Source organism: Lepagella muris, assembly GCF_004793975.1.
GTDB classification, from domain to species: Bacteria; Bacteroidota; Bacteroidia; order Bacteroidales; family Muribaculaceae; genus Lepagella; species Lepagella muris.
Map to the genome: position 1 here is coordinate 57,672 of NZ_SRYB01000003.1, position 55,992 is coordinate 113,663.

Sequence of the window (55,992 nt, forward strand, 5' to 3'; positions counted from 1 at the left end):
TGTTTCGCTTGTTTCACTTGTTTCGGGTGAAACAGGTGAAACACCCGAAACGGGTGAAACAGCTGATTCAGGTGATTGGGGGTGAATCAGTGGTGGGTTGGGTGATGTAATCATGTGCTAAAAATTTATGGCAAAATGATTTCTTTCTTTTCTTCGTGGGTCTTTGCAATCGTGGCGATGTTGTCACTAAGAAATGAAAGAATTAAAAGAAATGTTTTATTTCCAAATAATTAGAATAATTATGATTTCTTTCTTTTCTTTTGTTTCTTCGTGAGCTATAATATGGATGATTCAGAGGGATTCAGTGAAATTTATTCATCGCTTACTAATTTCTCTGCCTCTTCTGCTGTAATGATCACGGGATTTCCGTTGCCATCGGTCGTTACTACCGATTGTCCTAATTTTTTCTTTAGTTCAAGCATTTTTCTGAATGACTCTTTAAGTGCTTTATTCAGTATCTCCCGTTGATTAAGTTTATCTTGTTCTGACATGACCTTCTTTGATTTTATTGAATAATTGTAAATCTCTTATGCTCTCGCTGTCTGCAATAAGTTTGGTTTGTAGATTATTATCGTATAATGCCCAATAATCTACAATCGGGATGTAGATGTCAAACAAATTGCATAGTCCGGAATGATAGCGTTGATAAATAGTCGGTATGGGAATGTTGTGACCTCCTTCTGATACTCGTTGTGCCACTCGTTCACACGCCATTTGGGGTGATTCAAGCCAGAAAAACAGCAATTGAACTGTGTAGCCTTTTTCTTGTGCGCGTCTTACTAACGTCTGATAACTGCGTGTTGCCAATGTTGTTTCAATGGCAAACGAAACACTAATTGCCAGCAACGTCTGTATTCGATGAAGCATTAGTTTGCCGGCTTGAATAGCAACTGATTCGGGATCAAAAGGCGAAATTCCTTTTGCTATCTCGTCTGCGTTTACAAACTCTTTGCAATCAAGAATTTGAGGCAGCACATTGAATGAAGCGGTAGTTTTACCAGCTCCGTTGCATCCTGCTATGATATATAGATTTGGCATAGGTAATCAAAGTTGATAAATATAATTGACTTCTTCATCTTTCTCATGATGACAGGATGAATCCCAATCGAGGGGCAGGTATTTCAGATTGGTGTTACTATTCCTATTTACAAAGTTAGAAAGATTTTTTGAGTTGACAATAGGCTTTGGTAAAAATGGGCAAAATATTTGAGTCTTACTCACTTTAGTAATCGTTAAAAAGAACGTGTGGAATTTTTCATGAAGTCTTCAATGTACTTGGTGGAGAATGCTTATGTCGCCCAATGGTCATGGAGACGGGTCGGTAACGTGTTTCAAGCGTTTCACTTGTTTCGCTTGTTTCAGGTGTTTCACTTGTTTCGGGTGAAACAGGTGAAACACACGAAACGGGTGAAACAGCTGATTCGGGTGATTGGGGGTGAATCAGTGGTGGGTTGGGTGATGGTAATCATGTATAGGGCACAAAACGAAGCGTGCAAAGTGGGTGATGGTGGGGTGGAATGAAAGGCTTTTGGTTTCAGTGGGTTAGGTGGGGTAGTGGGGTGTGGGCGAAATAAAACGAAACGTGAGAAAAGTTTACGTAGGTTTACGTGGGGTTTACGTGAGGGGACTGTTTTGTGGGTTTTGGCTTACGCGGGGTTTACATGGGGTTTGCATGGCGGCTACATCGGCATGGCGGACGTTCATCGGCGGCAAGGGTAGGGCAGGGGACGCGGCTTTACGCCGTTTTTTTGTGGGCGGTTTGATGTTTTATGTATCTAAAATATTCCATATAGATATTATTTGGTATATTTGCACCGATTAATTAAGGAGATATGGCAAAAGTTATTCATGTTCATCTGACCCGGCCCATCGAGGGCACGAGGCGCAAAGACTGGTATTTCAGCAGCATCAAGGCCGTTTTTAGTGTTTTTACGGCTGAGCATGTGGGTGCAACCTACAACTACCTGCGCCATGCAGGGCTGTCGGGCAATGGTACAATCGTCACTAAACGCGCTATAATCAAGCAATCTACGCTCATATCGGGTGGCAGTGGCACAGACTATAAGGATGGCATTTAAACGGCCTTAGAAGGTGTTTCTGACGCTTTTGTAGGGGTGTTGTCGGCATGGTGTCGTCAATGCCCCTGCATTATATTCAAAAATGCCGATTTTAGGGGCTGGGTATTCAGGTGGATATTCAAAGTGGATGTTCAAACTGGATATTCACTTTCGTAAAAGTGGATATTCAAAATCGGGGATTTTGAATGCAAATAACTGCGATGAGATAGCCGCCCAAAAAGGGGCATCAGTTTTAAAAAAGGGCGTTTGAGTGTGAAGCAAAATACCCCCTCTTTTTCAGCGGCGAGGGTGAAACGCCCCGAAATCAAGGGTTTCGAGATTGGAGGTTGCGCAAAAGGGGAGGGGAGGCTATGATTCGGGGAGCCGAGGGGGTGACAGAGGGAGCGGCTGAGGGGTCAGTTTGGGTATATCCGGAAGGGTATGCCATCAATAATCACGATGGAGGGCTCTATCTGTCTTGCAAGACGGGCGGGGAGGGGGTCTCCACCTTTGGAATGTTTGTGGTGGGAAAGACCTGGTTATCCCGACGTTCTTTTTCAAGCTGCTCTATTCGAGCTTCGAGCTTTCCAATTTCTTTGTTCAAGGTACCAATTTCTTTATCCTTCTCCTGTAGATACCCCATAAAGCTATCAATTACGGGTTTTAAAGGTTGTTTATCTCCTATTAAATTCGTAATTTTATCCTCTAAATTGTCTTGAGTGTTGTCGGTTTTAACCTTAGAGGTACGTTTCGTTTTGAGCATTTCGCCAAATCCTAACATAATCCACTCCACGCTAACCTCGGGATAGGTGGCGAAAAATTTTGTAAGTACATCTTCTGTTATACCAGTCTTGCTCTCTAAAGTACCCCTTGAAACCCCAATTTTTGTATAAAAATCACGCTTGCTGATACCCAACGTACCAGCGAAATACAAAATCCTTTGTTTTATTGGTGAAATATTTTGTTCTTTTGCTTGCATGGTGGCGAAATGTTTTTGTATCTTTGCAGCGTGTTCCAGATGGAACGAGCGGCCAAAGATACAAAATTTGGTGCGGATAGACAAATTTTAACGGTTAAGCAAACTTAAGCAAAAATGAGTGAGACAAAGAAAATGACGAAGAAGGAACTTCTTGAGATATTCAAAAGCGAGTATAAAACCGTCCTCCGCAAATATGAGCGCAAGGTTGAGAAGTATGCCCTCAAGATGAACGAGGACTACGAACACTTCTTCCGCTGGCACGGCGATGACATGTATAAGGCGCAGGTCAACCTCAAGGCAGTCCGGGAACTTCGCCCGATGACCTCATGGGACGACATTGACAAGATAAGGACTTGGCTGAATCATCAGATAAAGAGCATCGAGACCACCCTCATCGAAGGCAGTCAGTACCCGACAGGCACAAACATAATGCACAATGTTGCGGACACCCTTCACAGGGTATCCCTTCAGGAACTCAGGGAAGACATTCAGCGACTGCTGATGGTAGTCACCTATAACGGATAAGACGATGGACAAAGTGACTTATAGAATCAGCATAAACGACTTTCATACGGACCCGGATAAATGCCGGACACTGGAGTTGGACGTGGACTATCCGACCAAAGAGGAGGCAGCCGCCGCAGGCTGGGCGATAGTTGAAGCCTTCGCCCTGATACACGGACTCGGATATGAGAACCAGGGCGACCGGTTCATGGCCTTCTACCAAGGGGGCGAGAACGACGGACTGGGAGCATTGACCATCGAGGTCTATGACTCCAACGGTCAGCCGGCAGAGCTATAAGGGTGAGACCCAAGAGATGGCCATCCTCCGGCAAGAGAGCCGGTAAAAGCCGCAAGGCACTACATTTGAACCGCCGCCGGAATTGCAAGCCCGGCGGCATTTCGGGAGGATAGTTCAGTTGGCAGAACACCCGGCGGTATCCAATCCGGCCGGTTCGTCCTCGGTTCGAGTCCGAGTCCTCCCACTAAAAAATCAGACGATGAAGCAACGAGCCGAAATAATGACAGAAAATGCCGTCAGGGTCCTGTTACAGACCCTGACCCGGAATTTCAATGACACCGGGATAGTCCTCGACCAGTACGAAGCGACCCATGACGACCGAGAGTGTGACCTGTCGAGGACATACTCTGCATTGGTCGCCGGCCATTTCGCCCTCAAGGAAGCCATCGACAAAATCAACAACCAACTAAATAGAAAGTGAGACTATGACAAAGGAATTTCACAGTCAGGAGAAAGAAGCCGAGTATTACAACGGCCTCAGCAAAAAGGGGAATCGTATCCCTCAAACGGAAACTTCTTCAGCGGCGAACCAAGCAGCAGAGGTGCGAGGGCGTCTGCAATCACTGAATGAAAGCTACGGTAAGAGCCGGAGTCAACAATCCCCGCTATGCCGTCAATATCTAACTGGAATTGCACAGTTATCGCAGATATTTGCAATGCTGCAAAACGAAGAAGAATCGAGTCAGGACGGCCGACCCACTTCTTTGCCTCACGCCTCGACGGAGGTAGAGCGATATATTTCAGAATGTCTGAAAGGTTTGTTGTCAGGAAGTCTCGGTACCAGTCAAATCCCTTCTCTTTTAAGAACGTATGGAGTTGTGACACCTCTTCCTGACGGAAAGAGCAGCGTATCTCCGTTTCAGATACATCTGATCTTACAAGATAGTTTTCAAGGCTCATGGCTTTGCGGTCTTTTTGATATGATGTTTGGATGCCGACCGGACGTGGAATCCAAGTCGGTGATTTACTAACAATCTACAAAGATAACGAATAAAATCCAATAAGTGAGAAAAATGAACAAGTACATTTCAGTCAGCAAGGAGGGCATCAGGTCCCTGCAGCGCACCTTCAAGGTCAAAGGGAAGGAAATCTGCGAGCGTTGCGTCAAGAACGCCCTTGCCTACCGCACGGATAACGAGCTTGCCAGGAAGATACGATTCGCGGCGGTCAGGCACCACATGGGCTGCACCTATTACGTCATTCCGGAGGGGGAGTTCTTTTTCGATTCCGACAGCTGCTGGCACGCGGTCTATCCTAACCGGGCCGAAATCTACCTTGACAAGCAGACGGGCGAAGGCACTGTCTATGACCCCAAGGGTAATGTAGTGGCAAGATACGACCACGTCACGCTGTCACAGATTAACGAGTTGAAGAGCATGGCAGAATCACTCTGACAAACGAGATCATGGAATACTACGACGGAAGATTATGCGTATCGATGCGAGAGCTCATTGACAACAACATTGTCACTGAGTCGAACTATCGCAACTGGACAAATCGAGGCCGTGTCGAGGTCGCCCGTCGTGGAGGAGGTTCCGCCGACAATTATGCCCTTGTGGTGGTTGAGTCGCTGCCGACACGGTACAAGGACGCCGTCCATGAGAAGCTCGGCAGCGGGGACGAGATACTCGCCGCCGGGTGGTTCCGTGAGAACTACGAGCGCGACCAGAAGGCCGTGGTATGGTTTAACGACCGGGAGAAATGCCTTGTCGACTTCAAGGACGAAAAGAAGCGGCGGCAGTGGGTCGAGGAGTGCGTTGTGAACGCGAGCGTCCTGAACTGCTGCATCCGTCTCCACAGCCGGGCGAGCGATTTCCAGAGGGTCCTGGGCAACACCTACCAGTGGGAGAAGATGGCCAAAGCCGTCGAGAGCCTGCGCGAGCAGTTCGGGCACACTCTGCCGACCTCGATGTTCCGCTTCCGCAAGAAGGTGGCCGAATACCGGCGGGACGGCTACGCCGCCCTGATCAGCGGCAAGTTCGGCAACCAGTCTGCTCGGATAATGACCGCGAGGGAGGAGCGCGTGATAGTGAGCATAGCCTGTCTCGAGAACCAGCCCTACAACACCACGGTCAGGGAGATGTACATCATGTTCCTCACGGGCGAGCTGGAGGTGTGGGACTACGACACCGGCGAGCTCTACGACCCCGAGACCTTCGCAAAGAAGGGGGAGGAGCCTTGGATACCGAGCGACGCGACCATAGCGAACTACCTCAACCGGCGCAAGAACAAGATCATCATCGAGAGGCACCACCGCAGCGGCAGCGACTTCTACCACGAGCAGATGCCGCACATGCACCGCCACAACGGGAACTTCTCGCTGTCGCAGATAACGATGGACGACGTCGACCTCAAGCGCCGCATGAAGGGGAACAAGAGGGTCCACGCCTACTACGCCTACGACGTGGTGAGCCAGTGCAGGATAGGCGCGGCCTACGGGCGCGAGAAGGACGACGCCCTCGTCGTCGAATGCTTCCGCGACATGTTCCGGCTCATAACGAGGCACGGCTGGGGTATGCCCGCCGGCATCGAGGTGGAGAACCACCTGATGGGCAAGTACCGCGACGGCTTCCTGAAAGCCGGGGAGATGTTCGACTGCGTCCACTTCTGCGCCCCGCTTAACTCGCAGGAAAAATACGCGGAGCCGCTCAACGGCGCCTTCCAGCGCTCGATAGCCCACAAGAACCACACGGGGCAGGGCCGCTTCTACAGCAAGGGGAAGAACCGCATCGACCGACAGAAGGTCAGCGACGAGAGCAATGACACATACCGCGACAGACATTACTACACCTTCGAGGAGCTTGTCGCCGACGACCGCGCCGACATAGCGGAATGGAACAACACCCTCCATCCCGACCAGAAGAGGTTCAAGGGAATGACCCGGTGGGACGTGCTCGTGTCGAGGATAAACCCGACCTTGCGTCCTCTCGACAGGGCCTCGCTGAGCCGCTATATCGGCGAGAGTGTGCCGACGAGCGTCAGGCGCAACTCGACAGTCAGGGTGTGCGGCGAGGACTGGAGGCTGAGCCATCCGAGCGTGCTCGAGCGCCTCGCTCCCAACGACCTCAAGGTCACGGCATACTACCTGCCCGACGAGGAGGGGAAGCCGACGGACGTCTACATCTACCAGGGCGCGTACTTCATCGACAAGGTGAGCCGGATAGAGACCTACAACCGCGTCTATGCCGAGCAGACAGACGAGGACCGCGCCAGATACACCGAGCAGTGCAAGATGGTGTCGGAGTACAAGAAGTATGTCGAGGACAACGACGTGCCCAAAATCGGGATAGCAAAAAAGATGCGCGCTTCGGTGCCGGAAATCCCGGCGGAGGCCGTGGTAATACCTTCGGCGGCAGCCGTGCCGACGGCAGCCGACACCGCGGACGGAGTGTTCGCCGGGATAGATTGGGCGGCCGCCGGATTCAGAGACCAGTAGAACAACGTTAAAACGAAATTCAAAAAGCATTAGAATATGATTACAACAGAAATCAGATAGAAAATCACCGCCGCGATCACGGTGGCCCGGCGGAACTACCCGAGCGACTCCAAGCACGCCGCCTCGCTGGGCATCACCACCTCGGCCTACAGCGCCGTCAAGAACGGCCAGACCGACCGGGTGCTGAGCGACGCCAACTGGATAAGCATCGCCCGCAAGCTCGGCGTGAGCCTCCGCGACGAGATAGAGTGGAAGGCCGCCAAGACCCCGGTGTTCCAGTACGTCACCGCGCAATTGGAGTTCTGCCAGCAGTCTGGTGTCAGCGGCATACTCTGCGACGAGCCGAACATAGGGAAGACCTTCACCGCCCGGCTCTACGTGCAGAGCCACCGCAACGCCGTCTATATCGACTGCTCGCAGGTCAAGACCAAGCTGAAGCTCATTCGTAAGATTGCAGCCGAATTTGGTGTCGACAGCAAAGGTCGGTACAGTGATGTCTACGGCGACCTTGTGTTTTACCTGCGCTCTATCGAGCAACCTCTTATAATACTCGATGAGGCCGGCGACCTTCAGTACGAAGCCTTCCTTGAGTTGAAAGCCCTATGGAACGCGACCGAGCGCTGCTGTGCGTGGTATATGATGGGTGCTGACGGGCTCAAGGAGAAGATCAACCGCTCGATAGAGTGCAGGAAGGTCGGCTATACCGAGATGCTGAGCCGCTACGGCGACCGCTTCAGCAAGGTCACGCCTGACAATGGCGAAGACCGCCGTGCCTTCCTGCTCGAACAAGCCCGGATCGTGGCGAAGGTCAACGCCCCCGATGGCGCCGACATAGCGCAGATAGTGCGCAAGACCGGAGGCGGGCTGCGTCGCGTATATACCGAAATCGAAAAACTTAAAAGACAGTGACTATGCCGAAGAGAGCGTTCAGCCCCAAAGAGGTGCTTGCCAAGACCTACAGGACCCTGCCGTGGGACGGCGAGTGGGCCGAGGCCTTCGGGCTGCCCACCGTCAACGAGACATGGCTCATCCATGGGCAGTCAGGCTCCGGCAAGAGCAGCTTCGTGATGCAGCTCGCGCGGAAGCTCACCGAGTACGGCACCGTCCTGTTCATGAGCTACGAGGAAGGAGTGGGGCAGTCCTTCCAGAAACGCATCGCCAGGTTCAAGATGAACGAGGTGCAGGGGCGGTTCCGCATCGCCACCTCCGACACCATCGAGGAACTGACGGCGCGGCTCAGATGCAAGAAAAGCCCGAGGTTCGTCATCATCGACAGCTTCCAGGCCGCGGGGTGGGAGTACCCCGAGACCGAGTCCCTGATAAAGAGCTTCCCCCGGAAATGCTTCATCTTCATCAGCCAGGAGCACAAGGGGCAGCCGATGGGCAAGGCCGCCGTCAGACTTAAGTTCTTCGCGGGGGTGAAGGTCAGGGTCAGCGGCTATAAGGCCTACTGCCAGGGCCGCTTTATCCCGGCACCGGGTGTATATTACCCGGTATGGACGGAAGGAATATTGAAAACGACCAACAATCCCGGATAACTATGAGTAAGAAACGAACAATGATAATCATCGAGCCGGACAGCCGGATACACAAGGAGGCGTTTATGACCGCCCCGATGACATGTCCTTATTGCAACGGCAGGGGAGGATTTGGTATAGACACTTCCGAAGGACCGGATTTTCAGCCATGCCCGGACTGTGCCGGCACCGGCGAGGTGGCTGCAATGGTGACGATAGACTGGAAACCGAATATAAAATAAACGATTATGAGTGAGACAAAATTTACCTGCTGCATCTGCGGCAAAGAGGTCGCGGAATACGGCAACGATCCGTGGCCAATCAAAGAGGACGGTCGGTGCTGCAATTACTGCAACTGGACGGTAGTCCTCAAGGAGAGAAACCGATTAAGTGAACTAAACAGAAAAAAGAACAATGGCTAAAGACAAAGATAAAGTCCAACTTCAGGTTCTTGATGAGTTATGCGGCAAGACAAGAACTTCGCTCAATGCTGCACTTCATTACCTTGAAGTAGTGGCTGTAACCGAGACAACAAGGGATACAGCGATGGTAAAAACCAAAATTGATGAAGCTCTTATGTGGCTTGAAAGATACCATACTGGTGTCATGATCGATTTAGCTAATAAAACATGCGTATAATATGAAACAGGAAGTAACAAACTTCGCCCGGTTCTATGCGGCAATCAAGGCTCTTGATTTTTACACCGACCGCGATGATATGAAAAAGAATCTGGTACACCGGCACACCGGAGGGCGCACCGACAGCCTCCGCGAGATGACGCGGGAAGAGTACGACCGCTGCTGCGAGGATATCAAGCGCAAGGTCTGCGGGCAGGACGAGCTCCGCAGGGAGCGCAGCAAGACTCTCAAACTCATGCAGCAGATGGGAGTTGATACAACCGACTGGGGGCGCGTCAATCTGCTGTGCCGCGATGCCCGGATAATCGGCAAGGATTTCTACCATATCACCGCCGAGGAACACCGGGAACTGCGCCGGAAGCTCAAGAGCATCGAGCGCAAAGGCGGCATACGCCGGCAGCCGGTGGAAATGCCAGAGCTGCCAAAGACTCAGCAATCCCGGCAGCAAGTAATAATAATTCCCATGAGCATGGGTCAAGCATAATAAAAACATGAAGAAGCGACATTGGAAAATAAAACTCAGGGAACGCTCCACCGGCCACATACTCACGCCCGAATACGACGGCTATCTCGACCGCGACGGGGTTATAGAGTTCTTCGGGCTCGAGAACCCCGACGTCGAGTGGTACAGAATAGAGGAAGTCCCCTGCAAAGAAAACGAATAACAACCCTTAAAAAACAAGAGATATGACAGAAAAAGTGGAAATGACAGCCGAAGAGCGTCAGGAATTCGAGGCTTTCAAGGCCGAGAAAGAGAAGAAGCGCCGCGAGCAGGAGCGCAAGGAGCAGCGCAAACAGTACGCCGACATGGTCGACGAGGAAGTCGCCGCCACCATTCCGCAGCTCCGCGAGCTGAGCGAGCGGATCAAGCAGGTCAAGGAGGCCATATTCGGCAACTTCGAGACCATCCTGGGCATGAAGTCGGAAATCACCGGCGTGGCCCGCAACGGGCAGAACAGCCACACGTTCACCAACTCCGACAGCACGCTGCGCGTCATCCTCGGGGTGAACACCATCGACGGCTACCGTGACACCGTGGAGGACGGCATCGCCATGGTCAAGGGCTACATAGAGAGCCTCGCCAAGGACGATGCCACCAAAGCCCTCGTCAACGCCGTGCTGCGCCTTCTCAGCCGCGACGGGCAGGGCAACATCAAGGCCAGCCGCGTGCTTCAGCTCCGCAAGATGGCCGAGGACAGCGGCAGCGAGCAGTTCCTCGAGGGCGTGAAAATCATAGAGGAGGCATACCAGCCGACCGTCTCCAAGAAGTTCATCCGCGCCCAGTACAAGAACGACAAGGGCGCATGGTGCTACATACCCCTTGGCATGACCGATGTTGATTAAAACCTGATGAAAATGGAAAAAGAAATCAAGAGACCGCCCCGGATCGCGGTGTGCAAGGAATGTCACGGCACCGGGATACAGCAGACCGACGCGCCCCGGAGACACCCGGCTCCGTGTCCGCAGTGCGAAGGCAGCGGCCGGGTCACGGTGAGCAGCGTGACGACACTCGACATCAGACCTTACAGACAGATACAGGTTAAAACCATGTGACAGCAATGGCAGACAAGCGCGGCATGTCCTACAGAAAGCGCGTCGAGGACATAAACCGGATATATGACCGGTACGCCAGGAGCGGACTGAGCAACCGGGAGATATGGCGCAGGTACATATATCCGGCCTATTGGATCAGCGAGCGCACTTTCTACAACATCATGAACGCCACGGCAGGGCTTGAAACCCCGGTCGTGGCGTCCGACATGCCGAGCCTGTTTGACTTTGCAGACGAAAACCCCGAAAAAGAAGATACGGATGAATGACATTGACCGGCAGACACGCGCCATCTTCAAGAGCATACTGCGCGACATCAAGGTGGAGCTCGGCGACGAGTTCGACCGGAATTTCGAGCGCGAGGCCTTCTTCTCGCAGTCATGGGCCAGGCGCAAAAGCCCGACACGTCCGGGCGGCCACATACTTGTTGACACCGGCGCCCTCCGCCGGAGCGTCCGGAGCGAGATAAGGGAGAGCAGCATCGTGTTCTTCAGCGACCTTCCCTACGCCGCCATCCACAACGAGGGGGGCGAGATAAAGGTGACCGCCAGGATGAAGCGCTTCTTCTGGTACAAATACTACTCCGCCACCGGCTCCTTCGGCCGACGTAAGGACGGCACGTTGAGGCAGGACAAGAGAAACAGGCAGCTCACTTCCGAGGCTGACTTCTGGAAGGCGATGGCGCTTATGAAGGTCGGAGGCACCATCAAGATACCGCAGCGCAAGTTCCTCGGGAAATCGCCGGAAGTTGAGGCTGCGGTGAGGGAAATCATCGAAGAGAACCTTAACGAGTACATCAACAATATAAATTTCAATATTAAATGAGAGAAAATGACAAACCCCTCAACGGCTTAGTGCTGAATGGGAAATTTTATGAAGCAGTAGATCTGACCGAGGAAGAAGTTGATGCTATTACCGAGAGTGGGCATGGGCTATGTAATGAAAGTTGCGATTTTCAAGACTATTGTATGGGGTTTGCCAAAGACCGCTGTCGCTTAGTATGTGATAAGATTCCCTTTCCGCATACGGAGTGCTACACAGTCTTCCGCTTCTCCCAGTCAGTCACCGATAAAATTAATAAGAAATGAGAGAGGAAATATATAACGCAATCAAGAATAGGCTCGAGGCATTGTGCGTCAATGCAGCCGGAGAATATTATGAACGCCCGGACGAGGCAGACATGGATGATGATATTTATCCTCGTGCGATAAGGCACATAGACCTATGGAACCATAATGTCGAGTTTATCGAACAGGAGGTCGCATGGGAGCGTCCGGCAGTGTTCATCGAGTTCGTGCCCTTCAAGTGGCACGCCATTGTGCCGGGAGTCGAATACCGGGCACAGCCGCTGATCAACCTCCATGTGGTTACAGACTGGGCAGAGCAGAAAGGCATCGGCGAGTTCCGGCTGCTCGACAGGATTCATGAGCTGCTTGCCGGCCTGGAGGGAAACACCTTCATGGAGTTTGACATTGACAGTTCTGCAACCAACCACAACCACGAGGATATTGTCGAGAACATCGAGACCTATACCTGCGTCGGATTCCGACATCTGAAATAAGGTCCCATAAACGCGCCGTGTCGCAAAGGAAAGAGAGAGCCGCATCCTTTATCGGGTTGCGGCTCTCTCGGCTATATATGGGCGCGGAAGCGGCCTCAGACGGCCTCCTCCGGGGCATTGCCCAGCTCGGTGAAGAGCATTATGTCCGTGTAGCGGGCATTGTAGTTCATGGTCGCGTCAAACTCCCTGCGCCGGCAGCGCTCGAAAGGGTTTCCGAGCGACGGGTTGCGCCCCATCCACTCGCACAGCTCCACGAGAGAGGACTTGTCGGAGGTGAAATAAACGAAGTCATGGCCGGAGAGCACAGACAGCACGTCGAGGTAGTCGGCGAGACGCCATGACATGCGGTAAGTGCCGACCTCGGTTGACAGATAGGGAGGGTCGACCAGGAACACCACGCCGGGCATGTTCCTGAAGCGCTCGAACAGCTCCCGGTAGTCGCACGACTCTATCTCCAGTCCGGCAAGATAGTCAGGGCATTCGGCATATCCGGTTTTGCGGACATTGTTGTAGAGCGTTTCCCTGCGCATTTCAGGGATGCTCATCTTGTACTTCATCGAGAACATCAGCGATGACGACAGCGTGATGAAGTCGAGATAGCCTGTCTCGCGCTCCTCCTGCTCGAGCAGCCTGAAAATTTCCTCCCTCGCCTCGCCGGTCACGGGCTTGTGGCGCGGGAACCGCGAGGCAATGGGACGGATACGGTCAAGCAGGGCGTTGGTACGCGGAATCTCCTCGATGCGCCGGCGGTAGTTGTCAAAATCGTTGTATATTACCCGGGAGGCGGGATGGATATGCTTAGTGATATGCGACAGCAGCCCGGAGCCACCGAAAAGGTCGACGAACACAGTTCCGGCAGGGTATTGCCTTACCACCTCGATGAAGTGTTTTGCGAACATTCGCTTCTGCCCCACAAAGGGCAGTGGAGCGGACAGATAAAGGCGGCTCATACGTTCAGCTCGAATTTTACGCCGTCCTCACCTGCAAGGAGGCGGCGTGTGTTCTCGATATTGTTGTCGTACACATGCACGTTGCCCAGGAACAGTGTTATCGACTTGAGGGGGAAGTCTATGTGCCGGGCCATGAGGTAGAGGTGGTATATGTCGGCCGGCAGCCCGAGGTTCGCGTCGGAGCTGCGCTGGTAGGCCGACACTACAAGTTCCCCGTCCTCGATCTGGAACTGCACGAGCGACAGGCATGGCGCCTGGCTGCTCTCGGCCTCGGTAGCGCCGAGGAACAGCACATAGTTCTTTGACGGGCGGCGCTCCGAGTTTATCCGGGCGAGCAGCGGCGGCAGCTTCTCGAAGTAGGTGGGGTAGGAGTTGACAAGGATCGAGCCGCAGTAGTCCCACCAGTTTATTCCGGCCTCGCGGTACTTCTCCACCGAGCGCTCGCCGCTCATGAAGAGGCGCAGCTCCGAGCGGAGCTTGCGGCGGGCCAGTCCGTGCCCCTCGAAAATTTCAAGCAGGTCTGCCGGGGAAAGCGAGAGCTGCTCGTTGATAAGGTAAGTGATGTTGCCCTTCTTGTTGATCTGGTGCTTGCCTGTGTCAAGAATCCGGGCAAGAATTTGATGATATTTGTTTCGTGCCATTTCTGTTGATTGTTGGTGATGGCGCAAAGGTAGGCATAGGGGACTGTTCCCCCGCCATCGAGAACGGCAATCACAATGCATCGTGGCTGCAGTCAGTACGGAAGTGCCGGAGAAGGCTGTAAACCTTTCGCTCGCTTACTCCGTATCGGTCCGCGAGGACGGCCACGGCATAGGAGACCTTGTCGCCGGAGTTCACCATGTCGCAGAACTCCGAGAAGAGATCAATATAGCGGGTGTCGTCGAGCCTCACACCCATTCGCCCGAGTCTTTCAAGCATCTCCCTGTTAAATTTCAGAATCTCAAATACAGTCATGTCAGGAAAATTTATTAATTTTGCAGTGTCTCACTTATTAAAAACAGCGCCACTGTGCAGCCAGGGATGGCATAATGCCCTCGGCGGCTGCACAGTGGTGCTATTTGTTTTTAGAAAGTGAGACGTCTAAATAACAGGCCGGGGGCATTTTTTTGTGCCCGCCCCCGGATGGACAATGGTATTTCAGGTCATAGAAGACATTGGATCTATTCTTTTTTAGCAGGTTTTACCGGTTGATCCAAAATAACGGATCGATGCCACTTGTCAGGGCGAAATGCGGTTACGGCAAACAACGCAGCAAGCCGGAGGTAATCAAAGAAGCCGGGAGCAAATACCCCATCATATATCCTTTCCCCTATGATGTCCCTAATTTTGTCAAAGGAGACGCATCCATGACAGTGGGTTTCGGTGTAAATTCTCACCATCAGGCAATGGATGAATAACTTTTTGCCCTCTTGAAACATTTTCTGACGAATATTTATATTTTTCTTGTCCATAAACTTTTGTGTCTGGAAAATAATTAATAATTTTGCGATAGCCTAAGAAGGCGAGGGAACTTCACCGTCGCCTGGGTCATAAGCTGACTTTCGAGTCGGCTTATTTTGTGATATTGCGTATCGTTCCATTCTTGAAGACACAGATGACAGATTTAAGAGTCTGCCCTAATTGGTTTATAATTTGGCCTTCATCGAACATGTCCGGGTCATGGAAATACAGGATCACGGAATGACAGTCCGCCCCGGTCTTCCTGTTGAAATTCTTCAGTTGCTTCTTTTTGGAATTAAGGGCGTTGCGTATGGTGTTCTTGCCGTTCTCAGTAATGGCGCGGATATCGATATATTCCCCATCGGTCAGCGTGTCCAACTGTGGCAACTGCAGGCCGGAAGCATCAAGTTGGGTTTCATTTTCCAGGATACAGGAATGACCCTTTCGGAACAATATATCCTGGCAAAGCAGTTCAAGGTCGGTTGAAGTCAGTTTCTCAGCGAAGAATGTATTCTCCTTGTCTGATGAATGGACGATGTGGCCTCTGTGAATACCCTTAACCCCGCCGGTTTTGTCATCCATGGCCACGTCAAGGTAATCAGGGTCGGATTTCAGTCGGTCGTAAAGTTCTTTATTGGCGCAGCGTCTGGAGTTCCTGATAAGGACACACGCCTTGCAGACCTCGTTGTCCGGCACGAAAGACCGGGCGAGCTTGCCTCCTTTGTCACCCTTGGCTATGTCGCAGTTCCGGCACCGGCTGACGGTGTAGGGGTTATAGTCCGGAACGGACTTCCCCTCCTTTCCGGCGTTGAACCGGAACATTCCCTTAGTGTCGCGCTGCAGGGCCTCGTCGCCGAGGCGCATCGCCTCGTCATGGTCTGTAGCGGGACACTTTGACTTCCGCACCTGTACCACGGTACAGCGGCAGTTCCAGCCGTTGGGCGGGTAGAACTCCTCCCAGAATGAGTCAGAAAGCGGCAGGGTCACTCCGTCGATGGCGGCGTGTTCCGGGCGCACCTTGTCATCGTGCTGTGTGCGGTACTGGAGATTGTATCGGTCGCCGTCGGCCATGAACTGCTCCCACCTCCCGGCCATCTCCGCGGACGCCGCCACGAAGTTATACTCAGCCCGGAGATAGTTGGCGTTATACGTCTTGTCGATGCTTTGAACATCATTCAAAAACCGTTCAAACGGCTTTCTGTCGCCGTTCTCATCAAGAAGCGAGGGGAACGCCTCGTGCAGCTCGTGAAACGCCTTCATGCCGGAAAAAATGTAATTCGACCGGGTAAGGCGCCGGCGCATGGCCTCCGACATATCCACCTTCTCAAACGCCGAGTCGAGAGCCGAGGCATGGGCGCCGACAAACTCCTGCACCGCCGGGTCGGCCACAAGCTCGACACGGAACTCCGAGCCTTTCTCGTTGAAGAGCGACTTCATCATGCCGTTGAAAAGCGAGGACAGACGCCTGCGCACGTCATCGCCGGGCGATGCGAGTTTCTTAATCTCCATTCCGTCAATCAGCGAGGCATAGCGTCGGTGCAGCCCCTCGTAGTCAGAGGGGCCTAATCGAAAAAATGTTTTTTCTCCTTGCCATCCTCTGCAGTCTTGTCATCGTCAGACTTCTCAGACTTTTCGGACCCGTCGGCCTTCCCGGCCGGAGGGAGCGCCATGGGATTGCGCCGCTCCCCGACAGGCATATTGTACTTGTCGGCGAAATACGACGGATCGACCTCGTAGCGGTCGGCGATCATCGTCTCGTATGCCACCTGCTGCTCCGGGGTGTAGTCCACCGCGTCGTCCCACTCGAAGCGCAGACCCTTCACAGGGAACCCGTGCAGGACCATGAGCGGAATCAGCCGGTTGTTGACGATGTCGCGCAGGAAGTCGCGGTCGGACTCTACCAGGTTCATGAACACCTGCAGGTGTGTCTGCGACTGCGAGAGCGACGAGCCGTCCTCGATGGTCATGGTCTGGCCGATGACCAGTTTGGACATTTCGGAATTGGCCCGGTCGATGCGCCTGTCATAGACGTTGAAGGCGTCGCCCTTACCGGATTCCACGAACTGGATCTCCGTCTCCATGCCGGCGACCATACCCTGGCCTGCTCCGCCGTTGTAGATCATATCCTGCAGACGCTGGAACTCCTTCGGGTCGCGGGTGGAAGTGCGGGCGATGCGCCAGGGCATTCCGAAGATTTCCGCGAAGCAGTCCCAGAACGTCATAGCGTGCCTCTTGGGAATTGTGTGGAGTGCGGCCTTGAGCAGCAGCCCGAGGTCGTCGGGACGTCCGGCCTCGATAAGCCAGTCGCTCCACGGCCGCTCCCGGAACTCGATGCCGGTCTCCCAGTTCATGCCCGCGCGCCGCACCACACGGCCTTTTTCCGGGATCACATGCTTGCGGGGAATGAGCGACACGCCGGAGAATGCGGGATGGCCGTCGCCGTCGGTGACGACATCGCCAAGCTCGATGAGCGAGTGGCCGTACCATATCGACTCCAGGCAAAGCCGGCACAGGTCCTTGAACCACGACTGGTCGAACAGGTGCTCCGCCGCCTCGACCTGGTCGCCGTCCTCATTCACGAGCTTGAACGAGCGCGACATGACAAAGCCCACGCGCTGCTGTATGCAGCCCGAGAGGTGCGAGTCGGTCATGGCGTCGCGATAGATGTCGTAGAGCTTCTGCCGGGACGGGTGGCGCGGATCTATCGCGCTCTGCCATGCCCGGCGCCAGTCCTCGATGTCGTTTTTTGAGAAAAACTCCGCATAGCGGTGCAGCTCCAGGATAACGGATGACTGCTTCTGTATCCTTGACCGGGCATCCTTCTGCGCCCGGCCCAGTTTCGGTCTGTTCTGTCTGCGTCCCATTGTCACCAGTCGTGTCTCAGTTTGGGGAGTGAATGATAGGAAATGCCGAATCCGGAGCTGCCGTCACCGGACACGACAAGAGGAAGGTCGGGGACAATCCTGCCGGCCTGCACGCCCTCGAGCCATCTGACAGCGCGCTCATAGCGCTCCTTGCGAATCTCGCTGCCCATCTTCTGCGGCTGCGAGGCAGTGAGGTGGTACAGGACGATGTCGGCGGTGTACATCACAATCAGCCGGTTGCGGTCACCGCCGGTCGCGGCGAATATCGCGCCGGTGTCATAGACAGGGCGCAGATAGCCCGAAATTTCCTCGATGGCCTCCGCCTCGGCATTGGCTATATTCTCAGGCGAAGACTGCGACACGACCTTCAGGGCCGCATCGCCTATCACCACCCTGTAATCTTCATTGTCGATAAACATGCTACCATATATTTTTAGGCGAGCGGCGCGGAACCGCCACCGGTTTGAAAACTTCCTGACGAGAGCTGCGCTGCAGGTACCAGATTGCGCCCTCGTCGGCATCGGGCGCGTCATCATGCGCGCGGGAGCCCCGCTCGAGCGCGAGGGTCTGCTCGATGCCGACCTCCATGTCCGGGGACTCCTTCAGGGCCTCGTTGTAGAACACGAAGCCGCGCTCCCACAGCGGCGACACCGCCTCGATGCGCTGCACCTTCTCCGGCTTCTTGCGGGTGTCGGGCAGAATGGGCAACTGGTAACCCCGGATATTACCCTCGGCAGCAAACTCGTCAAGGATTATGTCCTGCATGAAATTGGCCTCCATCAAGAAGGTGATAGCCACGCGGTCTCGCGTGCGCTCATATAGGTCATACTGCCAGCGCACCATCTCCGACACCGTGCCCTGCCGGACATAGCAGTCGATAAGGTGCAGCTCGGTCCCGATCTTGCCCCACAGCCGGCAGGCCTTGTAGTCGTTGGCCGTTGTCGATTTGAACGACGGGTCTGTGTAGCACACGAGCATATCGTACTTCTCGAGTTTCGGCATACGCTTGAAGCGGATCCACTCATGGCGGAAGATGGTTCCGTCCGTAATCGGGTTGTGCATCATCTCCTTTTCCCATGCCCGGTATCCCATGAAATCCCTGACGGACTCCGCCTCCTCCTTAGTCCATTTTTCAGCCCATACAGGATTGCCGTCACGGTCGACGGCCTTGACCTCGGACACATGGACGCCTTTGGAGGCGGCGATATTGGCAAGCACCGAGGTCTTGGATATAAGGTTCCCGACCATTATGAATCTGCCACGTCCGACATCGAGCGCGCCGAAGAGTGCCTCCTTCACCCAATCGGTGAGTTCCTTGACGCGCTTCTCGTTGCGGCAGAGCTCGTCATCGTCAAGGTCGTCGATGACGATATAGTCCGGGCGGGCCTCACGGTCACGGAGGCCGCGGGGAGACTGTCCGCGGCCCACGGCGAGGAACTTGGTTCCCCCCTTGGTCTTGAACTCCCCCTGGAGCCAAAGCCCGAGGTTCTTCTGCTCTCCGAAGTCCGCGATGATCTTCTGGTTGTATTCCAGCTCAGCCTGTATGTCGCCTATCAGACGGTTGGCGCTGTCCTGCGACTTGCCGACTGTAATCATAAAACTGACGAGGCTCTTAGGCTGGAATATAAGCCACAGGGGGATGAACACGCCGATGTGTGTTGACTTGGCATGGCCGCGCGGCCACTTGAACACCGCCTTAAGATTAGGCGTGTTCCTTATCTTGAGCGCCGCCCTGGTGTGGAACGGGGCGTTGTGGATCATGCGGACGACCTCGCCGGTGGCCTTGTCGCGCAGGGTGAGGAAGTGGGCGAAGTAATACTCGCAGAACTCGTCATAGTTGGAAAGCAGCCGCCTGATGCGCCGCTCCTTCTCTACGGGGGATTCCTTGACGACCGACAGCGATTCGGCCGTCAGAGCCTGAACCTCCCGGCAGTGCTCCTTCCACTGCTCGAAGGCCTCCCTCTGCTCCTTTGTCAGCTTAGTCGCCATATTCCACGAGTGCCCCCTTGTTGAATGACTCGATCAGGAATCCGTCCTGGAGCTTGTTGACCTTCTTGATGAACTCGAGGGTCACCTCCGGGTCGGTCCTGGAGCGGAATTCAAGATATTTGGAGAATGCGGTGAACACCTCTATGGCAGCCACGACGTTAGCCTGTGACTTGTCGAGCTTGTCGATGGCGGCGGTCAGTTTCGAGAGCTTGTCGCCGAGGCTGTCGATAAGCGCGAGGTCGCCCGATTCGTTGACCTTGTCGAGCAGCGTGTTAGTCGCCAGGAGCAGCTTCTTGATAAGCTCCGGGCGCGTGATGGTCTTTGCCGCGCGGGTCTCCTTCCATCCGTCGGCCGCGCACCATTTCGATATCGTGACCCTTGACACGCCGACCATCTCTGCTATCTCGGTCTGCTCCTTTCCCGAAAGATACAGGGTGCGCGCCAGGTCTCTCTTTTTTTCAAGTTCAGCTTTAGTCATACGGGGATGCGATAATGAATTATGGGGCAAAGGTGGCTGAAAAAGGGAGGCCGGGCAAAAAAGTGTGCAACCGTTGCATAGAAGTGTGCAACCGTTGCACACTTTTTTGGAGATTGGCGGGCGTGTGGCCAACTTTGCGCCGCAAACAATCACACGACCGCAATGGGCAACAGAGTAAGACTGACAAACGACACGCTCAACAGCTACGGGTACCGCGTCCTGACCGACGGCGTGGACATATCCCAATATGAGCGCAACCCCATACTCCTCTACATGCACAACCGAGGCAAGGCCATCGGACTTATAAAGGAGATAAAGAAAGAGAAGGGAGAGATCACCGGCGAGCTCGCCTTTGACGAGGCCACCGAACTGTCATGCCAGTGCAAAAAGCAGTGGGAGTTCGGGTCGCTTCGGATGGTGAGCATCGGCTTCGAGATAATCGAGACAAGCGAGGACCGCAGGCACCTGCTGCCCGGGCAGCGCTACGCCACCGTCACCAAGGCCAGGCTGATAGAGGTATCGCTCGTCGATATCGGGGCCAACAACGACGCCATCCGGCTTCACAAGGACGGACAGTTAATAACGCTGAGCGAGGGCGGCGACTGCCCCCTCCCGAGGCTGAACCATAAACCAACAAACAACGAACCGCAAATGGAACTAAAAGCACTCGCCTTACAGTTAGGCCTGCCGGAAACGGCAGACGAGGCCGCCGTCAACGCGAAACTCGCCGCGCTCAAGACCGCCGGCGACGAGGCCGAGAACATCCGCAGGGAAAACGAGCAGCTCAAGCTCGAGCAGATCACCGCCGCAGTCGACGGCGCCATAGCCGCCAAAAAGATTCCGGCGGATAAGAAGCAACACTTCCTTGACCTCGGCAAGACAGTGGGCATCGAAACCCTCAACGCCACCCTCGACTCCATCGCTCCGGCGCAGAAACTCAGTGCCACACTGCAGACCGAACCCGAGAACGACGAGCTCCCAAAGAAAGGCCCGTGGGAACTTCGCATGGATGAAATCCGCAACAGGCTCAAGAAGTAACACCACAACCCCATACAGACATGGCAATCAAAGTAGACAACACCAATTACAACGGCGAGGTACTCGAGAGAATCCTTACCGTCGCCACCACGAGCAACGAGCTTGTGGAGAAAGGCCTGATCCACGTCATTCCCGGCGTGGAAAAGAAAATCAGCATTCCCCGTCTGAAGGTGGGCCGCATGCTCCAGAAACGCAAGGAGAATCCCGTTATCGAGGACAGCAAGGGCGACTTCAACTGGTCTGAGCAGACGCTCGAGCCCCACGACTTCATGGCCTTCACCCTGTTCAATCCCCGGGCCTTTGAGCAGATCTGGCGCAAATGGCAGCCCAAAGGCAACCTCGTGTTCGCCCAGCTCCCTCCTGAAGCGCAGAACGCCCTTCTCGACGCCCTGTCCAAGCAGGTGCAGTTTGAACTCGGTGACCACTACGTCAACGGCGAATACGTCGAGGACGGGGATGACACCAAGCTCATGAACGGCATCCTCACACAGGCGGCCAAAGCCGCCGACTACAAATGTGTCGACGTGTCGAAGGCCGACACTATGCTCAAGAAGCTCAAGGCTGTACGCGCCGCCATCCCCAAGGCCATGCGCTCAAACCCCTCGCTGCGCATCATCATGAGCGTCGAGGACTTCGACAAGTACGACGACGAGCTGACCGAGCGCGAGGCCAAGAACGCCAGCGAGACCGAAGTCAACCGCAAGCGCTACAAAGGCATCACCATCGAGACCGTGGCAGCATGGCCCGAAGGGCTCATCGTCGCCACCCTCTGTTCCCAGGATGCCGACGGCAACTTCTTCGCCGCTGTCAACCTCCAGAACGACGAGTCGGTAATTCAGATCGACAAGTATGCGCCGGCATCGGAGCTGTACTTCTTCAAGCTGCTCATGAAGGCCGACACCAACATCGCCTTCGGTGAGGAATTCATCGTGGCCGATTTCCGTGCCACGCCCAAGTTCACCAAAAAGGCGGCAGCCACTGAATAAGCGATGGCCCGGTTGAAGTATCTCGTACTGCACTGCACCGCGACACCCGAAGGGCGCGAGGTGACTGCCGCCGACATCCGGCGCATGCACCTCTCCCCGGTGTCGGCCGGCGGTCGAGGATGGAAGCAGGTCGGCTATACCGACATCATCCATCTTGACGGCAAAGTCGAGCGGCTCGTCGACAACAACGAGGACGCCAACGTGGATCCGTGGGAAATCACCAACGGCGCCAGGGGCTACAACTCCGTCAGCCGTCATGTCGTCTATGCCGGCGGCTGCGACAGCTCGATGAATCCCAGGGACACCAGGACGCCGGCGCAGCTCAAGGCTATGGAGGCATACGTGAAAGACTTTCACCGCCGCTTCCCCGAGGTCCGCATCATCGGCCACAACGAGGTCGCGGCCAAGGCCTGCCCGAGTTTCGACGTGCAGAAATGGCTCAGGTCAATAGGCATATACCAGTAACAACCAATCAAACCAAACACAGCGATGTCGCTCGCCAGGCGCAATTCATGCGTCACTCGGTAAGCAAATGCAAGCATCCGTTTACGCTCGTTAGCTATGAATTTCAGCGAAATCCTAAACATTCTTCTCGGCACCGGCCTTGTGGGGCTCGTGGTGGCAGTGGCCACCATGAAAGCCACTGTGCGCAAGGCCAACGCCGATGCGGAGAAGGCAAAGGCTGACGCAGAGACCGTGCGCATCACCAACACCGAGAACGCTACACGGATTCTGGTGGAGAACATCGTCAAACCCTTAAAAGAAGAACTCAATGCAACACGAGAGGACCTTCAGGCCACAAAGAAAGAGATGGCCTCTACCAAGAGAGAAATGGCCCGGCTGCGCAAGGCTGTCGAGGCTGCTTCCGGTTGTCGTCATTCTGACTATTGCCCTGTGCTTTTCAAGCTGCGCGACAACCCAAAAGACACAGACGCAGCAGGAGCAGACATCTTCGACCTTCGCGAAGAGCGACACTACCGCGTCAGCGACCAGAACGATAACTACGCTTCCGGTGCCGGAGAGCCGGGTGAGCCTGGCGATATCCGTGGACAGCCTCCTTAAGCTGCCCGAAGGAGCCGCCTACCGCGAGAGCAAGGACCGCGCCCATGTAGAGGCCACCCATCAAGGCGGTATAATCTATATCACCGGCACCTGCGACTCCCTGCAGCGTCAGGTGGAATATTACGAGGCGCTCTACCACACCGCCCGCGACGCCCTTGAGCAGAAACAGGATGAACTAAACCGGGCCGAGGAGGGACGGCGCGACAGTTCCCTTTTCGATAAGCTATATCTTCTCGCGACAGGAATCGCTGCAGGCGCGTCATTTACAACAATATTCAGAATATTCAAAAAGGACCAAAAATGAACAAAGACTTCATGTACGGCATCGGAGCCGTGAAATACAAGGGAGCCCCCGTGGGCTATATAGCCAAGAACTCTTTCGACATGGGCGGCGTCAAGCCCGAGGCCGCCGAAATCGAGGCCGAGCAGGTGCCCGGCGCGGCCGTGCTCGTCATACCGCAGTCCAACGGCAAGATCTCGCCCAAGTTCGACATGATACAGCTCAACTTTGACAGTCTCAGACAGCTGCTCGGCGGCGACCTGCACAAATCAGGCGACAAGACGGTGGGCTGGACGGCTCCCGCCGCGGCCCTCGTTCTGGAAGGGCCGTGGGAAATCGCCCTCGTGTCCGGGCAGTCAGTCCTCATTCCCAACGCCACGCTGCTCTCCGACCTTGCCGGCAAGCTGACGCTGACCGAGACCGCGAAGATCGAGGTCGAGCTGAAACTGTCCATGCCGGCCACCGCCGGAATACCCCCTTACGGCGTGTTCGAGACATCGAGCCTCCCCGCCGAATGGACTGAAAAGGACGGGTGGCTGCTGCCAAAGAAATCCACGTCCGGCGAACAGGCCGCACAGCCCGAAGGATAAGCCATGGACGAAGCCACAATCCGGCACATAGAGATGGAGGGTGCGGACGCCCTTCTCGACGCGGGAGTGTCCGTGCCGCTGAAGAGCCTCCGCCTCCCCTTCAGGAAAAAGCCGGTGGAGATACGCGCCACGATGCGCCGCCCGTGCCTCGACGGGCAGATACGGATAGCGAGGATCTATCTCTCCATGGGCGTCACCAGCCGGCAGATGTGGGAGTTCACCAAGGAGCAGGAGATGCGCTTCCTCGCGGAGCACGGCCTGAAGATAGCCCGCATGATCGCGCTGACGATATGCCGTGGCGAACTTAAGCGCCGGATCCTTCTGCGGCCCGTGACATGGGCGGTGCGGCACTGGATGAGCAACGAGCACCTGCTCGGGGCGATGCGCAGGTTCGTGTCGCTGATGGGCACAGACCCTTTTATACCTATTATCAGATCGGCGGAGCGGACGAACCCGATGAAGCCGAGGACGAGCCAAAGAAGGAAGGGGAGTTAAGAGCCTCATACGAAGGCTCCCATAGCCTCTTCGGGTTTGTGTGGCAGATAGCCGGCGCCACAGGCTGGAGCGTGGACTACATACTCACCGGCGTGAACTACCAGACCCTGATCATGATGCTGAGCGACGCGCCCCGCTATGTGCGCCGCAAGGCGAAAGAGGTCGTGCCCGGCAGGACCGCCGAGGAAGAGGCCGGAGAGATAGCGGGATTCTTCAGAAGCCAACTCGAAAAATGACATGCAGCCCGTAAGGATAGAAATAATACTGAACGACCGCGTCACCCCGGGGGCCAGGAGCGCCCGGGGCGGCGTTTCAGAGCTTACAGCCGAGACCCGGAAGGCGAAGCGCGAGATGGAGGAGCTCGACAAGGCGACCTCGTCCATGGATAAGACTGTCAAGAGGCTTGCCGGTGCATTCGCCATGAAGGAACTCGTGTCGAAGATAGCGTCGGTGCGCGGCGAGTTCCAGCAGCTGGAGGTCGCATTCCGCACAATGCTCGGGAGCGCCTCCAAAGCCGACGCGCTCATGCAGCAGCTCGTCAGGACGGCTGCCACGACCCCCTTCGGACTCGAGGACGTGGCCGGCGGTGCGAAACAGCTTCTCGCCTACGGTCTTGAGGCGGAGAAAGTCAACGGCACGCTCGTGAGGCTGGGCGACATCGCCGCCGGCCTGTCCGTGCCGCTGAACGACCTCGTGTATCTCTACGGCACCACGATGGCGCAGGGCCGCCTATACACCCAAGACCTCAATCAGTTCACCGGGCGCGGCATACCGATGCTTGGTGAGCTCGCCAAACAGTTCGGCGTGGCCGAGAGCAGGGTCAAGGAACTCGTGGAAGCAGGCAAAGTGGGATTCCCCGAGGTGCAGAAGGTCATCGAGAGCCTGACCGACGAAGGCGGCAAGTTCGGCGGTCTCATGGAGGCGCAGTCAAAGACCATCGCCGGACAGATCTCCAACATTGAGGATGCCATTCAGATGATGTTCAACGAAATCGGACAGAAGTCGCAGGGAATCATCAGCGGCACACTTTCCGACGTGTCGTACATGATAGAGCATTATGAGCGTTTCGGGCGCATACTGCTCGGCGTAGCCGCCACTTACGGCGTTTACCGCACTGCACTGATGACCGTCACCGCCATGAAGGGGTGGGCCACGGCAGCCGAGGCTCTGCATTACAACTGGCTGCTGCTCGTGGAGAAGGCACAGAAAATGCTCAATGCCACCATGCTCTCCAACCCCTACGTCCTCGTGGCCACGCTGCTCGCCGGATGCGCCGTGGCTCTCGTCTCCATGAAGACTGAGACCGAACGGCTTAGGGAGGCCGAAGAGGACTACCAGGCACAGAAACAGAAGACCATCGAGGCAGAGGAGGAACACCGCCATAAAATAGAAGAACTCTGCTCCATTGCCGGCAATGAGGCCGTATCGACCGACACCCGGCGCGAGGCCCTGAACAGGCTCGAGATGAAGTACCCGGACATTTTCGCCAAGTATGACACCGAGTACGAGAAACTTAAAAACATCAAACAGATCAAGGAGGAGATAGCAGCCCTCGAGAGCGGCAGGTCCATCACGAACCCGCAGAACGAGCTCGATGCCGTGGAGAGGCGCATAGCCGAGCTCGAGGCAAAGAAGGCGACCGGGCGCTATGTGACGTCATCATCCACATGGGGAACATACAGCCATCGCACAGGCGGCCTGTCATCTGCGGAGGATACAGAGCTGAAGAACCTTCTCGGCAAGAGAAGGAACCTTTCCGCCGCCGTACGCAAGGAGGAGGTCAACGCCTACTTCGCGAACCTGACAGGAATAAGCAACGAGACCCTCGCGGCGCAGGTAAAGGCCCGCGAGGAGCTGCTGGCGCAGATGGAACTCCAAGAGAAGAAGTACGGCGCGTTAAAAGGAAATGCCGCCACAGAGGGCACATATACCCGCGAGGAGCTGCAGTACCAGTTGAACAAGCTGCGCGCGGAACAGAACCGCCGGGAGTCCGACAAGGAGAACCCGGCGACGTGGGCCGCATCTGCCAGAAGGGAGTACGAGAAGGCCCTCAAGGAGTACAACGAATTCATAGGGAAAACCTCGGGCTCCATGACCAAGTCCGAATTCGAGGAGAAGGCGAAAAAACTCAAGGAGGCAGTCGATGCAGCCAAGAAGGAATATGACAAGGTCAGTCCCGGCACCGACAAGGATGCCGAATCCGCGGTGAAGAAGCGCGAACAGCAGCATCGCGAGGAAGACCGCATGAAAGAGCAGCGCCGCAAACTCGGGCTCGAACTTGTCGCGCTGCAGCAGGAGAATGACGAGGCCGAGGTCGAGGTGATGGAGGAGGGACTTCAGAAGAAGATCCGCCAGATCCGGGAAGAATACAAGGCGAGAAAAGCAGCTGCCGACAAGCAGCGTAGCGACTGGCGGACTCAGAACGCCAAAGCCGGAATGACAGGTCTTGGCCCCGACGGTCTTACTGACGGCCAGCGGTCGGAGATTGAACGCTCCGACGAACTCAACGAATCCATATACAAGGCAGCGACTTCGAGGCTGTACAAAGAACTGGCCGACCAGTACCAGTCATACGCCGACAAGCGCCTCGAGATAGAGCGCAGGCACAACGAGAACATCGAGGGACTGCGCCAGGGCCGGTTGCAGGCCGAGGCAGCCGGCGACGAGGCAGCCATGGCTGTCTACGACCGCTCGATAGCGGAGGCGGTAAAGTCCAGGGGCCGCGAGCTTGCGAACCACGACTTCGAGGTCCTGCGCCGGTCGCCGGAATATGTCCGCGCGTTCGAGGATCTGCGCGACACCTCGACAGAGACGTTGCAGGAGCTGTTGAAGCAGTTCGAGAAAGCCAAGAGCGCGGCTTCCTCCGCGCTCGACCCGCAGGACCTTCGCGAATACACCGACACCATCCGCTCTCTGATGGAGGAGATTGACAGCAGGGACCCGTTCGGGAATCTGTCAAAGCGGGCGGAGGAACTGACCTCGGCCAACCGCGAGCTCGCGGCTGCAAAGAGGCAGCTTGACACCGTGACCAATGGCGGAAAGGTGTTCACCGGACTGAAATCCGAGGGTTTCGATGCCAGCGGCAAGCCCGTTATAGTGGGGACCTATCTCAGCATGGGGGATGCCATGAAAAAATATACCGAGGCCAAGGACAGGCACACCAAGGCGAGCAACAACTTTGTCAAGGCCGAAAAGGAGGCCCGCGACAAGGTATCCCAGCTTGCCGAGGCCATAAAGGGCGTAGGCGAGGCTATTGGAGGGACTGCCGGAGAGATAATTGGTCTGATATTCGATGTCGGCACCTTTATCACTGACACAATCAATGGAATCGCCACGGTGCAGAAGGTCGGAGTAGAGGCAGTTTCGGCAGTCGAAAAGGCATCTATCATACTGACTATCGTGTCCACAGCCGTGCAGCTCTTGCAGAAGATCAGCGAGCTCGGCAGCAACAAGGCATTCAAGGAATACGAGGCCTACGCCGAGAAGGTCAGGGAGATAAACGCCCTTACGGATGCAGTCAGCCAGTACAGGCTCGCAGTGCTTGAGGCGCGGCAGGAAGAGGACTCATGGTTTGCCGAGGACGGCTTGCGGAACCTCAAGGACTGGCGCGAGCACCACGACGAGGTTTATGCCACCTATGTCAAGAAAGCGTCCGAGGCCCAGGCCATATACCGCAACCAGAGCGGGGGCGGCTGGCTCACCGGAGCCTTCAACTGGGTCATGGGGAATCTTTCGGCACTGTCATGGTGGGACGAATGGCGCGACCTGTGGGGGCAGGGAGGATATGACGAGGGGACCACAGCCGCCGTCAACAACCTGCGCATCGAGACCCGGAAGAAGAGCAGCGGCTTCCTTGGCACCGGCATAGGCGGTCACTCACAGAAGACCGAGGATCTTGTCACCTGGGCCCGCAACAACGGACTCGGCGAACTGTTCGACGACAAGGGCCTTATAGACAAAGAACTCGCCAAGTCCATACTCGACAACTACGGCGACAAGCTCGTGGGGCAGACCCGCGAAACCCTCGAGGCGCTGATTGAACTGCGGGAAAAATATGACGAGTACCTGCGGAACCTGCGCGAGTACGTCAGCTCGATGTACGAGCCTCTCGTCGATAACCTTGTCGACAGCCTGTGGGACTGGCTGGACAGCGGGAAGGACGCCCTCGACTCCTTCAGGGAATATGCCTCTGAAACGTTCCGGGACATAGTCTCTGACATGCTGCGGACAATCGTCATCGAGAAGGTGGTGGGAACCTTCAGCGACGACATCGCAGCCGTGTATGAGAAGTACGCCGAAGGGAAGCTGGCCGAGACGGAGCTGATGGGCGAGGTGGCAAAGCTCACCGGCGGACTCATAGACCGCTATGGAAGCAGCCTCCCGACGCTGGAGGGGTTGATGGAGACCGTCGCTGGGATGCTCGGCGAGGCCGGGATAGACATCCGCGGCGGGGAGGGACACTCCCAGAACGGGCGTGCCGGAACCTACACGGCCATGACCCAGGACCAGGGAACGAAGCTCGAGGGAGTGTTCACGGGCGTGCTGATGCACGTTTCGGAGATTGACTCGACGGTCGAGAACGTGGCGGAGAAAATGAATATCGCCGAGGGATACCTCGCGCGGATCGCCGAGAACACCGGGTCGAGCGCCGCGGGCGTGGCTGAGATAAGGGACATGATTGAGAAGATAATGCGGGACGGAATAAAGATATAGGCAATGGAAGCACTCGAAGGACTTGTGACAATCAACGGGGCCGACATCTGGAAAGAGTACGGCGCGTTTCTGACCGAGGAAAAGAAGGGGGGCAGGGAGAACCTCACGACCATAATGACGCCCTCCAAGGCCAAGGCGCATGTCGGCGTGGACATACGCGAGCGCGACGGGGTGAAATACTCCGACACCCTCGAGGTCAGGAACCAGGAGCGCGAGGTCACGCTGCATTTCGCCATATTCGCCCCGACAAGGAGGGAATGGCTAGCGAGATACCGTGCCTTCATCACCATGCTCAAGCAGGGTGACGGAGGGTGGCTGACATTCTCGTTCCCATCGCTGGACATGACCATGCGGATGTTCTATGTCAGCTGTCCCGGATACAGACCGCTCACCTACCTTTGGAACGAAGGCGTCCACGCGGGGCGCTTCAAGGTGACATTCAAGGAACCCGAACCGACATTCTAACCACATTCCAACACCGTTCAGACATGGCAATAACGATATACGGAAAAGACGGCGCGGTGAAGGCCGTGCTCTCGCCGGGCGACAGCTCCACCCAGGCGAAGGAGATCCAGGGCGACAACGTCCTGACCCTTTCGTTCACCCTGCCGGAGTATGTGGCGCTCGACGTGGACGACATGGCCGAGTTCCTCGGCGAGACTTACCGGCTGGCCGAGCGGTACCGCCCGAGGCAGAAGTCCACCCTCGAGTGGGCCTACGACCTCAAGCTCTACGGGATCGAGAGCAGGATAAAGAACCTGCTGGTCCTGAACGACACCGACGGCGCGCAGGAGCCGGTGTTCACCCTGACCGCCTCCGCGAGGGAGCACGCCGCCCTGGTCGTGAGATGCATAAACGCCGGCATGGGCGGCGGCGCCGACTGGAAGGTGGGCGAGGTTTCCGGCACGGAGAACATCGTCATCGACTACGAGGGAAAATACTGCGACGAGGCCCTTCGCGAGATAGCGGAAAAAACCGGGGCGGAATACTGGTTCGACGGGCAGACCGTCAACATTTGCCGCTGCGAGCGCGGCGAGCCCCTGACGCTCGGATACGACAACGGCCTCGTGTCGATAGACCCGGGAACGGCGCGGAATGTCAAGTTCTACACCAGGCTCTACCCGGTGGGCAGCCGCCGCAACATCGACTCGTCGCGCTACGGCCACAGCAGGCTGCAGCTTCCCGGCGGACAGAAATATGTCGAGGTCAACGCCGAGAAATACGGGCGTGTGGACCACTACGAGACAGCCGCCTTCGCGGACATATACCCGCGAAGGACAGGCACCGTCAGCTCCGTGCGCTCCGAGACCAGAAAAGGCGACGACGGCAAGGACTTCACCATATACTATTTCAAGGACAGCGACCTGCCGTTCAACCCCAATGACTATGAGATCGCGGGCCTTGTCAAGCGTGTGAGCTTCCAGGAAGGGAGCGAGCTTGCCGGACTTGGGAACGACGACAACGGGACATACTATTTTGAGACAAATTACAATAGCTCCACAGGGGAGTTCGAGATAATCACGATATTCCCGGATGATGACACCCAGCTCCCCAACGACACGCTCGTCCCGAAGGCGGGAGACCGCTACATACTCTGGAACATAAGGATGCCGGACGAATACTACGCGCTTGCCGAGCAGGAGTTCAAGGACGCCGTCGATGCCTTCAATTCCGAACACGCCATAGACATAGCGGTATTCAGGGCCCCCACCGACCATGTGTGGGTGGAACAGACCGGCGCCGACCTCTACATAGGGCGCCGGGTGCGTCTCGAGAGCTCGGAATACTTTCCGGAGTCCGGGTACCGCGACAGCCGCATAACCAAGGTGACGCGGAAGGTCAACCTCCCCTCGCAGATGGACATCGAGATAGGGGACGCACTTAGCCGGACGGCAATGGACAAGGTGGCCGACAGCATCAGCTCCGTCAGGAACTATGCAAAGGGACTTGCCTCCATGTCGGCCCTTCCCGACATAATAAAGACAGGCGACCTGACGAAGCTGACCGACAGCAACCTGCTGAGCGCCCTGCGCACCGTGGCCGAGATAGCCGAGCGTGCCTTGAGCCGCAAGGCCGACGACACGGCCAAAGGATTTATAACCTTCCTGAAGGGGCTTGTCTCGGAAGGACTGCTGAAGGCAAAGGGAGGGCTCGAGGCCGGAACATTCGTCAACTCCATGCTCGCCGGCATGGGCGCCGGCGTCGATGACCAGGGCAACGCGCAGGTGGAGAGCATAGAGGTTCGCACCTACATGAAGGTGATGGAGCTTATCTTCAACCGCCTCAGCGCCGTCGAGAGCGACTTCGTGTTCTCCGAGTCCGGCACCGTGGAGAAGGTGGAGCAGACCGCCCCGGACACCTACGTGCTGACCATGCGCAAGCGGTGGGACTTCGACTTCCACGCCTTCAGAGAGCACGACGTCATATACGGCTCGGTCAACACGCTGCTTGCCGACGGCAGCCACTTCACCTCCTGGTTCCGCCCGGTGTCGGTCAACGCGAGCGCCAACACGCTGACCGTCGTGACGTACCCCGACGCGGAGGTGCCCGCGGGGAAGAACTTCGCGCCCGTGAAGGGGATGGTCATAAACCGCAGGGGCAACGCGGTGGACAAGGACCGCCAGAGCTGCTGGTACATATCGAGCCGCGAGGGGTGCATAATGTACCTTGAAGGCGTGACCAAGCCGATCCTTGAGGAACCCAACTACTACCTCTCGCTTGGCCGCCCCAAGAACCTGAGCCTGTTCAACGGCCTGCCGATAAACTACGACCACCCCTACCTCTTCGCCAGGGGCGCGATAATCCAGGACCTTCTGCGCGTCGACTACAAGGGGAACCCCGTCTATGAGATAGTCGATGTCGGCAGGTGGGATCCCGCGGCCTCCTACATCAAGGGGAAGGACCCGGACAGCGGGCGGTACATACAGCACCAGGCGTGGCACGCAGGCTGCTGCTGGCGCTGCGTGGCCCCGGCCGCGACGGTCGGCCTCGAACCCCGGTACAACAACCTCGAATGGGCCTGCATCGTCGGCGACTCCAGCTTCACCCTCGCCGTGACAAGCTCCAACGGGCGGTTCTTCCGCTTCGGGCAGGAGTGCACGCAGCTCGGCTTCGTCCTGCGGCACGGGGAGATGGACATAAGCGTCGACGCCTCGCAGGTGGAGTGGACCCGGGAAAGCGGCCTCCCCGGCGAGGACCTGCTCTGGAACATAGAGCACTCGTCGAGCTTCATGACGGTGGACATCACCCCGGCGGACATGCCGTCCAACTGGCACGAGGCACGGCAGGTCGTGTTCCGCGTCAAGGTCTCGATACTCGACGGGGCGGCGCCTCAGCCAAAGACATTTGAAACGACATTCTCACTCAAAAAATAAAAGACATGAAGACAGCAACGGCATACATCATCAACACGCCCCTATCGGTGTCGCTCTACATGGACATCATCGGGGGAGGCCTGGAGCAGACGAAGAACGCCGACGGCCTGTTCGACCCCGACAGGACGCTGTTCCCCCTGGCGCTGCGCCCCCGGCTGGCGGTCAAGGACCCCGACCACGTGCTCGCCGACGGCGACCACACCACGGGTCTTATAGACACCCGGTGGTACATCGGCACGGACGACAAAGGCACGAGGATAACCGAGAGCACCTCCGGCTTCAGCCTCGGGGCCTACGGGGAGCTTACGGTGCGGCGCAACGTCGAGCCGTCGTCGCCCCTGTCCCTGTACTTCACCTGCGGCTACATAGACCCGCGCACGCAGAAGACCATCCGCAAGTCGCAGCAGGTCACGCTGACCACCGTGCAGAACGTGGAGCTGAACCTCAGCCTCGAGATCGACGCGGCCCAGAAGATGGCCATCAGCCCGTTCAAGAACCAGGCCCTGCGCACCATAACGGCCACGTTCCGCAACGGCTCCGACCCGGTTCCGGACGCCAGGGCCGTCTATTCGTGGCAGGTGCTTGAAAGATCCGCCCTCACATGGCGGGCGATAGGGGCCGACGACCCCTTCTACGTCTCCGGGCAGGGCACCAAGGCGCTCGTCATCGACCGCCGCTACATCGACCGCGAGGCCATAAGGCTCGAGGCGCACCACAAGTCCGCCCCGTCGCGGGTCGTGTCGGCCATGACCAAGGCCTACCGCTGCTACGGCCAGTGGGACGAGCGGGAGATGCTGACACGCGGCAAGTTCGTGCGCCATGACACCCGCGAGATCGAGGCCCGCGCCGTCATCGACACCCCGAGGGGGCAGGTGACACGCCCCGAGGACTACTTCGACATAACGCACATCTTCACCACCAACGAGAAAGGCGCGCCCGAAAAGGTGATAGGCTACGGCGAGAAGGCCGTCGTCGGCGCCGGGATAGCCGGCAGGGACCCCAATGTGCTTGCGGTGTTCGGCTGCGAGGTCAGGGAGCGGACGGCGCTGCGAGTCTGCACCATAGGCGGCAGGGCGGTGCAGGTCAACGGCAAGGTGATGTGCATAAGCATACCGAAACCCTAAAACCAATAACCACATGAGCAGACCAAGACTATTCTCGGTTCCGGAGGCGATAGCCACGGAACTGAACCTCACGGAACTAAGGACGCACGACGGCGCGGGCCGCGTGCTGCTCTCCGGCCGCGACCTCGCCATCTACGGCATCGACAAGGCTCTTGACGAGGGCGCGGAGGAGCTATCGCCCGATGAGGCAAAAGAAATATTCCACCTTTAAAAACGACAGAACATGGACATAAGCGCGATAGACACCCTCGAGGCGATCGTTGACGGCGACACCATAGTGCCCGGCATGAACTTCGTCCTCCCGGCGGGTGTGGGGAAGACCCAGTATTTCAACCCCTCCACCGGCCAGTGCACCCCCGACTACACCAAGGCCGCCAACCAGCCCACGCTGTACCCGGCCTGCTATTCGAGCAACCTCGGCAGCTTCGTGCTGCCCGACATGAACAGCTTCATGTGGTACCTCAACGACCCCGGCTCCGCCTCGGCGCAGATACTCGCCGCCCCCGGCGGGGCCGTGGCCGCGAAATTTGCCACGAAGTTCCAGAAGACGACCTACACGGTCAACAACAAGACGTACCCGGCGCTGAAGATAATCGGCAACCTCGCGTCCGCAGGAAGCCTCAACGACGCGGTGATCTACTTCAAAGGCACCTTCAACGGCATGGAGGTGACGTGCCACGGCGACATCGGGGTCAAGGAGAGCGTCGGCAACCTTTTCGACATCCTGATCAACTGCGTCAACGAGGACGGCGTGAACGACACGGTGATAGACAACGACAGCGAGTACCTCGTACTTACCGCGTCGCTCCAGGACAGCGGCGCCACCGTCCAGGCGTCCGGCGCATGGAGCTGGCTGCGCGCGACAGCGGCAGGACTCGTGGCCGTGACCCACACCGCCGGGGTCACAGAGCTGAGCAACGGCAACAGGACGCTCAAGCTCTACGACCCGGCGGTGGAGGGCACCGAGGAATACTTCGCCAGCGTGGTCCACAACTCAGTGACGCACCGCAAGGGGATACAGGTGAGCGACACCCACGACCCCTTCTACATCAACATCGGGCGCAGCACCCCCTCGAACATGGTCAAGGAGGGCGACACGGTGGTCTACCGCCCGAGCGTCCTGGCCCGCAGCAGCCGCGCCGTGCAGACGGGATGGTCGTTCACATTCACCCTGCGAGACCACAACGGCAGCACCGTCAAGACCGCCACCGGCACGAGCCTGACCGTCACCGGCACGGAGGTCATGGAGAAAGGCGGCCTGAACGTCCACATCATAGCCACGAAGTCATAAATCCACGGTAATATGAAAAGCGTATCAGCCACAGACACACTCATACCGGTGCCCAGGAACGGGAAGGACGCGGTGCGCGTGACCGTCTCGCCGGAGACGGTCCTGTTCAAGAAAAGCACAGCCGTGCAGACCGCGACCGTCCGGGTGACGGTCGCGGACGGGGACACGGACGTTCCGAACACGGCCTTCGCCTGCTCGGTTCCTGCCTCGCTCACCGTCATAGAGGACGGCCTGGCGTGGTACTCGGTTAGAGCAGGGGCGAACGCCGTCGACATCAACATCATGTCCGCGGCCGGCTCCACGCCCGGCAGGGCGCTTCCCTTCTCGGTGACGTATGGCGGAAAGACCGAGAACAGGAAGATAACGGTCAGGACGGTTTCCGACGGCGAACCCGGCGCGGATTCGGTGCGCTACTGGCTCAAGGGGAGCGTGACGCAGGTCGTGCGCGACGCGCTCGGGACCTGCACCCCCTCCTCCGTTTCATGCACGGCTCTCAGCCAGGCAGGGAACGGCGCGGCCACGGCAGCGTCGGGTGTCGTCACAAAGTTCGCGCGCAGGCGCAAGACCTTCATTACCGTCGCGGCCCTTTATACGTGCGGGAATGCCGTCACTGTCGGTGACGGGGACATTGCGGTGGAATTCTACCTTTACAGGAATGACGTTCTTGTCGACACCCTGACCATACCGGTTGTCGATAGCGGCAAGCCCGGGGAGAGGGGGCGCAACGGAAGGCTTCCTGTACCGTACGGGGAGTACGACCCGGCCATAAGCTACACCGCCACCGACCTCGTGGCGCCCTTCGTCCTCCAGGAAGGGGAATACTACGTCATGAACAAGAGCGTGACGGTCAAGGGAGTGTCGCCCAAGGCCGACTACGCCGCCAACGGCACCGACGCCACGTGGCTGCACATGGAGTTCTTCCGTGCGGTCTATGCCGAGCTGCTGATGGCGCGCCTGGGGCTTATCGGCAAGGCCGTGTTCTATGACGAGTTCATGTTCTCGCAATACGGGAGGAAGAACGGGAAGGAGGTCAACTACAGCGGGGGCTACGACATACCGACCGATGCCGGAGGACTGTTCGACCCCAACATTGTGATCAACTTCCTGACCGGCGCTCTGAGGTGCCGCAAGGCCGACATCTCCGGGAACATCAACGCCGACAGCGGGCGCATAGGCGCGCTGGCGATACGCGGCAACGACCTCGTGGGCCTTGTCGACGGCGTGGAGACCGTCCGGCTCGGCATCGGGAACGTCACAGACGTTACAAAGGCATTCGAGACCCGATCCCATGAGTTCACCATGACGAGCACGGACCGAGACTGCACGACCGATGTCGAGATGACCAGGTTCGGCTACCACAGCGGCACCGCCCGGCGCCCTGGGGAGATAAGCGAGAACCGCGACGACGGCAGCTACACCGAGGACACGACGCTTTCCTGCAAGGTCAGCTTCAAACTTGACTCAGCAGTGGTCAAGGTCGAGTTCGGGCGCTTCGACGTTGGCTACAACACGCGCAGCGGCAGCTTCCGGGGAACCGCCAAAGGCACGGCGAGACTCTACCGGGTGAGCGACAGCACGCGGACAAAGGTCTCCGAGTGGGAGCTTGAGGAGCAGTCTGCGAGAGACCACGAGGTCTCAGGCCTCGCTGCCGGGAACTATGAAATCGACATATCCGCATGGCTCGTCCCGGCGGCCGGAACCGTCTCGGAATGGTGGGGAGAGACAGTGTTCTACGCCACCGCCATCTGGGTCACCTCCGGCGTTCTCTCCGGCGGCAAGACCGAGATAGCGCGCGACGGCTTCCTCTGCTACCAGGGGGAGACCAGGTACCTGTTCTTCTCAAAGGGAAAGGGCCTCGAGGTGAAGTTCGGCAACCACGGGCTGAAGGTCGGGGCCAACGGCGTGCAGAAGCTCGTCTCCGGGACATGGAAGGACATAAACAGTTAGAAAAAAGTCACAGTACAAACCAATAAACAGAAAAAATGGAAAAGATAGATCTCGCAAACGAGCTGGGCAATCTCCAGTCCGTCAGTGCCGAGGACATGGTGCTCGGCTTCTCGAAGTCCGGCAAGAAGTTCGGCTTCATCCCCCTGAGCTTCGTGACCAACGAGGGCTACGCCTGCCGACGATGGAACATCAACAACAGCAGCCCCGTCGGAGAGGCGGTCGGCAACATCGACTACCTGCGCTCCCTGCCTGCGCTGCTCGGCCTCGGGTGCTACCTCGTTGACCGCAACCACGGCCGGCGCAAGCTCGACCCGACGAACCACTACAAGTTCGCCACCGGCGAGACGGCGAAGCTCGACGGGTCGATGGGCGACTACATGTGGGGCTGGGGAACCGCCTGGTACTACGCATGGTGGACCGAAGGCAGCTACTACTACGAGGCGGCGAGCCTCAAGCCCATCCCCGGCAGGCTGAACTACCGCATCCCGGTGGCGAGCACGTCGGCCCTTGGCGTCGCCGTGGTCGATCGCACCAACCTGGAACTGTGCAGCGTCATCAACACCAGCGTCCGCTATCGCGGCGGCAACAACGACACGGCCAAGGACGGCACGTTCAGGACGCTGCTGGGCCGCGCTGCGACAAGCCTCAACGCGGCGACCTTTGGCGAATACGCCCGCAAGAAGGGGGAGGGGTGGGAGGCCTACTGGTATGCCCACGCCGCCGCGATAGGCATCCTGTTCCGCATCATCTTCGGGACAAGGAACGTGCAGTCCGCAGTGAACGCCAACAAGGATGCCAACGGGCTTTGGCAGGGTGGCCTCGGCAACGGTGTTACCGGCGCCGGGTCGTGGTGGAGCGCGTCGGCAGCCGACAACCCCAACACCTTCGGCTACCTTCCGTTCCTGCCTACGAATGTCGGCGTCTCCCTCGCCGACGGCTGCGGCTCGGTCAACTATGCCGTCAAGGGCGCTGACGGGGCGACGCTCTACACGGCCCCGGTGCCGGTGTTCTTCGGGCTGAAGAACTTCTTCGGCTATCTGGGTCGGTGGGAGCGCGGCACGCTCATCAACAAGATCACCGGCGGCGCGGCCGACATATACGTCGTGCCGAAGCTGTACAGCGCCTACTCCATGAACTCTCTGTCTGGTCTGACGAAAGTGGCCACAACGCCGGCGGCCAAAACCGCGAGCACATGGGAGTATCACAAGCAGCTCTCGATGCAGAACCTCTGCCACGTGCCGACCGTCACCGGTGCTACAATCTCGACCTATTATGCCGACGGCTACTACAACGACAACGCCGTTTCGGGGCTTCGTGTGCCTGCCCGTGGTGGTATTGCGAGCGATGGTGGCTATGCCGGGCTTGAGTACCTGTATGTGCACGCTGGTGTCTCGGCGTCCTATGCGCACTACGGCTCGCCCCTCTGCGAAGCAGAAGAGAACTGGGACACGACGCCCTTCCTGGCTGTCTGAGCGGACTCCGGGGAGCTGAGGGGTACATAAGGGGACGAGGCTGACACCGGGACGCCCGGCACGCTTTGGAACCCTGCGGAGCCCAAAGAACCCCGGAGGCGCGTAGCGCCGACCCCACCGGCATAGCGCCGTCCGGCGGCAGACACCGCCAAAGAGCACATTGACATTTTTCCATATTGACAAAATTAGTTAAATTTGCAGTCGGAAACCGGAAGGAATCCCGGTTGTCGTCCTGGAGAGCCGTTTCGGGGCTTCGTGTGCCTGCCCGTGGTGGTAATGCGAACAATGGTGGCAATGCCGGGCTTGAGTACCTGAATGTGAACAATGGTGTCTCGACGTCCAATGCGAACTACGGCTCGCCCCTCAACTTTATGGCGCGGTCAAGTCTGTCAGCTCCCGCGCCGTCAAAAAACAGGACGGGACCGCACCCCAAGGTGAAAGACAACGATGACAGGAAGTGCCGGTAGGCCTGGCGCAAGCCATCCCCGACGGCAGTACCCGGAAAAAAGCAGACAGAACCGACAAGACACCGACAATGACACCAATGACACCGGACCATGAAAAGGAAAGGCCACATTTCCTCCGCCGTCGCCACGCCGGAGAACTTTGAGAGAGGCTTCAGGGGCTACTCGGCCAACAAGTACGGGAGGCACGACATCGACCGCTTCGCCGAAAACCTCGAGCAGAACCTCGCGGAACTTCTCCGCGCGTATGCGACATGCAGCTACCGCACCTCCGGGTACGAGCCGAAGGAGGTGTTTAAGCCCAAGCACAGAATCGTCCACAAGTCCAAAGTCCGCGACCATGTCATACAGTGGTCGGCCATGCTCCCGGTGGAGCGCTGGCTCATGGACACGTTCCATCACCGCAGCCCGGCGTGTGTTCCCGGCAGGGGCACCCACTTCTTCGTCCGACAGGAAATGGAGGAGCTGAGACGGTGCAGCCAGGACGAGGTATATTATTTTGTGCAGCTCGACGTCCACCACTATTTTGAGAACATAGACCACACAATCATGAAGGAGCGTATCAGGTCCAAGATAAAGGACCCGGTACACCTGCACTTCCTCGACGAGTTCATCGACAGCTTCAGCTCCGGGCTTGTGCTCGGGGTCAAGCTGTCGCAGATACTGTCGGGAATGTATCTCGCTCCTTTTGACAGGCTCGCAATCCGCTGCTTCGGGCTGTCCGACGACATCGACAAGTTACGCTACTGGCAGGGGAGGTACGTCTCCGACTGTCTGCTGACCTGCCGGACGGAGGAACAGGCCGCCGAGCTTTCAAAAGGCGTGGACTATCTCAACCGCAAGTTCGAGGGCTATGTCCGCGAGGGGTTGAGGCATTACAGCCGCTTCGCCGACAACATAGTCATCAAGCACCGCGACAAGACGTTCCTTCACCTGATGGTCGAGCTCTCCGTCCTCATACTCGCCCGCGACTACCACCTGCAAATAAACCGGAGCTGGAACGTGCGCCCCATGTGGACGGGCAACGACCTGTGCGGATACGTTTTCTACCATGACAGGCTGATGCTGCGCAAGCGCAACAAGAAAGCCCTCTGCCGACAGGTCGCGAGGCTCCGGAAGAAGGGATATTCCGAAAGGGATATAAGGCTCAAATGCGCGAGCAGGGTGGGGTTCGCCTCCCACGCCGACACACGGAATCTACTAAAATCACTCAATATGGAAAAAAGACTCGGCAAGGTCATAAAGAACCGCCGCAAGAAGGCCCCGTTCGAGGGCATGACCCCGGAGCAGAAGAGGTCCATCGAGGACATCGTCTGCTATCCGGACGGAAACGAGAACGAAAAGCTGATACTGCTGCTCGACTACAGGATAGACGATTCGGTTATTGAAAAGAATGACGACGGCTCCCCGAGGCAGCGCATCGCCATCCGCTACAAGGTCATAGACCATGTGGACAACCCCGAATCCGAAAGCCCGGCCTACGTATGGAAAGACGGGGAGTATTACTCGTTCTCAGGATCCAAGGTCATGATAGACCAGGCAACGGAGGACTTCTCGACGGCCGACCTTCCGACTGTCACGGTGATCAAGGAGTTCATCAACAAGCAGAGAAAGAAATTCTACAAATTCACCTGACCCCCGGACACACGGGGCGACGGCAAAAACAACAGAAGACATGAACAGGAAAATCTATTTGGAAAGAATGACGTTCAGCCGCTACGACGGCGGCCGCTGCCTCGTGTATCTCAACGAGGAGAAAATCGAGAACCATGTGCCGGCGGACGCCCCTGAGGGCTTCAAGCCGGTAACCGCCTATGCCTACACCGGCCCGGAAGATGACGGCGGCACTCTGATAGAGGCCGCAGATGACAGCCGGGACTCATTGATAAACGGCGTAATCCGCAGCAGGTACTCACAGACCGAGGAAGACGCGATCAAGACACACCAGATACTCGCGCTCACCAACCCCGGCCACGACAAGGCCGCAGACTACGCCTCGGAGTGGGCGAGGTTCAACATCGAACGCGAAGATGCCATAAAGACGGTTGACTCGTGGTTCGAATGACGTTATAACGGTCAGACAACGCCAGACAAAAGGGCGCGAACCAAAGCAGGTTCGCGCCCTTTAATTTGCTTTAGCCGGCGACTGGATAGGGCAGGGTGGAGTGGGGCTTGGACTTCGATGAGAGAGCGAACCGATGGTACGTTTCGTTTTGTGATTGTTGCACGTTTCGTTTTATTTTTCGCACGTTTCGTTTTAGGAGCGTTGCACGTTTCGTTTTGCGGATTATACATGTGCTAAAAATTTATGGCAAAATGATTTTTTTCTTTTCTTCGTGGATCTTTGCAATCGGGGCGATATTATCACTAAGAAATGAAAGAATTAAAAGAAATGTTTTATTTCCAAATAATTAGAATAATTATGATTTCTTTCTTTTCTTTTGTTTCTTCGTGAGTTAGAATATGGATGATTAGGGGTGAATCAGTGGAATAATGGTGAGTTGTGGGATTGTCATCATGGTGAATATGGTTGTTGGTAAAGTCAAGATGATATGTGGGGATATATGATTGGGATGGTCGGCATCTGTCTTCTTATAGCGGCGTGGATGGGTTTCTATCAAGGTGAGTGACGTGATGTCCCGCTTCATTCCTTTTTATAAGGATGAAGATCTCCTGTCACTTTTTACTTTTTACTTTTTACCTGTTACCTGTTACTTGTTACTTGTTATCTTGCGCGAAGCGCATCTTTGTTTGATGCGACAAAGTTAGATATAAAGGATCTCACACCGGTGTTATTCTGAAACAAAACATACCATAACGTATAATCTTACCTTGATATATACCGACAACGCCTTGTATCGGGTGTTTCAGTGATTCACCCTGAAACGCCCGAAACAAGTGAAACAAGTGAAACAGGTGAAACAGGTGAAACAGCTGAAACAGGTGAAACAGCCGATACACCCGAAACGCACCGATACAAGGTGAATCAGATGAATCAGTGGAACGATGGTGAGTTGAATGTTAACCCCGTATAGGAGCGTAGCGAACATGCTTCGTTATGCAGCGACTTTCACGGCAAAGCCGTGATTCGTTGGTTAACCCCGTATGGAGTGCAGTGACATACTTGGCGGATTGGGAGGCGATTGCTATGAAGATGTGGTGAAAGATGTAAATAGTATTGGATAAAATGTAAAGTTTACTTGTCTATGTGGAAAGTTTTGTTTACCTTTGCGGCGTGAGATTTTAAGGATGGGTTTAGATGGTATCTTAATGGTATTGTTTATGGTGTTATTTATTTTTAATGGTATAATTTAAATGGTATGCTTATGAAAAATTTGCTTTTTCCTCATGCGTTTCAATTGGTGGGATGGGTGATGTTTGTGCCGTCATTGCTGATGGGGGCTTTGGTGTACTTCGGTGTGCTTTCGTTTGCCGGGAGCTTGGAGACCGTTGTGAATGATTCGGTGATTATCGGGATTGCACTGGGGGCTTTGTTTGTGGTGTGTTCCAAGGAGAGGGTAGAGGATGAGATGACGAGATCCATACGTCTTGCTTCCTTGTTGAATTCAATCTATGTGTATGTGACGTTGCTGATAGGTTGCACTATTTTATTGAATTCTGTTGATTTCTTGGCGTTCGCAGTATTTAATATGGTGTTGCTACCTATAATTTTCGTATGCAACTTCCGGTCGGAGATGCACCGGTATAATAAGATGTGCGAAGATGAGAAATAGGATTAAGGTGGAACGTGCGGAGTTGGATATCACCCAACAGCAGCTTGCGGAGGCGGTCGGTGTAAGCCGGCAGACAATCGTTGCCATAGAGAAGAACCGTTTCCTCCCTTCTACAGTACTTGCCTTGAAGATAAGTCGGTTCTTCCGTAAACCAGTGGAGAGTATCTTTATTCTTGAGGATACCGATTGATCCGTTGAGATTATTTTAAATTTATTGAATAATGTTTTCTTAAAATTAGGTATGATTATGAAACAAAAAGTAAAATTCAACACTTATTCCCGGATAGTGACCATAGGTGTGCTCGTTCTTTTTGTAGTGGGGGCGTTCTCTCTTCTTGATAATCCCCACGACCTGTTGCTTTTTGGCGTGATTATGGGGATTACGACTATTTTCGGATTGTATTATTGCCCCGTGTCGTTGGAGGCTGACGATTCAGCAATCACTATCCATCGTCTGCTTTCGCGACGCAAACGTCTTATGTATTCCGAGATTCAGTCGGTAGACACCTGCTATCCCTCTGCGGGAGGATTGAGGTTGTGTGGTAGTGGTGGCTTCTTCGGTTACTGGGGGTATTTCAGCGACATCATGATCGGAAGCTATTTCGGCTATTACGGCAGTCGCAACCAATGTATCCTCGTCCGGTTGAAAAATGGCAGGCAGTACGTGATCGGTTGTGAGAATGCAGTCCGCATGGTGGATTACGTGCAGGGGAAGATGGATAAATAGCATGATTTTTCCTTATCATAATATGTACGATAACCCTTAGTTATATTATCGTAAAATATACGAAAACTATCTTGCAATAAAATAATATATTATATTTGTAAAAATTTATTCATTTTTATTTGGTGGTTTGAAAATTTCGTTCTAAATTTGCAGCGTAAATCAAAAAAACGGAGACTACAGACCATGAACAACAAGGACACTGACATCAAATTAGCCAATAACCACATCTCGGTCGACTGTGTGGTGATAGGTTTTGACGGAGATGCCCTGCGCGTTCTCCTTATCCATCGTCAGGGCGAAGACCACGGAGAGTCATATCATGACATGAAACTTCCCGGAAGTCTCATATATGAAGATGAGGATCTTGATCAGGCAGCCTCAAGGGTGCTGAACGAACTGACGGGACTTAAGAATGTAGACCTTATCCAGTTTAGGGCATACGGTTCTAAGGATAGGACGAAGGACCCGCGTGACGTGCTTTGGCTTGAACGGGCACAGCGCACACATGTGGAGAGAATCGTGACTGTAGCTTATCTTGCGCTTGTGAAGATTGATCGTCCGCTAAATAAGCAGATGGCGGGCTATAATGCGGAATGGGTGGCTGTAAATGAAGTTCCCGACCTTGCGTTTGACCACAACATGATAGTAAGGGAGTCGGTCGAACATATCCGCATGGTGATGGATCATGATTCATCCCGACTGTTCACTCTTCTTCCGCGAAAGTTCACGGCATCGCAGCTCCGGATACTTTTGGAGGTGATTGCCGGACATCCGATAGATGCGCGTAATTTCCATAAGAAACTTGCTCAGATGGACTATGTGGTGCCTCTTGAGGAGCGGCAGACCGGAGTGGCACACAGGGCGGCACGCTACTATAAGTTTGACCGTAAGATTTACAACAAGACGAGACAATAATACACATTTTTATAACCTGATATTAACCTTATATAAGACATGTATTTATTAGGATACGACATAGGGAGCTCCTCAGTGAAGGCAGCTTTGGTCGACGCCACTACAGGCGTATGCGTAGCTTCTGACTTTTATCCCAAGACGGAGGCTCCGATCAAGGCTCTCCGTCAGGGCTGGGCGGAACAGAATCCCGAAAGCTGGTGGACTTACCTTAAGGAGGCTACAGCTTCTATTCTTGCCAAATCGAAGGTGAATCCTTCCGACATCAAGGCTATCGGCATCTCTTATCAGATGCACGGTCTCGTGCTCCTTGATAAGGACGACAAGGTGATCCGCGATGCACTGATATGGTGTGATTCCCGTGGCGTGCCCTACGGCGAGAAGGCTTTCAACGATCTCGGTGCGGAGAAGACCCTGTCGCATCTGCTTAACTCTCCCGGCAACTTCACTGCGTCAAAATTGCAGTGGGTGAAACAGGAGGAACCGGAATCTTTCGATAAGATTGCCACTGTGATGCTTCCCGGCGATTATGTCGCAATGCGTCTCACGGGTGAGAAATGCACCACGGCATCCGGTCTGTCGGAAATGATGCTTTGGGATTTCAAGGAGAATTCCCCCGCCTTTTTCCTGATGGAATATTTCGGATATGATCCGTCGATTCTTCCCGCGATAAAGCCGACGTTCAGCGAACAGGGGCGTCTTACAGAGGAGGCTGCCCGTGAACTCGGTCTCGTTGCCGGCATCCCCGTCACCTATCGTGCCGGTGATCAACCTAATAATGCATTGTCGCTTAACGTGTTCAATCCCGGTGAGGTTGCATCTACGGCAGGCACAAGCGGCGTGGTCTACGGCATCAACGGCACCGTTGACTATGACCCGCGTTCAAGGGTGAACAATTTTGCCCATGTCAACCATACGGCAGACCAGACACGCATCGGTGTGATGACATGCATCAGCGGCACCGGAATCCTCAATTCATGGTGCAAGCGCAACATCGCGCCGGATGGTATCTCCTATCAGGGGATGAACGATCTTGCAGCCAAGGCTCCGATAGGGAGTGAGGGTGTGACGATCCTTCCGTTCGGCAACGGTGCGGAACGCGTGCTTGAAAACAATCAGGTGGGTTGCTCGTTCCATGGCATCAACTTCAACATACACAACCGCAGTCATCTTCTCAGGGCTGCACAGGAGGGAATCGTATTCTCGTTCATGTATGGCATGGAGGTGATGGAGAGCATCGGCATGAAGATTGACAAGATACATGCAGGACATGCCAATATGTTCCTCAGCCCGATCTTCCGCGACACACTCGCAAGCGTGTCGGGAGCTACCATCGAGCTTTATGACACCGACGGCGCAGTCGGCGCAGCCAAGGGCGCAGGCATAGGCGCAGGGATATATAAGGACAACAATGAGGCGTTTGCCACGCTTGTGAATATGGGTGAAATCCATCCCGCCGCTGACCGCACTCCTTATCTGGAGGCGTATGCACGCTGGAAGGAATGTCTCGCCAAATGCTGATACAGATCTAACAATAAACCATAATAAATAATTTAAGTTTCGCAAGTTTTCCAACTTGCTTCACTTAAATGGTTTAAGGTTTAATGTTTATGGTTTATGATCATTAAATTTTGTATAATGAAAAGATTCGTGGATTTCCGTGAATCTTAAACCTTAAACTATAACCTATAAACCACTGAAGTGCAGCTTGCGAAACTTCAGTAACTTAACACATCTTTAATACAATGGAAAAGAAAGAGTATTTTCCCCAGATCGGCAAGATCCAGTTTGAGGGGACCGAGAGCTACAACCCTATGGCTTTCCGCTACTATGACGCAGAGCGTATCGTGCTCGGCAAACCTATGAAGGAATGGCTGAAATTCGCCATGGCTTGGTGGCACACTCTTTGCGCAGAGGGTGGCGACCAGTTCGGTGGCGGCACAAAGAAGTTCCCCTGGAACGAGGCTCCCGACGTGATGACAGCTGCAAAGCAGCGTGCTGACGCAGGCTTCGAGATCATGCAGAAACTTGGTGTGGAATATTTCTGCTTCCACGACACTGACCTTATCGGCGACCTTACCGACATCGAGGATTACGAGAACCGCATGCACGAGATCACAGCATATCTCAAAGAGAAAATGGCTGAGACCGGCATCAAGAATCTCTGGGGTACAGCCAACGTATTCGGCAACGCACGCTATATGAATGGTGCTGCCACTAATCCTGACTTCGACGTTGTTGCACGTGCTGCCGTTCAGATCAAGAATGCTATCGACGCCACTATCGCACTCGGCGGTCAGAACTACGTGTTCTGGGGTGGTCGTGAAGGCTACATGAGCTTGCTCAACACAGATCAGAAGCGTGAGAAGGAGCATCTCGCCCAGATGCTTACAGCAGCCCGCGACTATGCTCGATCAAAGGGATTCACCGGCACATTCCTTATCGAGCCGAAGCCCATGGAGCCGTCAAAACATCAGTATGACGTGGATACTGAGACTGTAATCGGCTTCCTCAAGGCTCACAATCTTGACAAGGATTTCAAGGTGAACATCGAGGTGAACCACGCTACTCTCGCAGGTCACACATTCGAGCATGAACTCGCAGTGGCTGTCGACAACGGTATGCTCGGTAGCATCGACGCTAACCGTGGTGACTACCAGAACGGCTGGGATACTGACCAGTTCCCCATCGACAACTATGAGCTCACTCAGGCTATGATGCAGATCATCCGCAACGGTGGTCTCGGCAATGGCGGTACAAACTTCGACGCAAAGACCCGTCGTAACTCTACCGATCTTGAGGATATCTTCCTCGCTCACATCGCCGGTATGGATGCCATGGCACGTGCTCTTCTCTGCGCTGCCGAGCTTCTTGAGAAATCGCCTTACAAGAAGATGCTTGCTGACCGCTACGCATCATTCGACAAAGGTATGGGTAAGGAATTTGAGGAGGGCAAGCTCTCTCTCGAGCAGATCGTGGAATATGCCAAGACTCAGCCCGAACCCGCTGCAACTTCCGGCAAGCAGGAGCTTTACGAGGCTATCGTGGCTATGTATTGCTAATCAGAGCGCATACACTTTCTCAAACTTACGGTCACAGACCGGAATATGCACATATAGAAATGGCGGGATAACTTCGGTTGTCCCGCCATTAGTTGTTTATGGTTTATGGGGTATAGTTTATGGAGTAAGATTTACGGGAAATTCCGAATCCTTTTATTCTGCGAATTTAAACCATCAACCATAAACCATAAACCATAAACTATAAACTTCTTAAAACCGGTATTGGATAGAGGCGAGGATGTTGCGTGGGCGGATTTGGAATGAGTGTTCCGAACGCGATAGGGTTCCGTATGTGGCATATTGGTAATGGCGCCGGTTGAGGAGATTGTTGGCGGTCAGCGACAGACGGATTTTGCTGTTTAAACGCCACACGGCGGAGGCATCGAGTAGGATGAGGTTTTCGGTATTCCCTTCGGAAAACCTGGTCAGGAAATGTTCCGCTCCAATGGAGAACTCCCATCTGTCTTCGGGTATGATGGAGGCATAGAGTTTCTGATTGAATGAATGATTGTGGTTTGTTATATCTCCGACAGCCAGGCGCGAGAAACCATAGTTGGCATCATAATTAAGCGATAGCCAGCGAAGGATGCTCCCTCTGAAATAGGGTTTTACGGATACGGTCTGCTGCCTGTAGTCGCAGGGAGCGTTATCACGCATTGAGGCGGCAGAACTTGTGGATGCGCTTGCCTCGCATCCGACTACCATCCGGCTATGTCCGAGACCTTTGCTGATACCTCCGTTTATGCTCCAGAAATTGCTTCCCGAAAGCTTCTCGGCGTATGTCGAGATGATAAAATCTTCAATAAACAGTTGATTTGACATAAATGAACTGCGCATATAGTTGTAGGTCAGTGAGGCGTTGGCAAAGAAGGAAGTCAGAGGATTACGGTATTTATAAGAGATTGAGGCAGCAACGCGCTGTGAATATTTGTTGATATCCCCGGCAATGAAAAGATTATGGTAATCAGATAATACAGGTACCGTAATGTTCATGTACGTCTGCGGAGAGCTGAGCTGATAACCGATGGATGCTGAAATCTCGCTCTTTGCCGAGATCTTTTTACGGGCATAGAGATTGGGGAACAGATTAATATGGTCACGTTGACCATTCACGCTCTGATGAAGCCACTTCATCCGTAGCTTTGTAGAAAGCAGCCAGCCGTTACGTTCATAGTCAAGCTGGGGCGTGGCATAAATATTCGACAGGAATGTGTTGAAGATGGTGTCGTTGTCGAATCTTTCCATCCCGATTAGGGAAAGTTTGAGTCGGTGATAGTTTATATCCACTCCTCCATTGATATAGAATTTCCAGAAGCGACCAAGCTTGCCATACCGAGATTCAGTCGTACTGCGGAAATCAGTTGTCCCCACACTCTGCGTTGCACTCTCACTGCCATTGACGAGCAGTCGGTCCGGACGGTGGCTGAATGAATTGCGGGAGGTCAGTTCAAATAGTTTCTTATCATTCCGCTTTATGAGTTTGAGGTCGTTGGTTGCCGACAGATTCCTGCGGCGGATTCTTTGATCGAGGGTGAAGGATCCGGTGATTGCCGAACGAGAATTTTCCCAGACACCATCCACTGTAAACTTCTCTTTCAGAAAATATCCGCGTTTGTTGACCTGAGCGTTGAATTGAGCCGACAGGTCATGACTTTGTGTGCGTAGGGAATTGTTCTGTATAAATTCCGGTATAGACTGGCTGAAATAGTCTGTACGCAGTCCGGAATTATAGTCGAGCCGATCGCCGACATAATTCAGTTTGAAACGCATTGAGGTGTCGCCACGTTTCCATGCCGTTATTGAATTGGCGAGCCACGACAGATTGTCGCGTGTGCGCTTCTCGTTGAGTGGAGCGTTTACGATGTCGGCTGATATATATTCCAGCCAGAGGCTTTCGTTATAATCTGTAAAGGACATGTCGTTGAAATCATGCTCCATTATCTGCTCCGCAGGGTTCCAACCGGTGTTGCCTCCCCTTAACGTCAGTATATTCTGCACCTTCGGATCTATGCGCATGGCATAGAGTGAGCCGTCGTAAAGCCACGGCTGTGCGCCTGTCGCCGCTTTCGTCACTCCGACCCATTTCCCTTTGGCATTTTCGCTCAGTTTGATGTTTATGCCCGCCTCCTCCGGGAAATCAATCCCTTCAAGAGCCTTTACCGGCTGATGATTCTCCATCACCTCCACCGATTTCACGTCTTTATGTGATATATTGTTTGTGGCGAGACCATACTGACCACCAAGGAAGTCATCACCGTCGATATAAAACTTGTTGATGGGTTTCCCCTGATACTTGATTGTGCCGTCGTCATCCACCTTTATGCCGGGCAGACGCTTTATCACGTCGATTATGGCATTGTCGGTGGCGTTGGCATAACGTGCCACATTGAAGACGAGTGTGTCGCCTCTGGCATATATATCGGGAGCCTGTACGATCACGTCTTTAAGCTGAGTGGCTTTATGGCGCATCTCCACGGCATTTGAAAAGTCATAGTCGAGGGGCAGTTTCATAGTCTCATAGCCCATACATCGGAACGACACGGAATCCGTCGTTGCCGTGACCTTTATTCTGAATGTCCCCCTTGTATTGGAGGATGCAAAAGATGTGGCTTTACCGGCTTTGTTCAGTGCCTGAACGACAACGCCGGAAATCGGATGACGCGTCTCGCTGTCAATGACAGTGCCATCCACCGATTCCTGAGCCGCTGCCATCATCGGCAGCAACCCAAGGAAAAGGCATAGTATGAGAAAATTGTATCTGTTCATTATTTCCAATCGCGTTCAATGTATTCGAATGGTAATTCGATGGGGTCGTAGGCATCAAGCGCCGGATTTCCGGCTTCATCGGTTACAGTGATATGCCCGTGTCCTCCCGCTTCAAAATAAGCGTATGGATTTACGTCATACCGATTTTTTGCATCGTAATACTTCTGTCGGGAAGTAGTGTTGTAAGGCACCTTATAGATTGTGATCGGGCGGGATGCATTTGACTTGATGCCTATGCACTCAAACGTGTAGTGACCGTTCTTGTCGTAGGCTTTCATGATGAGACCGGGTAGTCCCTGTAGTTTCCAGGGACCCTCCATGACCGGGATCTCCTCGGAATAGAACGCAGTCCATTCCCTACCCCGGAAATTGCATTTCGCTTCCCGACATTCGTATCCGAGTACGTTTGTCGTGCTGTCGGTCAGTTCCCATTCGAGCGAGGGCATATCCTCCTCATAGCGGAACCAGTCCATACATATCTTTTCGGTATGGGTCAGCCGTCCGGCAGGATAGTTCTTGAATATTGTCATAAACTCTCCGTTGGAAAGTTGCCCCTCCAAAGCTGCATCTGCCACTTGCTCCTGCGATAAGTTCATCAGCAAGGAATCAACGGTCAGATTCTTGTAGCTTGAAAATTTCGATATTCCGTCTGCCCCTATCTGGAGCAGCATGCGGTCGGTGGTGAAATTGTCGGAGAGTTCTCCTGTAGTGTCGTTACACCATGAATAGTCATAGACGAACTCCATGTTCTCCGGCGCGATAGTCTCCGTTTCCGGCACGTTGTTCTGAAATATTCCGAGCGTGCGTCTCTTTACTTTTCCAGACGCTGTCGTTGCCACTATGGCTGCTGCTATGACTACGATGATCGCTGATTTTCTCATTTTAATTTTGTCATTTTAATTTTGTTTCTTTTTTTTACGATTACTTACGCTGCAAAGTTACCGCGTCATAAAGCATCACGGCGAAAATAATCATTACTCAATTATTGGGAATTATTACTAAATTATTACTCCCGTGAAAATAGTGATCGCAATCAAATGGTTATCCGGGACATTCTGACTAACTTTGCGTCATGGAAAAGAGAATAAAGACCCTATACATACTCTCGATAATCGCTATCCTTACATTTCTCGGAATGCAGGGCTATTGGCTATATATACGTTATGAATATTCGCTCCGGGAATATGAGATGGAAACACAGGATGTGATAGAGAGTCTGTTGGTGGAATATGATAAGCTGCGCTTAAAGTTTAATCCGGAACCTGAGTCTATAACGAGAAGGATGACTGAAAACAATCTCAACACAGACATGGATTCTCTTGGTAATAATAGTCGGAGAGCTACAGTCACGACACGCGTTTTCAATGCCAGTAAGCTTTTGGGTATAACGGAAATAAGGAAACTCACGGAAGAGGAGATGGAGCGTCTCAGCAAACTGGTGGAGGATAGCCTGGCTGCCATAGATTCCCGGACTGCCACCTTTGATGCCACCAGTGCCCCGACAGACGGCGCAGCATGGACTGCAATGAATAAGTTTGAGTTGGATATGCGTTCTCCGTTTGCGACGGAAGGTATCGACTCATTGTTGCGCAGGGAGAGGATTGATGCTGAAATTTCGCTTGTCGTGACCGACAGCATGATGTGGAAGCCGGTGCTGATGCCCCACACTTCGGTGATTAACCCGCATTTTACAATGATACATCCTTATTCAGAACTTGAAAGGAAAGCTGTGGTGATTGATTGCAGGATCCCATCATCGGATGTATTGGAAAAGATGGGGTGGACGCTTGCATTGGCATTTGCGCTCTCGGCATTTCTTATCGCATGTCTTGTATGGCAGATAAAGACTATCGTCAGGCTGACTCGTCTTGACAAGATGCGGAGTATGTTTGTCACTACAATGATTCATGAATTGAAACGTCCTATCTCGACGCTTAAGATGTGCGTCTCGGGGATAGAGAGTGATAAGCTCATGGAAGACGTGTCGTTCCGTAAAGAGGTGTCTGCGGAGATGAGGGGTGGTCTTGACAGTCTTTCCTCCTATTTCTCCCGGCTGCGCGACATCACGTTTAATAATGTTGACCAGATACCTCTCAACGTGGAATCGTTCAATCTTCATGAGCTTGTTGACTCGGTAATCACGTCGATACCTGTCACTGCCGTGAAACGCGTGAATTTTGTTAATGATGTCCCTAAAGGAATGGAGATCTCCGCCGATAGGTCGCATCTGTCGAATATGCTGACGAATCTGATTGAGAATGCCGTGAAATATTCCGGAGATGAGGTGTCGGTAAGAATCAGTGGGGAGTCTGTCGATGGAGGGGTGAGGATAGATGTTGCTGATAATGGGAATGGAATCTCATCTGCCGACAAGGGCAGGATTTTCAACCGTTTCTATCGGGGGAAGGCATTCTCTACGGATATTCCGGGGATGGGGCTCGGTCTTACCTACGTTAAGCTCCTTGTTGATGCCCATTGCGGTGATATATCAGTAGAGAGCAGGGAAGGGGAGGGTTCTATATTTACAATAAAATTGCCGCAATGAAAAGGATACTTCTTGTAGATGATGATTTTAAGAATTCGATGTGGCTCATGCGTTTCATTGAGGCAGAAGGGTATGAGGTGACATACGCGTCTGATGGGGAGTCAGGACTGAGGCTTTATAGGGAGATTCATCCGGATCTGATTCTTCTTGACATAAACATGCCGGGAATGAATGGGTTTGAGTTGGCGAAGGTAATCCGAAGCGAGAACAGGCGTGTGCTGATATTCTTTCTGACAGACCGCACGGATAAGGTGGATCGTCTTTATGGCTTCAAATTGAAAGGTAATGACTACGTGCCCAAGCCGTTTTATCCGGAGGAACTGATAGCCAAGATAAATGAGCGTTTTGAGAGCGACCTTACAAATCAGGATATAGAGTATAGATTGGGCGACACGGTTTTCCGTCCTAACCTGTCGTCGATTTCCTATAAGGATGAATCACATTCTTTGTCTGTCAGACAGAATGAGATACTTTCCATTCTGGCGGAAAATCTTGGGAAAGTGGTTGACCGTGAAGCTATCCTGAATGCGGTGTGGGGCGATTCAAGTTATGCCAACTCCCTCGCGCTTAACGTGCAGATCACTTATCTGCGTAAGTTGCTCGACGACCCTTCGGTAAAGATCATCTCTCTGAAAAAGAAGGGCTACATCCTCAGCGTCGGGTAACCCTTACATTCCAAGCATGGCAGCAGGGGCTATGCCAAGAACTGTGCATATCGCACGTGCTATCCTCAGATTCGGTTCGGACCGACCGGAGATATAGTCGCTGACTCGAGAAGGGCTTACTCCAATTTCGGATGCAAGTTGTTTCTGAGTCATGCCCTTTTCCTCAATTGAAAGGCAGATGAGGTCTCCTATCGTGGGTTTAGAAATGGGGTAATGCAACTTTTCGTATTCCTCAACCACATCAGAAACTATGGTAAGTTCAAGCGCATTTCTATCGTTAGCAGGGGTCTCGTCAGTCACCAACGGCAACAGTTCCTCGATGCGGTTTAGTGCATATTCATATTGCTGTTTTGAGATTTCCATATCATTATTCTTAAATGGTTGAACAATCTATTTTGTCGTATTCAGCATGAGTCCCAATAAAGCGGATGAATATTCTTACGATTGTGAATTTAATTACTACTAAAACGGGCAAGCCTTATTTGCTCACCCATCAACTTCATTTTCTGTTCCAATTTGCGTGGAAGTTTTGTTCCCATAGTGCTTTTTGCCATACGATTTTATGTTTGAGGTAAGAGTTGCGAAATGCAATATAAGTAAAGAGATGCCATGTAATTACTCATGCTTACATATAATAATGCAAAATTAGTAAAAATATTTATTATATGATATGTTGTGTGTAAATTATTCGTTGTCTATATCAGATTCCTTTTAGATTTATTGACTTCGTAGTATATTGTGTGGATCGGTATTTTGTGGTATGCGTGGGTATATCCGGAAGCAGATAAACTTTCATTGGTATTGTTTTGTTAAAATTGATGAAGTCAGGGTTTGTGAAGCATGCCTTACGAATATTGCAACTTTACTGACCGGATCTTTTTAATAATTTAAGTTTCGCAAGTTGGAAAACTTGCGAAACTTAAATGGTTTAAGGTTTAATGTTTATGGTTTATGATCATTAAATTTTGTATAATGAAAAGATTCGTGGATTTTCGTGAATCTTAAACCTTAAACTATAAACTTAAACCACTGAAGTGTAGCTTGCGAAACTTCAGTTAATAATAAAACTAATGGAGATATATTGATTATGGATACAAAAGAACAAGATAAGAGATTGCAGACATCTGCCGAGAACGAAGACTTTGACTTCACTTCGCTGCAGGGCCTTTCATGCGGTCCGGAAGGCTGCTCTCTTCCCGAAGATTTCTATACCAGAAAACATAAAGAGAATGAAGATGATAAAGATTGAACATTGGAGCGACTATCGCTGTCCATTCTGCTACATTGCAGACGCCGAATTTGAAGATATGATGAAGACTCTCGGCGACACATCCGATATAGTCCTAATCAACAAGGCTTTTGAACTTGATCCGGAAGCTCCCAAAAAGGTGGATTATTCTACTGCCGACGTATTCTCAAAAAAATATGGCATGAGCTATGATGCCGCAGTAAGGAAGCTTGGTATGATTGATGCCTACGGACGCAAGGTCGGGATAGCCGGCTATAATTATTCCGGTGCTCAGCCTGTAAACTCGTTTGATGCCCACCGTCTTACAAAGTATGCCGAAGCAGAGGGTGTTAAGGGTATGTATGATCGTCTGATGAAGGCTTATTTCGTTGATAATGTGAATATCGCTGACTTTGATACTCTTGTGGGTATTGCCGTGGAGATGGGGCTTGACAAGGAGGAAACGGAGAGGATGCTTCGTTCCGACCGCTATGCCGAGGATGTGCGCCGCGACGAATATGAGGCATATCAGGCGCGTGTAGCAAGCGTGCCAACCTATCTTTTTGAGGATGGACGCCGGTTTGCGGGCGCGGGTCAGGCAGGACAAATTAAGGAAGTGATTCTTGAATTATTACAGTAGGCTATCCGTTGACAATATCTCGTTTCTTCATTATTGACACTGGAGTCTATTGTGGATGTCAGGATTTTGAAGTAATTTTGCAATGACAGATTAGAAGTCATGGCAAAATTACTTCAAAATTCTGACATGATGAATTTCTGTGCATCAGGAGAAATGAGCTTAAAATATGAAAAACATATTTGAATTAATATTGATATCAATATTATTGTGCGTGGTGGGATGCTCTCGTTCTGCATCGGATTATAATAGTATAATAGATGATGCCGAGAGGGTGTCGCAGACGGATGCCGACAGCGCAATGGCAATCCTTGACGCAATTGACCCTTCCGACTTGTCCGTTGACTCAATACGTGCCAAATATCATTATCTAAGGGCGTGGGGACACATGCGGCAGAACCGCTCGATGGTTGCCGATTCCCTTATATCGGTTGCTCATAGTTACTATAGTGGCAAGGATGCGGTGCGCGATATGCAGAGCGGCACTGCATTGGCGTGGTATAAATTTTGGATCGGTGATACCCCCGGAGCTATATCATTGCTTGATTCTCTTGTGGAGAGGAGAGATACGCCTGATTCTCTCCTTGCGGAAACCTTGCGTATACGAGTGTTGCTCG

General features: G+C 54.1%; 64 protein-coding genes, 1 tRNA gene and 3 pseudogenes (1 of these 68 cut by a window edge). 49 read left to right on the forward strand and 19 right to left on the reverse strand.

The window, feature by feature from the left end; all coding sequences use genetic code 11:
* Window positions 1–311 precede the first annotated feature (311 nt).
* Both E5331_RS02960 and E5331_RS02965 read right to left on the reverse strand, forming a co-directional pair.
* Window positions 312–491: a hypothetical protein gene (locus tag E5331_RS02960; RefSeq protein WP_123484632.1), complete on the reverse strand. Its 180-nt coding sequence runs from the start codon at window positions 489–491 to the stop codon at window positions 312–314.
* Window positions 475–1,038: an ATPase gene (locus tag E5331_RS02965; RefSeq protein ID WP_123484631.1), complete on the reverse strand. Its 564-nt coding sequence runs from the start codon at window positions 1,036–1,038 to the stop codon at window positions 475–477. The genes E5331_RS02960 and E5331_RS02965 overlap by 17 nt, the downstream gene beginning before the upstream one ends.
* Before the next feature lie 794 nt (window positions 1,039–1,832).
* On the opposite strand from E5331_RS02965, the gene E5331_RS02970 reads away from it, so the two are divergent.
* On the forward strand, window positions 1,833–2,078 hold the full coding sequence (locus E5331_RS02970) for a hypothetical protein (RefSeq protein WP_123483723.1): 246 nt from the start codon (window positions 1,833–1,835) through the stop codon (window positions 2,076–2,078).
* Window positions 2,079–2,526: 448 nt separating this feature from the next.
* Here E5331_RS02970 and E5331_RS02975 read toward each other — a convergent pair whose 3' ends face one another.
* Window positions 2,527–3,036 (reverse strand): hypothetical protein, encoded by a 510-nt coding sequence (locus E5331_RS02975; protein ID WP_135985845.1) that lies wholly within the window; start codon window positions 3,034–3,036, stop codon window positions 2,527–2,529.
* A gap of 114 nt (window positions 3,037–3,150) precedes the next feature.
* Between E5331_RS02975 and E5331_RS02980 the strand changes: the two genes are divergently transcribed.
* The 4 genes from E5331_RS02980 (at window position 3,151) to E5331_RS02995 (ending at window position 4,259) form a co-directional block, all read left to right on the forward strand.
* A complete protein-coding gene (locus E5331_RS02980) occupies window positions 3,151–3,561 on the forward strand; it encodes a hypothetical protein (protein ID WP_135986416.1) in 411 nt (136 codons plus the stop codon).
* A gap of 82 nt (window positions 3,562–3,643) precedes the next feature.
* The gene (locus E5331_RS02985; protein WP_135986418.1) at window positions 3,644–3,838 is read left to right on the forward strand and encodes a hypothetical protein; all 195 of its coding nucleotides are present in this window, start codon (window positions 3,644–3,646) and stop codon (window positions 3,836–3,838) included.
* A 103-nt stretch (window positions 3,839–3,941) separates the two neighbouring features.
* Window positions 3,942–4,022 (forward strand) — tRNA-OTHER (locus E5331_RS02990).
* A gap of 15 nt (window positions 4,023–4,037) precedes the next feature.
* Window positions 4,038–4,259: a hypothetical protein gene (locus E5331_RS02995; RefSeq protein ID WP_135986420.1), complete on the forward strand. Its 222-nt coding sequence runs from the start codon at window positions 4,038–4,040 to the stop codon at window positions 4,257–4,259.
* A 56-nt stretch (window positions 4,260–4,315) separates the two neighbouring features.
* On the opposite strand, the gene E5331_RS03000 is transcribed toward E5331_RS02995, so the two are convergent.
* Entirely contained in the window at window positions 4,316–4,738 is a 423-nt protein-coding gene (locus tag E5331_RS03000; protein WP_135986422.1) for a hypothetical protein, read from the reverse strand.
* 113 nt (window positions 4,739–4,851) lie between these two features.
* Between E5331_RS03000 and E5331_RS03005 the strand changes: the two genes are divergently transcribed.
* The 7 genes from E5331_RS03005 (at window position 4,852) to E5331_RS03030 (ending at window position 9,430) form a co-directional block, all read left to right on the forward strand.
* Entirely contained in the window at window positions 4,852–5,232 is a 381-nt protein-coding gene (locus tag E5331_RS03005; protein WP_136013201.1) for a hypothetical protein, read from the forward strand.
* 11 nt (window positions 5,233–5,243) lie between these two features.
* The gene (locus E5331_RS03010) at window positions 5,244–7,274 is read left to right on the forward strand and encodes a hypothetical protein (protein ID WP_135986401.1); all 2,031 of its coding nucleotides are present in this window, start codon (window positions 5,244–5,246) and stop codon (window positions 7,272–7,274) included.
* A gap of 75 nt (window positions 7,275–7,349) precedes the next feature.
* Window positions 7,350–8,183 carry an AAA family ATPase gene (locus E5331_RS03015; protein ID WP_420813745.1) on the forward strand — a complete coding sequence of 278 codons (834 nt, stop codon included), beginning with the start codon at window positions 7,350–7,352 and terminating at the stop codon, window positions 8,181–8,183.
* A 2-nt stretch (window positions 8,184–8,185) separates the two neighbouring features.
* The gene (locus tag E5331_RS03020) at window positions 8,186–8,812 is read left to right on the forward strand and encodes a DNA repair protein RadA family protein (RefSeq protein ID WP_135986397.1); all 627 of its coding nucleotides are present in this window, start codon (window positions 8,186–8,188) and stop codon (window positions 8,810–8,812) included.
* Window positions 8,813–8,814: 2 nt separating this feature from the next.
* Window positions 8,815–9,033: a hypothetical protein gene (locus E5331_RS03025; protein ID WP_135986395.1), complete on the forward strand. Its 219-nt coding sequence runs from the start codon at window positions 8,815–8,817 to the stop codon at window positions 9,031–9,033.
* Window positions 9,034–9,039: 6 nt separating this feature from the next.
* Window positions 9,040–9,213, forward strand: a complete 174-nt coding sequence (locus E5331_RS20240) for a hypothetical protein (protein ID WP_168355117.1) — start codon at window positions 9,040–9,042, stop codon at window positions 9,211–9,213.
* Window positions 9,206–9,430, forward strand: coding sequence for a hypothetical protein (locus E5331_RS03030; protein WP_123484817.1), 225 nt, complete (start codon window positions 9,206–9,208; stop codon window positions 9,428–9,430). Before E5331_RS20240 ends, E5331_RS03030 begins: the two co-directional genes overlap by 8 nt.
* On the opposite strand, the gene E5331_RS20600 is transcribed toward E5331_RS03030, so the two are convergent.
* Window positions 9,411–9,923: a hypothetical protein gene (locus E5331_RS20600; protein ID WP_169477697.1), complete on the reverse strand. Its 513-nt coding sequence runs from the start codon at window positions 9,921–9,923 to the stop codon at window positions 9,411–9,413. The two genes, E5331_RS03030 and E5331_RS20600, sit on opposite strands and share 20 nt — an antisense overlap.
* On the opposite strand from E5331_RS20600, the gene E5331_RS20245 reads away from it, so the two are divergent.
* The 6 genes from E5331_RS20245 (at window position 9,922) to E5331_RS03065 (ending at window position 12,542) form a co-directional block, all read left to right on the forward strand.
* Window positions 9,922–10,095 (forward strand): hypothetical protein, encoded by a 174-nt coding sequence (locus E5331_RS20245; RefSeq protein WP_168355118.1) that lies wholly within the window; start codon window positions 9,922–9,924, stop codon window positions 10,093–10,095. The two genes, E5331_RS20600 and E5331_RS20245, sit on opposite strands and share 2 nt — an antisense overlap.
* 22 nt (window positions 10,096–10,117) lie before the next feature.
* A complete protein-coding gene (locus E5331_RS03040; protein WP_136013202.1) occupies window positions 10,118–10,774 on the forward strand; it encodes a DUF3164 family protein in 657 nt (218 codons plus the stop codon).
* Between the two features lie 215 nt (window positions 10,775–10,989).
* Entirely contained in the window at window positions 10,990–11,250 is a 261-nt protein-coding gene (locus E5331_RS03050; protein ID WP_123484774.1) for a hypothetical protein, read from the forward strand.
* A 1-nt stretch (window position 11,251) separates the two neighbouring features.
* Window positions 11,252–11,806, forward strand: coding sequence for a phage virion morphogenesis family protein (locus tag E5331_RS03055; protein ID WP_420813746.1), 555 nt, complete (start codon window positions 11,252–11,254; stop codon window positions 11,804–11,806).
* Window positions 11,803–12,069: a hypothetical protein gene (locus E5331_RS03060; protein ID WP_123484849.1), complete on the forward strand. Its 267-nt coding sequence runs from the start codon at window positions 11,803–11,805 to the stop codon at window positions 12,067–12,069. Before E5331_RS03055 ends, E5331_RS03060 begins: the two co-directional genes overlap by 4 nt.
* 92 nt (window positions 12,070–12,161) lie before the next feature.
* Complete coding sequence (locus tag E5331_RS03065; RefSeq protein ID WP_136013214.1) at window positions 12,162–12,542, forward strand: hypothetical protein; 381 nt, start codon at window positions 12,162–12,164, stop codon at window positions 12,540–12,542.
* A 95-nt stretch (window positions 12,543–12,637) separates the two neighbouring features.
* Here E5331_RS03065 and E5331_RS03070 read toward each other — a convergent pair whose 3' ends face one another.
* The 3 genes from E5331_RS03070 to E5331_RS03080 form a co-directional block, all read right to left on the reverse strand.
* A complete protein-coding gene (locus E5331_RS03070) occupies window positions 12,638–13,492 on the reverse strand; it encodes a DNA adenine methylase (protein WP_135986437.1) in 855 nt (284 codons plus the stop codon).
* A complete protein-coding gene (locus E5331_RS03075; protein ID WP_136013203.1) occupies window positions 13,489–14,133 on the reverse strand; it encodes a thymidylate synthase in 645 nt (214 codons plus the stop codon). The genes E5331_RS03070 and E5331_RS03075 overlap by 4 nt, the downstream gene beginning before the upstream one ends.
* Before the next feature lie 70 nt (window positions 14,134–14,203).
* Window positions 14,204–14,446, reverse strand: coding sequence for a hypothetical protein (locus E5331_RS03080; RefSeq protein ID WP_123484798.1), 243 nt, complete (start codon window positions 14,444–14,446; stop codon window positions 14,204–14,206).
* A 254-nt stretch (window positions 14,447–14,700) separates the two neighbouring features.
* Here E5331_RS03080 and E5331_RS03085 point away from each other — a divergent pair, with 254 nt between their 5' ends.
* Complete coding sequence (locus E5331_RS03085) at window positions 14,701–14,889, forward strand: hypothetical protein (protein ID WP_123614896.1); 189 nt, start codon at window positions 14,701–14,703, stop codon at window positions 14,887–14,889.
* 154 nt (window positions 14,890–15,043) lie between these two features.
* Here the strand turns inward: E5331_RS03085 and E5331_RS03090 are convergent, their stop codons facing one another.
* The 5 genes from E5331_RS03090 to E5331_RS03110 form a co-directional block, all read right to left on the reverse strand.
* The gene (locus E5331_RS03090) at window positions 15,044–16,372 is read right to left on the reverse strand and encodes a phage minor head protein (protein ID WP_136013215.1); all 1,329 of its coding nucleotides are present in this window, start codon (window positions 16,370–16,372) and stop codon (window positions 15,044–15,046) included.
* Between the two features lie 122 nt (window positions 16,373–16,494).
* Complete coding sequence (locus tag E5331_RS03095; protein ID WP_135986375.1) at window positions 16,495–17,796, reverse strand: phage portal protein family protein; 1,302 nt, start codon at window positions 17,794–17,796, stop codon at window positions 16,495–16,497.
* Window positions 17,797–17,798: 2 nt separating this feature from the next.
* Complete coding sequence (locus E5331_RS03100) at window positions 17,799–18,215, reverse strand: phage protein Gp36 family protein (protein WP_123484795.1); 417 nt, start codon at window positions 18,213–18,215, stop codon at window positions 17,799–17,801.
* Between the two features lies 1 nt (window position 18,216).
* Entirely contained in the window at window positions 18,217–19,785 is a 1,569-nt protein-coding gene (locus E5331_RS03105; RefSeq protein WP_135986377.1) for a hypothetical protein, read from the reverse strand.
* Window positions 19,775–20,263 (reverse strand): DUF1804 family protein, encoded by a 489-nt coding sequence (locus E5331_RS03110; RefSeq protein ID WP_123484793.1) that lies wholly within the window; start codon window positions 20,261–20,263, stop codon window positions 19,775–19,777. Before E5331_RS03110 ends, E5331_RS03105 begins: the two co-directional genes overlap by 11 nt.
* A 162-nt stretch (window positions 20,264–20,425) precedes the next feature.
* On the opposite strand from E5331_RS03110, the gene E5331_RS03115 reads away from it, so the two are divergent.
* From E5331_RS03115 to E5331_RS03205, 19 genes and pseudogenes are all read left to right on the forward strand, one after another.
* Window positions 20,426–21,301, forward strand: coding sequence for an HK97 family phage prohead protease (locus tag E5331_RS03115; protein ID WP_123484792.1), 876 nt, complete (start codon window positions 20,426–20,428; stop codon window positions 21,299–21,301).
* 20 nt (window positions 21,302–21,321) lie between these two features.
* Window positions 21,322–22,260, forward strand: a pseudogene (locus E5331_RS03120) (hypothetical protein); the annotation flags it as partial.
* Window positions 22,261–22,290: 30 nt separating this feature from the next.
* On the forward strand, window positions 22,291–22,752 hold the full coding sequence (locus E5331_RS03125; RefSeq protein ID WP_136013204.1) for an N-acetylmuramoyl-L-alanine amidase: 462 nt from the start codon (window positions 22,291–22,293) through the stop codon (window positions 22,750–22,752).
* 96 nt (window positions 22,753–22,848) lie between these two features.
* Window positions 22,849–23,349 (forward strand): hypothetical protein, encoded by a 501-nt coding sequence (locus tag E5331_RS03130; RefSeq protein ID WP_136903633.1) that lies wholly within the window; start codon window positions 22,849–22,851, stop codon window positions 23,347–23,349.
* Window positions 23,333–23,653, forward strand: coding sequence for a hypothetical protein (locus E5331_RS03135; RefSeq protein ID WP_136013206.1), 321 nt, complete (start codon window positions 23,333–23,335; stop codon window positions 23,651–23,653). The genes E5331_RS03130 and E5331_RS03135 overlap by 17 nt, the downstream gene beginning before the upstream one ends.
* Window positions 23,650–24,219, forward strand: a complete 570-nt coding sequence (locus tag E5331_RS03140) for a hypothetical protein (protein WP_275441044.1) — start codon at window positions 23,650–23,652, stop codon at window positions 24,217–24,219. The genes E5331_RS03135 and E5331_RS03140 overlap by 4 nt, the downstream gene beginning before the upstream one ends.
* A gap of 3 nt (window positions 24,220–24,222) precedes the next feature.
* Entirely contained in the window at window positions 24,223–24,714 is a 492-nt protein-coding gene (locus tag E5331_RS03145) for a hypothetical protein (RefSeq protein ID WP_123484828.1), read from the forward strand.
* Between the two features lie 38 nt (window positions 24,715–24,752).
* On the forward strand, window positions 24,753–24,950 hold the full coding sequence (locus tag E5331_RS03150) for a hypothetical protein (RefSeq protein WP_136013207.1): 198 nt from the start codon (window positions 24,753–24,755) through the stop codon (window positions 24,948–24,950).
* A 1-nt stretch (window position 24,951) separates the two neighbouring features.
* Entirely contained in the window at window positions 24,952–29,427 is a 4,476-nt protein-coding gene (locus tag E5331_RS03155) for a tape measure protein (protein WP_136013208.1), read from the forward strand.
* A gap of 3 nt (window positions 29,428–29,430) precedes the next feature.
* Window positions 29,431–29,892, forward strand: coding sequence for a hypothetical protein (locus E5331_RS03160; protein WP_136013209.1), 462 nt, complete (start codon window positions 29,431–29,433; stop codon window positions 29,890–29,892).
* 23 nt (window positions 29,893–29,915) lie between these two features.
* Window positions 29,916–32,801: a hypothetical protein gene (locus E5331_RS03165; RefSeq protein ID WP_136013210.1), complete on the forward strand. Its 2,886-nt coding sequence runs from the start codon at window positions 29,916–29,918 to the stop codon at window positions 32,799–32,801.
* A 5-nt stretch (window positions 32,802–32,806) separates the two neighbouring features.
* Complete coding sequence (locus E5331_RS03170; protein WP_136013211.1) at window positions 32,807–33,925, forward strand: hypothetical protein; 1,119 nt, start codon at window positions 32,807–32,809, stop codon at window positions 33,923–33,925.
* 13 nt (window positions 33,926–33,938) lie between these two features.
* The gene (locus tag E5331_RS03175) at window positions 33,939–34,136 is read left to right on the forward strand and encodes a hypothetical protein (RefSeq protein ID WP_135986369.1); all 198 of its coding nucleotides are present in this window, start codon (window positions 33,939–33,941) and stop codon (window positions 34,134–34,136) included.
* A 12-nt stretch (window positions 34,137–34,148) separates the two neighbouring features.
* A complete protein-coding gene (locus E5331_RS03180) occupies window positions 34,149–35,216 on the forward strand; it encodes a hypothetical protein (RefSeq protein ID WP_135986367.1) in 1,068 nt (355 codons plus the stop codon).
* A gap of 12 nt (window positions 35,217–35,228) precedes the next feature.
* Window positions 35,229–37,163, forward strand: a complete 1,935-nt coding sequence (locus tag E5331_RS03185) for a hypothetical protein (RefSeq protein WP_135986365.1) — start codon at window positions 35,229–35,231, stop codon at window positions 37,161–37,163.
* 35 nt (window positions 37,164–37,198) lie between these two features.
* Entirely contained in the window at window positions 37,199–38,635 is a 1,437-nt protein-coding gene (locus E5331_RS03190; RefSeq protein WP_136013212.1) for a hypothetical protein, read from the forward strand.
* A 176-nt stretch (window positions 38,636–38,811) separates the two neighbouring features.
* Complete coding sequence (locus tag E5331_RS03195; protein WP_136013213.1) at window positions 38,812–39,102, forward strand: hypothetical protein; 291 nt, start codon at window positions 38,812–38,814, stop codon at window positions 39,100–39,102.
* A gap of 90 nt (window positions 39,103–39,192) precedes the next feature.
* A complete protein-coding gene (locus E5331_RS03200) occupies window positions 39,193–40,734 on the forward strand; it encodes an RNA-dependent RNA polymerase family protein (RefSeq protein WP_123484723.1) in 1,542 nt (513 codons plus the stop codon).
* A 40-nt stretch (window positions 40,735–40,774) separates the two neighbouring features.
* Window positions 40,775–41,164: a hypothetical protein gene (locus E5331_RS03205; protein ID WP_123484724.1), complete on the forward strand. Its 390-nt coding sequence runs from the start codon at window positions 40,775–40,777 to the stop codon at window positions 41,162–41,164.
* A 406-nt stretch (window positions 41,165–41,570) separates the two neighbouring features.
* Here E5331_RS03205 and E5331_RS20250 read toward each other — a convergent pair whose 3' ends face one another.
* On the reverse strand, window positions 41,571–41,747 hold the full coding sequence (locus E5331_RS20250) for a hypothetical protein (RefSeq protein ID WP_168355119.1): 177 nt from the start codon (window positions 41,745–41,747) through the stop codon (window positions 41,571–41,573).
* 678 nt (window positions 41,748–42,425) lie between these two features.
* Between E5331_RS20250 and E5331_RS03210 the strand changes: the two genes are divergently transcribed.
* From E5331_RS03210 to xylA, 6 genes are all read left to right on the forward strand, one after another.
* A complete protein-coding gene (locus E5331_RS03210; protein WP_135984640.1) occupies window positions 42,426–42,833 on the forward strand; it encodes a hypothetical protein in 408 nt (135 codons plus the stop codon).
* Entirely contained in the window at window positions 42,823–43,023 is a 201-nt protein-coding gene (locus E5331_RS03215; protein ID WP_135984642.1) for a helix-turn-helix transcriptional regulator, read from the forward strand. Before E5331_RS03210 ends, E5331_RS03215 begins: the two co-directional genes overlap by 11 nt.
* A 57-nt stretch (window positions 43,024–43,080) precedes the next feature.
* Window positions 43,081–43,560 carry a PH domain-containing protein gene (locus E5331_RS03220; RefSeq protein WP_168355120.1) on the forward strand — a complete coding sequence of 160 codons (480 nt, stop codon included), beginning with the start codon at window positions 43,081–43,083 and terminating at the stop codon, window positions 43,558–43,560.
* Window positions 43,561–43,743: 183 nt separating this feature from the next.
* Window positions 43,744–44,475, forward strand: coding sequence for an NUDIX hydrolase (locus E5331_RS03225; protein ID WP_135984644.1), 732 nt, complete (start codon window positions 43,744–43,746; stop codon window positions 44,473–44,475).
* 39 nt (window positions 44,476–44,514) lie between these two features.
* Entirely contained in the window at window positions 44,515–45,993 is a 1,479-nt protein-coding gene (locus tag E5331_RS03230; protein WP_135984645.1) for a xylulokinase, read from the forward strand.
* Window positions 45,994–46,217: 224 nt separating this feature from the next.
* Complete coding sequence (gene xylA, locus E5331_RS03235) at window positions 46,218–47,534, forward strand: xylose isomerase (protein WP_123484625.1); 1,317 nt, start codon at window positions 46,218–46,220, stop codon at window positions 47,532–47,534.
* 210 nt (window positions 47,535–47,744) lie between these two features.
* Here the strand turns inward: xylA and E5331_RS03240 are convergent, their stop codons facing one another.
* Window positions 47,745–50,300, reverse strand: a complete 2,556-nt coding sequence (locus E5331_RS03240) for a TonB-dependent receptor (RefSeq protein WP_135984646.1) — start codon at window positions 50,298–50,300, stop codon at window positions 47,745–47,747.
* A complete protein-coding gene (locus E5331_RS03245) occupies window positions 50,300–51,181 on the reverse strand; it encodes a GLPGLI family protein (RefSeq protein WP_135984647.1) in 882 nt (293 codons plus the stop codon). Before E5331_RS03245 ends, E5331_RS03240 begins: the two co-directional genes overlap by 1 nt.
* A gap of 191 nt (window positions 51,182–51,372) precedes the next feature.
* Between E5331_RS03245 and E5331_RS21050 the strand changes: the two genes are divergently transcribed.
* On the forward strand, window positions 51,373–52,845 hold the full coding sequence (locus tag E5331_RS21050; RefSeq protein ID WP_135984648.1) for a sensor histidine kinase: 1,473 nt from the start codon (window positions 51,373–51,375) through the stop codon (window positions 52,843–52,845).
* Entirely contained in the window at window positions 52,842–53,510 is a 669-nt protein-coding gene (locus tag E5331_RS03255) for a response regulator transcription factor (protein ID WP_123484621.1), read from the forward strand. Before E5331_RS21050 ends, E5331_RS03255 begins: the two co-directional genes overlap by 4 nt.
* A 3-nt stretch (window positions 53,511–53,513) precedes the next feature.
* Here the strand turns inward: E5331_RS03255 and E5331_RS03260 are convergent, their stop codons facing one another.
* The 3 genes and pseudogenes from E5331_RS03260 to E5331_RS03270 form a co-directional block, all read right to left on the reverse strand.
* A complete protein-coding gene (locus tag E5331_RS03260; protein ID WP_123484620.1) occupies window positions 53,514–53,873 on the reverse strand; it encodes a helix-turn-helix domain-containing protein in 360 nt (119 codons plus the stop codon).
* Window positions 53,874–53,883: 10 nt separating this feature from the next.
* A pseudogene (locus tag E5331_RS03265) lies at window positions 53,884–53,979 on the reverse strand (type II toxin-antitoxin system HigB family toxin); the annotation flags it as partial.
* A pseudogene (locus E5331_RS03270) lies at window positions 53,966–54,064 on the reverse strand (transcriptional regulator); the annotation flags it as partial. The pseudogenes E5331_RS03265 and E5331_RS03270, both read right to left, overlap by 14 nt.
* 533 nt (window positions 54,065–54,597) lie before the next feature.
* Between E5331_RS03270 and E5331_RS20255 the strand changes: the two are divergent.
* The 3 genes from E5331_RS20255 to E5331_RS03280 all read left to right on the forward strand — a co-directional run.
* Entirely contained in the window at window positions 54,598–54,759 is a 162-nt protein-coding gene (locus tag E5331_RS20255; protein ID WP_168355121.1) for a hypothetical protein, read from the forward strand.
* Window positions 54,746–55,378, forward strand: a complete 633-nt coding sequence (locus tag E5331_RS03275; RefSeq protein WP_168355122.1) for a DsbA family oxidoreductase — start codon at window positions 54,746–54,748, stop codon at window positions 55,376–55,378. The genes E5331_RS20255 and E5331_RS03275 overlap by 14 nt, the downstream gene beginning before the upstream one ends.
* 166 nt (window positions 55,379–55,544) lie before the next feature.
* On the forward strand, window positions 55,545–55,992 hold the 5' end (the start) of the coding sequence (locus tag E5331_RS03280; RefSeq protein WP_135984650.1) for a LuxR C-terminal-related transcriptional regulator. The gene runs 1,220 nt beyond the window's last position; 448 of the gene's 1,668 nt are visible here — the first part of the coding sequence; its start codon is at window positions 55,545–55,547; the stop codon falls past the right edge of the window.

Coding starts and splice junctions, on each gene's coding strand:
- E5331_RS02960 (WP_123484632.1), bottom strand. CDS start 491: ATGTCAGAACAAGATAAACTTAATCAACGGGAGATACTGAATAAAGCA.
- E5331_RS02965 (WP_123484631.1), bottom strand. CDS start 1,038: ATGCCAAATCTATATATCATAGCAGGATGCAACGGAGCTGGTAAAACT.
- E5331_RS02970 (WP_123483723.1), top strand. CDS start 1,833: ATGGCAAAAGTTATTCATGTTCATCTGACCCGGCCCATCGAGGGCACG.
- E5331_RS02975 (WP_135985845.1), bottom strand. CDS start 3,036: ATGCAAGCAAAAGAACAAAATATTTCACCAATAAAACAAAGGATTTTG.
- E5331_RS02980 (WP_135986416.1), top strand. CDS start 3,151: ATGAGTGAGACAAAGAAAATGACGAAGAAGGAACTTCTTGAGATATTC.
- E5331_RS02995 (WP_135986420.1), top strand. CDS start 4,038: ATGAAGCAACGAGCCGAAATAATGACAGAAAATGCCGTCAGGGTCCTG.
- E5331_RS03000 (WP_135986422.1), bottom strand. CDS start 4,738: ATGAGCCTTGAAAACTATCTTGTAAGATCAGATGTATCTGAAACGGAG.
- E5331_RS03005 (WP_136013201.1), top strand. CDS start 4,852: ATGAACAAGTACATTTCAGTCAGCAAGGAGGGCATCAGGTCCCTGCAG.
- E5331_RS03010 (WP_135986401.1), top strand. CDS start 5,244: ATGGAATACTACGACGGAAGATTATGCGTATCGATGCGAGAGCTCATT.
- E5331_RS03020 (WP_135986397.1), top strand. CDS start 8,186: ATGCCGAAGAGAGCGTTCAGCCCCAAAGAGGTGCTTGCCAAGACCTAC.
- E5331_RS03025 (WP_135986395.1), top strand. CDS start 8,815: ATGAGTAAGAAACGAACAATGATAATCATCGAGCCGGACAGCCGGATA.
- E5331_RS20240 (WP_168355117.1), top strand. CDS start 9,040: ATGAGTGAGACAAAATTTACCTGCTGCATCTGCGGCAAAGAGGTCGCG.
- E5331_RS03030 (WP_123484817.1), top strand. CDS start 9,206: ATGGCTAAAGACAAAGATAAAGTCCAACTTCAGGTTCTTGATGAGTTA.
- E5331_RS20245 (WP_168355118.1), top strand. CDS start 9,922: ATGAAGAAGCGACATTGGAAAATAAAACTCAGGGAACGCTCCACCGGC.
- E5331_RS20600 (WP_169477697.1), bottom strand. CDS start 9,923: ATGTTTTTATTATGCTTGACCCATGCTCATGGGAATTATTATTACTTG.
- E5331_RS03040 (WP_136013202.1), top strand. CDS start 10,118: ATGACAGAAAAAGTGGAAATGACAGCCGAAGAGCGTCAGGAATTCGAG.
- E5331_RS03050 (WP_123484774.1), top strand. CDS start 10,990: ATGGCAGACAAGCGCGGCATGTCCTACAGAAAGCGCGTCGAGGACATA.
- E5331_RS03060 (WP_123484849.1), top strand. CDS start 11,803: ATGAGAGAAAATGACAAACCCCTCAACGGCTTAGTGCTGAATGGGAAA.
- E5331_RS03065 (WP_136013214.1), top strand. CDS start 12,162: ATGGATGATGATATTTATCCTCGTGCGATAAGGCACATAGACCTATGG.
- E5331_RS03070 (WP_135986437.1), bottom strand. CDS start 13,492: ATGAGCCGCCTTTATCTGTCCGCTCCACTGCCCTTTGTGGGGCAGAAG.
- E5331_RS03075 (WP_136013203.1), bottom strand. CDS start 14,133: ATGGCACGAAACAAATATCATCAAATTCTTGCCCGGATTCTTGACACA.
- E5331_RS03080 (WP_123484798.1), bottom strand. CDS start 14,446: ATGACTGTATTTGAGATTCTGAAATTTAACAGGGAGATGCTTGAAAGA.
- E5331_RS03085 (WP_123614896.1), top strand. CDS start 14,701: ATGCCACTTGTCAGGGCGAAATGCGGTTACGGCAAACAACGCAGCAAG.
- E5331_RS03090 (WP_136013215.1), bottom strand. CDS start 16,372: ATGATGAAGTCGCTCTTCAACGAGAAAGGCTCGGAGTTCCGTGTCGAG.
- E5331_RS03095 (WP_135986375.1), bottom strand. CDS start 17,796: ATGGGACGCAGACAGAACAGACCGAAACTGGGCCGGGCGCAGAAGGAT.
- E5331_RS03100 (WP_123484795.1), bottom strand. CDS start 18,215: ATGTTTATCGACAATGAAGATTACAGGGTGGTGATAGGCGATGCGGCC.
- E5331_RS03105 (WP_135986377.1), bottom strand. CDS start 19,785: ATGGCGACTAAGCTGACAAAGGAGCAGAGGGAGGCCTTCGAGCAGTGG.
- E5331_RS03110 (WP_123484793.1), bottom strand. CDS start 20,263: ATGACTAAAGCTGAACTTGAAAAAAAGAGAGACCTGGCGCGCACCCTG.
- E5331_RS03115 (WP_123484792.1), top strand. CDS start 20,426: ATGGGCAACAGAGTAAGACTGACAAACGACACGCTCAACAGCTACGGG.
- E5331_RS03125 (WP_136013204.1), top strand. CDS start 22,291: ATGGCCCGGTTGAAGTATCTCGTACTGCACTGCACCGCGACACCCGAA.
- E5331_RS03130 (WP_136903633.1), top strand. CDS start 22,849: ATGAATTTCAGCGAAATCCTAAACATTCTTCTCGGCACCGGCCTTGTG.
- E5331_RS03140 (WP_275441044.1), top strand. CDS start 23,650: ATGAACAAAGACTTCATGTACGGCATCGGAGCCGTGAAATACAAGGGA.
- E5331_RS03145 (WP_123484828.1), top strand. CDS start 24,223: ATGGACGAAGCCACAATCCGGCACATAGAGATGGAGGGTGCGGACGCC.
- E5331_RS03155 (WP_136013208.1), top strand. CDS start 24,952: ATGCAGCCCGTAAGGATAGAAATAATACTGAACGACCGCGTCACCCCG.
- E5331_RS03160 (WP_136013209.1), top strand. CDS start 29,431: ATGGAAGCACTCGAAGGACTTGTGACAATCAACGGGGCCGACATCTGG.
- E5331_RS03165 (WP_136013210.1), top strand. CDS start 29,916: ATGGCAATAACGATATACGGAAAAGACGGCGCGGTGAAGGCCGTGCTC.
- E5331_RS03170 (WP_136013211.1), top strand. CDS start 32,807: ATGAAGACAGCAACGGCATACATCATCAACACGCCCCTATCGGTGTCG.
- E5331_RS03175 (WP_135986369.1), top strand. CDS start 33,939: ATGAGCAGACCAAGACTATTCTCGGTTCCGGAGGCGATAGCCACGGAA.
- E5331_RS03180 (WP_135986367.1), top strand. CDS start 34,149: ATGGACATAAGCGCGATAGACACCCTCGAGGCGATCGTTGACGGCGAC.
- E5331_RS03185 (WP_135986365.1), top strand. CDS start 35,229: ATGAAAAGCGTATCAGCCACAGACACACTCATACCGGTGCCCAGGAAC.
- E5331_RS03190 (WP_136013212.1), top strand. CDS start 37,199: ATGGAAAAGATAGATCTCGCAAACGAGCTGGGCAATCTCCAGTCCGTC.
- E5331_RS03200 (WP_123484723.1), top strand. CDS start 39,193: ATGAAAAGGAAAGGCCACATTTCCTCCGCCGTCGCCACGCCGGAGAAC.
- E5331_RS03205 (WP_123484724.1), top strand. CDS start 40,775: ATGAACAGGAAAATCTATTTGGAAAGAATGACGTTCAGCCGCTACGAC.
- E5331_RS20250 (WP_168355119.1), bottom strand. CDS start 41,747: ATGAAGCGGGACATCACGTCACTCACCTTGATAGAAACCCATCCACGC.
- E5331_RS03210 (WP_135984640.1), top strand. CDS start 42,426: ATGAAAAATTTGCTTTTTCCTCATGCGTTTCAATTGGTGGGATGGGTG.
- E5331_RS03215 (WP_135984642.1), top strand. CDS start 42,823: ATGAGAAATAGGATTAAGGTGGAACGTGCGGAGTTGGATATCACCCAA.
- E5331_RS03220 (WP_168355120.1), top strand. CDS start 43,081: ATGAAACAAAAAGTAAAATTCAACACTTATTCCCGGATAGTGACCATA.
- E5331_RS03225 (WP_135984644.1), top strand. CDS start 43,744: ATGAACAACAAGGACACTGACATCAAATTAGCCAATAACCACATCTCG.
- E5331_RS03230 (WP_135984645.1), top strand. CDS start 44,515: ATGTATTTATTAGGATACGACATAGGGAGCTCCTCAGTGAAGGCAGCT.
- xylA (WP_123484625.1), top strand. CDS start 46,218: ATGGAAAAGAAAGAGTATTTTCCCCAGATCGGCAAGATCCAGTTTGAG.
- E5331_RS03240 (WP_135984646.1), bottom strand. CDS start 50,300: ATGAACAGATACAATTTTCTCATACTATGCCTTTTCCTTGGGTTGCTG.
- E5331_RS03245 (WP_135984647.1), bottom strand. CDS start 51,181: ATGAGAAAATCAGCGATCATCGTAGTCATAGCAGCAGCCATAGTGGCA.
- E5331_RS21050 (WP_135984648.1), top strand. CDS start 51,373: ATGGAAAAGAGAATAAAGACCCTATACATACTCTCGATAATCGCTATC.
- E5331_RS03255 (WP_123484621.1), top strand. CDS start 52,842: ATGAAAAGGATACTTCTTGTAGATGATGATTTTAAGAATTCGATGTGG.
- E5331_RS03260 (WP_123484620.1), bottom strand. CDS start 53,873: ATGGAAATCTCAAAACAGCAATATGAATATGCACTAAACCGCATCGAG.
- E5331_RS20255 (WP_168355121.1), top strand. CDS start 54,598: ATGGATACAAAAGAACAAGATAAGAGATTGCAGACATCTGCCGAGAAC.
- E5331_RS03275 (WP_168355122.1), top strand. CDS start 54,746: ATGATAAAGATTGAACATTGGAGCGACTATCGCTGTCCATTCTGCTAC.